This window comes from Agrobacterium tumefaciens, from assembly GCA_025560025.1.
Classification (GTDB): domain Bacteria; phylum Pseudomonadota; class Alphaproteobacteria; order Rhizobiales; family Rhizobiaceae; genus Agrobacterium.
Map to the genome: position 1 here is coordinate 2,062,882 of CP048486.1, position 57,671 is coordinate 2,120,552.

General features: G+C 60.0%; 48 protein-coding genes and 1 pseudogene (2 of these 49 only partly in view). 22 read left to right on the forward strand and 27 right to left on the reverse strand.

Features of this window, described 5'->3' with window-relative positions; all coding sequences use genetic code 11:
* On the forward strand, positions 1 to 133 hold the 3' end of the coding sequence (locus tag FY152_23345; GenBank protein UXS35025.1) for a nitroreductase family protein. It extends 875 nt beyond the left edge of the window; only the last 133 of its 1,008 coding nucleotides appear in the window; its start codon lies beyond the left edge, outside the window; its stop codon occupies positions 131 to 133.
* Positions 134 to 207: 74 nt separating this feature from the next.
* On the opposite strand, the gene FY152_23350 is transcribed toward FY152_23345, so the two are convergent.
* A complete protein-coding gene (locus tag FY152_23350) occupies positions 208 to 1,533 on the reverse strand; it encodes an LLM class flavin-dependent oxidoreductase (protein UXS35026.1) in 1,326 nt (441 codons plus the stop codon).
* 206 nt (positions 1,534 to 1,739) lie between these two features.
* On the opposite strand from FY152_23350, the pseudogene FY152_23355 reads away from it, so the two are divergent.
* Positions 1,740 to 2,049: pseudogene (locus FY152_23355) on the forward strand (LysR family transcriptional regulator).
* 156 nt (positions 2,050 to 2,205) lie between these two features.
* On the opposite strand, the gene FY152_23360 reads toward FY152_23355, so the two are convergent.
* From FY152_23360 to FY152_23385, 6 genes are all read right to left on the reverse strand, one after another.
* Complete coding sequence (locus FY152_23360; protein UXS35027.1) at positions 2,206 to 3,327, reverse strand: sn-glycerol-3-phosphate import ATP-binding protein UgpC; 1,122 nt, start codon at positions 3,325 to 3,327, stop codon at positions 2,206 to 2,208.
* Between the two features lie 38 nt (positions 3,328 to 3,365).
* Positions 3,366 to 4,250: an ABC transporter permease subunit gene (locus tag FY152_23365; protein UXS35028.1), complete on the reverse strand. Its 885-nt coding sequence runs from the start codon at positions 4,248 to 4,250 to the stop codon at positions 3,366 to 3,368.
* A gap of 7 nt (positions 4,251 to 4,257) precedes the next feature.
* Positions 4,258 to 5,148, reverse strand: coding sequence for a sugar ABC transporter permease (locus tag FY152_23370; GenBank protein UXS35170.1), 891 nt, complete (start codon positions 5,146 to 5,148; stop codon positions 4,258 to 4,260).
* Positions 5,149 to 5,235: 87 nt separating this feature from the next.
* Positions 5,236 to 6,579: an extracellular solute-binding protein gene (locus tag FY152_23375; GenBank protein UXS35029.1), complete on the reverse strand. Its 1,344-nt coding sequence runs from the start codon at positions 6,577 to 6,579 to the stop codon at positions 5,236 to 5,238.
* 261 nt (positions 6,580 to 6,840) lie between these two features.
* Entirely contained in the window at positions 6,841 to 7,314 is a 474-nt protein-coding gene (locus tag FY152_23380; GenBank protein UXS35030.1) for a VOC family protein, read from the reverse strand.
* Between the two features lie 194 nt (positions 7,315 to 7,508).
* The gene (locus FY152_23385) at positions 7,509 to 8,099 is read right to left on the reverse strand and encodes an isoprenylcysteine carboxylmethyltransferase family protein (GenBank protein UXS35031.1); all 591 of its coding nucleotides are present in this window, start codon (positions 8,097 to 8,099) and stop codon (positions 7,509 to 7,511) included.
* A 270-nt stretch (positions 8,100 to 8,369) separates the two neighbouring features.
* On the opposite strand from FY152_23385, the gene FY152_23390 reads away from it, so the two are divergent.
* From FY152_23390 to FY152_23400, 3 genes are all read left to right on the forward strand, one after another.
* A complete protein-coding gene (locus tag FY152_23390) occupies positions 8,370 to 10,154 on the forward strand; it encodes a PAS domain S-box protein (GenBank protein ID UXS35032.1) in 1,785 nt (594 codons plus the stop codon).
* Positions 10,155 to 10,393: 239 nt separating this feature from the next.
* Positions 10,394 to 11,287, forward strand: coding sequence for a lytic transglycosylase domain-containing protein (locus FY152_23395; protein ID UXS35171.1), 894 nt, complete (start codon positions 10,394 to 10,396; stop codon positions 11,285 to 11,287).
* A gap of 149 nt (positions 11,288 to 11,436) precedes the next feature.
* Entirely contained in the window at positions 11,437 to 11,850 is a 414-nt protein-coding gene (locus tag FY152_23400) for a hypothetical protein (GenBank protein ID UXS35033.1), read from the forward strand.
* 45 nt (positions 11,851 to 11,895) lie between these two features.
* Here FY152_23400 and FY152_23405 read toward each other — a convergent pair whose 3' ends face one another.
* The 3 genes from FY152_23405 to FY152_23415 form a co-directional block, all read right to left on the reverse strand.
* Positions 11,896 to 15,435: a TonB-dependent receptor gene (locus FY152_23405; protein UXS35172.1), complete on the reverse strand. Its 3,540-nt coding sequence runs from the start codon at positions 15,433 to 15,435 to the stop codon at positions 11,896 to 11,898.
* 195 nt (positions 15,436 to 15,630) lie between these two features.
* The gene (locus FY152_23410; protein UXS35034.1) at positions 15,631 to 16,554 is read right to left on the reverse strand and encodes a DUF4880 domain-containing protein; all 924 of its coding nucleotides are present in this window, start codon (positions 16,552 to 16,554) and stop codon (positions 15,631 to 15,633) included.
* An 87-nt stretch (positions 16,555 to 16,641) separates the two neighbouring features.
* On the reverse strand, positions 16,642 to 17,151 hold the full coding sequence (locus FY152_23415; GenBank protein ID UXS35035.1) for an RNA polymerase sigma factor: 510 nt from the start codon (positions 17,149 to 17,151) through the stop codon (positions 16,642 to 16,644).
* 233 nt (positions 17,152 to 17,384) lie between these two features.
* On the opposite strand from FY152_23415, the gene FY152_23420 reads away from it, so the two are divergent.
* Positions 17,385 to 18,368 carry a 3'-5' exonuclease gene (locus FY152_23420; GenBank protein UXS35036.1) on the forward strand — a complete coding sequence of 328 codons (984 nt, stop codon included), beginning with the start codon at positions 17,385 to 17,387 and terminating at the stop codon, positions 18,366 to 18,368.
* On the opposite strand, the gene FY152_23425 is transcribed toward FY152_23420, so the two are convergent.
* The 7 genes from FY152_23425 to FY152_23455 all read right to left on the reverse strand — a co-directional run bounded on the left by FY152_23425 (position 18,365) and on the right by FY152_23455 (position 28,184).
* The gene (locus FY152_23425) at positions 18,365 to 19,282 is read right to left on the reverse strand and encodes a nucleoside hydrolase (protein UXS35037.1); all 918 of its coding nucleotides are present in this window, start codon (positions 19,280 to 19,282) and stop codon (positions 18,365 to 18,367) included. The two genes, FY152_23420 and FY152_23425, sit on opposite strands and share 4 nt — an antisense overlap.
* Positions 19,283 to 19,287: 5 nt before the next feature.
* Entirely contained in the window at positions 19,288 to 20,394 is a 1,107-nt protein-coding gene (locus tag FY152_23430) for an ABC transporter ATP-binding protein (GenBank protein UXS35038.1), read from the reverse strand.
* Between the two features lies 1 nt (position 20,395).
* On the reverse strand, positions 20,396 to 22,132 hold the full coding sequence (locus tag FY152_23435; protein ID UXS35039.1) for an ABC transporter permease subunit: 1,737 nt from the start codon (positions 22,130 to 22,132) through the stop codon (positions 20,396 to 20,398).
* A gap of 216 nt (positions 22,133 to 22,348) precedes the next feature.
* The gene (locus FY152_23440; GenBank protein UXS35040.1) at positions 22,349 to 23,419 is read right to left on the reverse strand and encodes an ABC transporter substrate-binding protein; all 1,071 of its coding nucleotides are present in this window, start codon (positions 23,417 to 23,419) and stop codon (positions 22,349 to 22,351) included.
* 66 nt (positions 23,420 to 23,485) lie between these two features.
* Positions 23,486 to 24,691, reverse strand: a complete 1,206-nt coding sequence (gene argE, locus FY152_23445) for an acetylornithine deacetylase (protein UXS35041.1) — start codon at positions 24,689 to 24,691, stop codon at positions 23,486 to 23,488.
* Positions 24,688 to 27,024 (reverse strand): glycosyl hydrolase, encoded by a 2,337-nt coding sequence (locus FY152_23450; GenBank protein ID UXS35173.1) that lies wholly within the window; start codon positions 27,022 to 27,024, stop codon positions 24,688 to 24,690. Before FY152_23450 ends, argE begins: the two co-directional genes overlap by 4 nt.
* Positions 27,025 to 27,230: 206 nt before the next feature.
* Positions 27,231 to 28,184, reverse strand: a complete 954-nt coding sequence (locus tag FY152_23455) for a LysR family transcriptional regulator (protein UXS35042.1) — start codon at positions 28,182 to 28,184, stop codon at positions 27,231 to 27,233.
* A 285-nt stretch (positions 28,185 to 28,469) separates the two neighbouring features.
* Between FY152_23455 and FY152_23460 the strand changes: the two genes are divergently transcribed.
* The 8 genes from FY152_23460 (at position 28,470) to FY152_23495 (ending at position 36,357) form a co-directional block, all read left to right on the forward strand.
* Positions 28,470 to 29,720 carry an NAD(P)-binding domain-containing protein gene (locus FY152_23460; GenBank protein ID UXS35043.1) on the forward strand — a complete coding sequence of 417 codons (1,251 nt, stop codon included), beginning with the start codon at positions 28,470 to 28,472 and terminating at the stop codon, positions 29,718 to 29,720.
* Between the two features lie 61 nt (positions 29,721 to 29,781).
* Positions 29,782 to 30,195, forward strand: coding sequence for a RidA family protein (locus FY152_23465; GenBank protein UXS35044.1), 414 nt, complete (start codon positions 29,782 to 29,784; stop codon positions 30,193 to 30,195).
* A 97-nt stretch (positions 30,196 to 30,292) separates the two neighbouring features.
* On the forward strand, positions 30,293 to 30,970 hold the full coding sequence (locus tag FY152_23470; GenBank protein UXS35045.1) for a DUF1028 domain-containing protein: 678 nt from the start codon (positions 30,293 to 30,295) through the stop codon (positions 30,968 to 30,970).
* A 198-nt stretch (positions 30,971 to 31,168) separates the two neighbouring features.
* Entirely contained in the window at positions 31,169 to 32,254 is a 1,086-nt protein-coding gene (locus FY152_23475; protein ID UXS35046.1) for an ABC transporter ATP-binding protein, read from the forward strand.
* A gap of 30 nt (positions 32,255 to 32,284) precedes the next feature.
* Positions 32,285 to 33,574, forward strand: a complete 1,290-nt coding sequence (locus FY152_23480) for an extracellular solute-binding protein (GenBank protein ID UXS35047.1) — start codon at positions 32,285 to 32,287, stop codon at positions 33,572 to 33,574.
* 227 nt (positions 33,575 to 33,801) lie between these two features.
* Positions 33,802 to 34,713 (forward strand): ABC transporter permease, encoded by a 912-nt coding sequence (locus tag FY152_23485; GenBank protein ID UXS35174.1) that lies wholly within the window; start codon positions 33,802 to 33,804, stop codon positions 34,711 to 34,713.
* A gap of 4 nt (positions 34,714 to 34,717) precedes the next feature.
* On the forward strand, positions 34,718 to 35,536 hold the full coding sequence (locus tag FY152_23490) for an ABC transporter permease (GenBank protein UXS35048.1): 819 nt from the start codon (positions 34,718 to 34,720) through the stop codon (positions 35,534 to 35,536).
* 11 nt (positions 35,537 to 35,547) lie between these two features.
* Positions 35,548 to 36,357 (forward strand): aspartate/glutamate racemase family protein, encoded by an 810-nt coding sequence (locus FY152_23495; protein ID UXS35049.1) that lies wholly within the window; start codon positions 35,548 to 35,550, stop codon positions 36,355 to 36,357.
* Here the strand turns inward: FY152_23495 and FY152_23500 are convergent.
* A complete protein-coding gene (locus FY152_23500; protein ID UXS35050.1) occupies positions 36,312 to 37,046 on the reverse strand; it encodes a hypothetical protein in 735 nt (244 codons plus the stop codon). The two genes, FY152_23495 and FY152_23500, sit on opposite strands and share 46 nt — an antisense overlap.
* Before the next feature lie 670 nt (positions 37,047 to 37,716).
* Here FY152_23500 and FY152_23505 point away from each other — a divergent pair.
* From FY152_23505 to chrA, 5 genes are all read left to right on the forward strand, one after another.
* Positions 37,717 to 38,619: a hypothetical protein gene (locus FY152_23505; GenBank protein ID UXS35175.1), complete on the forward strand. Its 903-nt coding sequence runs from the start codon at positions 37,717 to 37,719 to the stop codon at positions 38,617 to 38,619.
* Positions 38,620 to 38,664: 45 nt separating this feature from the next.
* Entirely contained in the window at positions 38,665 to 40,539 is a 1,875-nt protein-coding gene (locus FY152_23510; GenBank protein ID UXS35051.1) for a tyrosyl-tRNA deacylase, read from the forward strand.
* Positions 40,540 to 40,771: 232 nt separating this feature from the next.
* Positions 40,772 to 41,323, forward strand: a complete 552-nt coding sequence (locus FY152_23515; protein ID UXS35052.1) for a hypothetical protein — start codon at positions 40,772 to 40,774, stop codon at positions 41,321 to 41,323.
* 116 nt (positions 41,324 to 41,439) lie between these two features.
* Entirely contained in the window at positions 41,440 to 41,919 is a 480-nt protein-coding gene (locus tag FY152_23520; protein ID UXS35053.1) for a hypothetical protein, read from the forward strand.
* Positions 41,920 to 42,090: 171 nt separating this feature from the next.
* Positions 42,091 to 43,320: a chromate efflux transporter gene (gene chrA / locus FY152_23525; GenBank protein ID UXS35054.1), complete on the forward strand. Its 1,230-nt coding sequence runs from the start codon at positions 42,091 to 42,093 to the stop codon at positions 43,318 to 43,320.
* Here chrA and FY152_23530 read toward each other — a convergent pair.
* A complete protein-coding gene (locus tag FY152_23530; protein ID UXS35055.1) occupies positions 43,315 to 44,205 on the reverse strand; it encodes a LysR family transcriptional regulator in 891 nt (296 codons plus the stop codon). The genes chrA and FY152_23530 overlap by 6 nt on opposite strands.
* Positions 44,206 to 44,338: 133 nt before the next feature.
* Here FY152_23530 and FY152_23535 point away from each other — a divergent pair, with 133 nt between their 5' ends.
* Together FY152_23535 and FY152_23540 are read left to right on the forward strand one after the other, a co-directional pair.
* Entirely contained in the window at positions 44,339 to 45,496 is a 1,158-nt protein-coding gene (locus FY152_23535) for a beta-lactamase (protein ID UXS35056.1), read from the forward strand.
* 254 nt (positions 45,497 to 45,750) lie between these two features.
* The gene (locus tag FY152_23540) at positions 45,751 to 47,073 is read left to right on the forward strand and encodes a pyrimidine utilization transport protein G (protein ID UXS35176.1); all 1,323 of its coding nucleotides are present in this window, start codon (positions 45,751 to 45,753) and stop codon (positions 47,071 to 47,073) included.
* 7 nt (positions 47,074 to 47,080) lie between these two features.
* On the opposite strand, the gene FY152_23545 is transcribed toward FY152_23540, so the two are convergent.
* The 7 genes from FY152_23545 to FY152_23575 all read right to left on the reverse strand — a co-directional run bounded on the left by FY152_23545 (position 47,081) and on the right by FY152_23575 (position 56,420).
* On the reverse strand, positions 47,081 to 47,821 hold the full coding sequence (locus FY152_23545) for a siderophore-interacting protein (GenBank protein ID UXS35057.1): 741 nt from the start codon (positions 47,819 to 47,821) through the stop codon (positions 47,081 to 47,083).
* Positions 47,818 to 49,788: a Fe(3+)-hydroxamate ABC transporter permease FhuB gene (gene fhuB / locus FY152_23550; GenBank protein ID UXS35058.1), complete on the reverse strand. Its 1,971-nt coding sequence runs from the start codon at positions 49,786 to 49,788 to the stop codon at positions 47,818 to 47,820. The genes FY152_23545 and fhuB overlap by 4 nt, the downstream gene beginning before the upstream one ends.
* Complete coding sequence (locus FY152_23555; protein ID UXS35059.1) at positions 49,785 to 50,675, reverse strand: ABC transporter substrate-binding protein; 891 nt, start codon at positions 50,673 to 50,675, stop codon at positions 49,785 to 49,787. The genes fhuB and FY152_23555 overlap by 4 nt, the downstream gene beginning before the upstream one ends.
* Positions 50,675 to 53,095, reverse strand: coding sequence for a TonB-dependent receptor (locus FY152_23560; GenBank protein UXS35060.1), 2,421 nt, complete (start codon positions 53,093 to 53,095; stop codon positions 50,675 to 50,677). The genes FY152_23555 and FY152_23560 overlap by 1 nt, the downstream gene beginning before the upstream one ends.
* Before the next feature lie 116 nt (positions 53,096 to 53,211).
* Positions 53,212 to 54,171 (reverse strand): iron dicitrate transport regulator FecR, encoded by a 960-nt coding sequence (locus FY152_23565; GenBank protein UXS35061.1) that lies wholly within the window; start codon positions 54,169 to 54,171, stop codon positions 53,212 to 53,214.
* Between the two features lie 160 nt (positions 54,172 to 54,331).
* Complete coding sequence (locus FY152_23570) at positions 54,332 to 54,877, reverse strand: RNA polymerase sigma factor (protein ID UXS35177.1); 546 nt, start codon at positions 54,875 to 54,877, stop codon at positions 54,332 to 54,334.
* Between the two features lie 259 nt (positions 54,878 to 55,136).
* A complete protein-coding gene (locus FY152_23575; protein ID UXS35062.1) occupies positions 55,137 to 56,420 on the reverse strand; it encodes a cystathionine gamma-synthase family protein in 1,284 nt (427 codons plus the stop codon).
* 126 nt (positions 56,421 to 56,546) lie between these two features.
* Between FY152_23575 and FY152_23580 the strand changes: the two genes are divergently transcribed.
* Positions 56,547 to 57,005 carry an Lrp/AsnC family transcriptional regulator gene (locus FY152_23580; GenBank protein ID UXS35063.1) on the forward strand — a complete coding sequence of 153 codons (459 nt, stop codon included), beginning with the start codon at positions 56,547 to 56,549 and terminating at the stop codon, positions 57,003 to 57,005.
* A gap of 49 nt (positions 57,006 to 57,054) precedes the next feature.
* Here the strand turns inward: FY152_23580 and FY152_23585 are convergent, their stop codons facing one another.
* On the reverse strand, positions 57,055 to 57,671 hold the 3' portion of the coding sequence (locus tag FY152_23585; GenBank protein UXS35064.1) for a methyltransferase domain-containing protein. Its footprint extends 448 nt past the window's final position; only the last 617 of its 1,065 coding nucleotides appear in the window; its start codon lies off the right edge, out of view; it ends in the stop codon at positions 57,055 to 57,057.

Sequence of the window (57,671 nt, forward strand, 5' to 3'; positions counted from 1 at the left end):
TCTGGGACTGGACGATTCGCATGTCATCATTACACTGATTGGTTTCGGCCATATGGTCGAAAGCTTTTCCGTTCCCGTTTCGCGCCGCAGGCCGCTTTCGCAGGTTCTGCTGCACGAGCCGCCGCTGAACTGAACCCGGCTTACACGATCCTGTCCTGCCCTTTCCGCGTGGTCACCTGGGCATCACCGAGGTCAACGGCGCTTTATTCAGCTGAAAAAACGATTGGCTGGTCGTTGCAGGCCAAGATGGTCGCGTAATGTCGGCCCCTCATAGTCCTTGCGGAACAGCCCGCGCCTTTGCAGTTCCGGCACCACCTGCGTCGTGAAGTCGTCCAGGCCGGCCGGCAGGAAAGGGAAGGTGACGTTGAAACCATCCGAACCCTCCTCATGAAGCCATTGCTCCATCTCGTCGGCGATGGTCTTTGGCGTGCCGACGAAGGCAAGACCCGCATAACCGCCCAGCCGCTGGGCGAGTTGGCGCACCGTCAGGCCTTCGCTTCGGGCAAGCTCGATCACCCGTTCACGGCTGGATTTGCTGGCATTCGTTTCCGGAATATCAGGCAGGGGGCCATCGGGATCGAAGCCGGAAACATCGTGGCCGAGCGCAATGGAAAGCGAGGCGATTGCGCTGTCATAATGGACGAGACTGTCGAGCCTGGCGCGTTTGGCTTTGGCCTCCTCCACACTGTCGGCGACGAGAACGAAAGCGCCCGGCAGGATAACAATGCTGTCGCGGGAGCGGCCTGCCGCAACGGTCCTGTCCTTGACATCCTTATAAAAAGCCTTTCCTGCGGCAAGCGTGGGGGGTGCGGCAAAAACCACCTCGGCCGTCTCGGCGGCAAGCTGGCGTCCCGGCTCGGAAGCGCCGGCCTGCACGATGACGGGCCAACCCTGCACCGGGCGCGCGATGTTGAGCGGTCCGCGCACGGAAAATTCCGGTCCCTTGTGGTCCAGCACATGCATCTTTTCGGGATCGAAAAACAGCCCGCTATCGACATCCCGGATAAAGGCGTCATCCGAAAAAGAGTCCCAGAGACCGGTGACGACATCGTAAAATTCCCGCGCGCGGCCATAGCGCTCGGCATGATCCGGCTGTTCCTCGCGGCCGAAATTTCGGGCGGCGTCTGGATTTGACGTGGTGACGATGTTCCAGCCGGCGCGGCCATTGCTGAGGTGATCGAGCGAGGCGAAACGCCGGGCCACATGATAGGGCTCATCGAATGTGGTGGAGGCGGTGGCGACCAGCCCGACGCGGGAGGTAACGGCGGCGAGCGCCGAAAGCAGGGTGAAGGGCTCGAAGGATGTGACGGTGTGGCTGCGGCGCAGCGCCTCGGTGGGCATGTTCAGCACCGCCAGATGATCGGCCATGAAGAATGCATCGAACTTGGCGGCCTCAAGCTGTTGTGCGAAGCGCGCCAGATGGGCGAAATTGAAATTCGCATCCGGGAAGGCGCCCGGATAACGCCATGCACCCGTGTGGAGACTGACGGGCCGCATGAAGGCGCCGAGATGCAGTTTGCGATCATTTGCCATTGGGCTTCACTTTCGTCGATGTTCTGCGCGTTGCGGATGGCTTCAGCCGCAGGCAGGTCTTTGCTCGTCGCGACGATATCCCCGCCGGGGGATTGGCGCGGCAAAGACTATTCCGATTATGATTTGCGAACCGAAAGATTTTTGCTGAAATTCTGCATTTGGCGATGATCCCGTCACCTGCGCCGGCCCTGTTTGCATCCCGTTGGGAAGTGCCGTGCGTGGCCGTGGTGGCGGAAAATCATCCGCTCGCCGGGAAGGTCGTCATCTCCGCCGAAGACCTTGCCGGAAACCGGCTTATCGCTTTGGTAAACTCCTTCCGCCTGCGCATGCGGATCAACGATGTGCTTTCCAGCCTCGGCCTCGACCCTTCCTCCGTGATCGACAGCAATGCGACCTGTTTCGCTTGCGCGGGTGCGCATGGGTCTCGGTGTCGCAATCGTCGAATCGATCACCTTCCTCGGCCTGCCGGGGAAGGGCGCGCACGTCATGCCGCTCTCTTTCCACATCCCGTTTTGATGTGGTTCCGTGACAGCGGCCGGCCAGTCAAGCCCGCAGCGGACGCGCCTTCGCGGCCGCTGGAGCCTTTTTGAGTAAAAGCCAATCGCTTTCACGTCTGGACAATGCGCTAAGACAAAGGGCACTTCCCGCGAACCCTCGTTCACGGGAAATGTTCTAGACCGCCAGCAGTTTCTCGTTGCCGATGCGGGTGGTCTCGACGGCGCCCTCGGTTTCGATCCGCTTGCCGGTGGCCGGATCGAAGAAATGAAGGTGGGCGGCGGGCAGGTCCAGGTAAATGCGCTGGCCGGGTTTTACCGAAAGGTCCTCACCAATGGCGGCGGAGAAGGTCTCTCCGGCGATATCGGCATGCACGATGCGGCCCGAGCCCAGTTCTTCGACGAAATCCACCACTGCCGGCACGCCGGCGCCATCCGTGCTGACCACGCATTGTTCCGGGCGGATGCCGACCGTCACGTCACGGCCGCGCAGTTCCAGCGCGGTTTCGGGGAAGAGTTTCACCGGCGTGCCTGCCAGCATCACGGCAGGGGATTCCACCTCCACCCTCGTGCTGAACAGGTTCATGGCGGGCGAGCCGATGAAAGAGGCCACGAAGGTGCTGGCCGGGCGATGGTAGATATCGAGCGGATGGCCGACCTGCTCGACATTGCCCCTGTTCATCACCACCAGCCGGTCGGCCAGCGTCATGGCTTCCACCTGGTCATGGGTGACGAAGACGGAGGTTGCGGACAGACGCTGGTGCAATTTGCGGATTTCCGCACGCATGGTCACGCGCAGCTTGGCGTCGAGGTTGGATAGCGGCTCGTCGAACAGGAAAACCTGCGGTTCGCGGATGATGGCGCGGGCCATGGCCACGCGCTGGCGCTGGCCGCCGGAAAGGGCTGCGGGCTTGCGCTCCAGATAGTCGGAAAGGCCGACGATCTTTGCTGTTTCCTCGATGCGGCGCAGGCGTTCGGCCTTGGGCACACCCGCGACCTTCAGCGCATAGCCGATATTACCCGCCACCGTCATGTGCGGATAAAGCGCATAATTCTGGAACACCATGGCGCAGCCGCGCTCGCGCGGCTCCAGCGTGTTGACGACGCGCCCGCCAATGGCGATCTCGCCTGAGGTGATTTCCTCCAGCCCGGCGATCATGCGCAGCAGCGTGGATTTGCCGCAGCCCGAGGGGCCGAGGATGACGACGAATTCGCCGGATTGGAAAGAGAGATCCACGCCGTGCAGGGTCGGGGTCTTGCCGTAGGATTTGCGGACCTGGCGAATATCGATCTGAGCCATGATAGGAGAACCTTGTTGTTGAAAGCCACGCGACGACGTCACTTGTCGGACGATACGAGGCCGCGGACGAACCAGCGTTGCAGGAAGGCCACGACGAGAAGCGGCGGCATGATGATGATGAGGGAGCCGGCCAGCGTGACGTTCCAGTCCGGTATGCCGTCTTCGGCTGGCAGAAGTGCGCGCAGCGACATCATCACCGTTTTGTAGGAGGGGTCGGTGACCATAAGCAGCGGCCACAGATACTGGTTCCAGGCATAAACGAACATGATGGTGGTGAGCGCTGCCATATTGGTGCGCGAAAGCGGCAGCAGCATTTCCACGAAGAAGCGCACCGGACCTGAGCCGTCCATGCGCGCGGCTTCCGCCAGCTCGTCGGGGATCGTCATGAAGAACTGCCGGTAAAGGAAGGTGCCGGTGGCCGTGGCGACCAGCGGCAAGGTGAGGCCGGAATAGGAGTTCAGAAGGTTCCACTCGACCGTCACTTCGATGCCGAAAAGTCCAAGAATGGAGCGGAACGGCTGGAAAAGATCGGCGGCCACCGAATAGGTCGGCACCACGCGCACTTCGAGCGGCAGCATCAAAGTGATAAAGACCGTCCAGAAAAACAGGTGTTTGAGCGGCGAACGGAAAAACACGATGGCGAAGGCGGTGCAGGCCGAGAGAGCCACCTTGCCGATCGTGACCAGCGTGGCCATGATGATGCTGTTCAACAGGGCATTGCCGAGATTGGCGCGTTCCCATGCCGTTGTGGCGTTGGTGAAAAACTCACCTTGGGGCATGAAGTTGAACGGTACGCTGTTGACCTGCTGCACTGACTGGCTGGCGCCGGAAATCACGACGATGAAGGGGCCGATGAGCAAAAAGAAGCCGGCGACCATCAGTATATAGGTCAGGGCGTCGGCAAAGGGTGTGCGCTGTATCATGGCCGCCTCACTTGTAATGGACCTGCCGCTCGACAAAGCGGAATTGGATGAAGGTGAAAACCATGATGAGGCCGATGAGGACGATGCTCTGCGCCGAAGCGCCGGAATAGTTCAGGCCCTCAAAGGCTTCGCTGACGATGCGGTAGACCATCACCTCGGTGGCGCGGTTGGGGCCGCCCTCGGTGGTGGTGGCGACGATGCCGAACGTATCGGCTCCGACGAAGCCCTCGGTCATCATGATCACGGTGAGGAAGAACAAAGTAGGGGCAAGCAGCGGCACCTGAATGTCGATGGCGCGGCGAATGGGGCCGGAGCCATCCATGGCGGCCGCTTCCGTCAGCGAGCGTGGCACCGATTGCAGGCCGGCGAGCACGAAGATGAAGGTGTAGCCCGCCCATTTCCAGATGAAGATGACGATGACGAGGATCAGCGCATGTTCACCGTATTTGGCCGGGTTCCAGATGTCCGGCCACCAGGCGTTGAGCGAGGCGGCAAGACCACGTTCCGGCGACAGGATGAAGCGGAAGGCCATGCCCGCGGCGGGGCCGGCAATGGCGTAAGGCAGGATGTACAGGACCCTGAAAAAGCCGGAGCCGGGCAGCGCGCGATCGACACACAGCGCCAAGACGAGGCCGATCAGGATGGTGAAGACAGGCCCGGCAATGGCAAAGACCATGCTGACGAGCACCGAATGCCAGTAAAGCGGATCGAGAAAGGTTTCCTCGAAATTGGCGAGACCGACGAACTCCGCAGCGCCGCCGAAAGGCGGTTCTAGCGTGAACGCCCAGTTGATGACCGCTGCCACTGGCCAATAGAAGAACAGAAAGATCAGCAGAAGCTGCGGCAGGGCGAACAGCACGGGCAACCACGTGCTTTTGAAGACGGCGCGCTTTTCCATGAAAAAACCGGCATTACTGGAGAAATGGGCGGACTTGCCCGTGAAGCAAGGCGTCACGGGCAAGTCCTTCGAAGTCGGGCGGGAAGCTTAGTTCAGCTTGGCGCCGGCATAGGTCTTTTCGAAGCGGCGCAGAGCGGCATTGGAGCGCTCGACGGCCTTGTCCAGTTCAGCCTGGACGTCGGCGTTTTGCATGAAGATGGCTTCGAGCGAGGTGGCGACTTCCTTGCGGATCTGCGTGAAACCGCCAAGACGGATGCCGCGGGTATAGTCGGAAGGCGGCGTAAACGTCAGGCTTTCGATTGCCTTTTCACGGCCCTTGTAAGGTGCCTTGTCGTAGAAGCCGTTGGCCTTCATGGCGTCGAAGCCGGTCTTGGTGACCGGGATGTAGCCGGTGACCGTGGACCACCACTGAACCATCTCCGGCTGGGCGATGAAGTTCAGGAATGCGGCAGCGCCCTTATATTCTGCATCGGGACGACCGGCCATGACCCAGAGCGAAGCGCCGCCGACGAGCGAGTTGTGGCGCTCGGTGCCTTTCCAGACCGGCAGCATGGCGACGTCCCACTTCACGCCTTCCGGCATGGTCTTGCCGACGGTGCCGTGATTGGCGATGGAGGTCATGAACATCTGGCAGGTCTGCGAGGTGAAAGCGGGCAGGATGTCCATGCCGAGCTGCTTCGTCTTGACGACAAAGAGCTTCTCGTCCTGCATCTTCTTGAAGAACTTGACGTGATCGACGAATTTCGTCTTGTTGATCGTCAGTTCGGCGTCAAGGCCCTGATAGCCGTTGCCCTTGGTGGCGATCGGCTGGTTGTGAATGGCGGAGAACTGCTCCATCAGCATCCAGGTGTCGAAGTTGAAGGCCAGCGGGCATTCGAAACCGGCAGTCTTCAGCTTCTTGGCGGCCTCTTCAACCTGTTCCCAGGTGTCGGGCTTGAAGGTGATGCCGGCTTTTTCGAAGGCGTCGATATTGTAATAGAACATCGCCGTGGAAGAATTATACGGGAAGGAGTTCAGCTCGCCCGAAGCCGTCGCGTAATAATTGGCGATGCCGGGAAAATAATTGTTCCAGTCGATCTTGTAACCATTGTCGGCCATCAGCTTCTTGGCCGGAACAAAAGCGCCGGAGAGCATCAGATCGAGGGTGCCGGCATCGTAGATCTGGGTGATCGCGGGCTGCTTCTTGGCGCGGTAGGCGGCAATGGTGTTCTGCAGCGTGGCGTCGTAATCATTCTGCGAGGTGCAGACGATTTCGAATTCAGCCTGCGAATCGTTGAACTTCTTGCAGGTGTCCTGAACGCGGTCGCCGAGATCGCCGGAGAGGCCGTACCAGAATTCGAACTTGGTCTTTTCTGCGTGAGCGGCGGTGGCGCCGAAGGCGGCCGCTATGGCGACGCCGGCCACGAAAGAAGTCAGAGCGGAAGATTTCATGTGTTGAGCCCCGTTGATGGATTTGATGGCATGATCGGCAAGGACATCATGTCCACAGCACGAAGCCACGGGCTCTGCTAGCAGCCGTCTTTGACGGATGGCTTACACTTTGTTGAACGTTTTATGATGACTGGCCGCGCAGGGGAACCTGCGCGGTAAAACAGCTGTAATAAAAGCCGTATTTGTGTTTTTATTGTTATTTTTCATATGGTTACGGTTTTTATATTATTTTTCTACCTGATGCTGAGTAGGGTTGCTGTGTCAACCGCGGCGTGCGGCCTCGATGGCGGCGACATCGATTTTCTTCATGTCCATCATGGCGGCAAAGGCGCGTTTGGCCTCTGCGCCGCCGGCGGCCATGGCCTCCATCAGCACGCGCGGGGTAATCTGCCAGGAGATGCCCCATTTGTCCTTGCACCAGCCACAGGCGCTTTCCTCGCCGCCATTGCCGACAATGGCGTTCCAGTAGCGGTCGGTTTCTTCCTGATCTTCGGTCGATATCTGAAACGAGAAGGCCTCGCTTTGTTTAAAGGCCGGTCCGCCGTTGAGCCCAATGCAGGCGACGCCGGCAACGGTGAACTGCACCATCAAAACGTCGCCTTCCTTACCGGAGGGATAGTCGCTCGGCGCCCGGTATACGTTGCTGACAACGCTGTCAGGGAACGTGCTGGCATAAAATCTGGCGGCGGCCTCGGCATCCCTGTCGTACCAGATACAGATCATATTCTTCTTCATTACATGTTCCTCCCAGATTGGAATCAGATTTACGCCCTGCCTCAGAGCGGCAGGGAAATCGGCCGGGCGTTGCCGGCTCCCCATCCGGCATAGAATGCAGCTGCCGGGCGAACGTTCCGGAAAGGTCGGCCAACCGCGCAATTTTTCGGGGATGCAGGCTGGGTCATGACGGCGACGCCGGCCCGCAGTCCTCGTTACAGCCAGCGCCTGACCCTGCGCCGATAGGCATCATAGGCGGGGCCCAGTTCCTTGGTCAGCACCCGTTCCTCGATCCTCACCTGCAGCATCACGGCGACAATGAGAGCAATGGCGACTGCAAATTGCAGAACCGTCGTGAAAACCAGCACCAGCCCCGCAAACAGCACGACCTGCCCGACGAAGACCGGGTTTCTGGAAAGGCCGAACGGGCCGGTATCCACGATGGCGCCGAGATGGCCTTCGGCCGCGCCGATGCGCCATGACCTGCCCATGTAGTGCTGCGCGTAAAGCGCGATCACGCCTCCGGCCAGCACCATCACCACACCGACGATACGGATTGCAAGGCCAGGCTCGCAACGGTTCAGAAGAAAGCCGGATTGCTGCGGACCCAGCCACAGGCTGACAAGCGGCAGAATGACGCCGAGAAGAAACGCGAGACGGAAAAGCATGGCGGGAAGGGTCTGGCGCTCGCGGCCCTTTGCAAAAAGCCAGACCGGTTCCCCCGTTTGTTTCGCCAGCCGCGCTGTCAGAAGCAGAAATCCGGCCACATATGCCCAGACGGCGAGCGTCGCAATAATATCGATCATATTTCCCCCAAAGACGACGGCGAGCCTCGCCGTCCCGATGTCAGGGGCAGCGTTTTTCGACTCGCTCAGGGCCGGGAATATAAATGCAAATATGTATCAATTTGACTTCATCCGCGGGCCGTGAAGTTTTGCGTCGGGCCTCTTTCGATCAGCTGGCGGATTTGCTTGGCGGGCATCAAAATTATTATTAAGTATTATTTAATTATGAAACAACATTATTGACGAATAATTTCCAGTGGAAACCATTTAGATGCCATCGGAGGATCGCACGTGAGTTTTCTTGATCGTGGTGCAAATGCTTTCGCGGTTCTGACCGCACTTTCCAAATCTCAAGCCATTATAGAGTTCGATATGTCGGGAAAGATTCTCACTGCCAACGAGAATTTCTGCCGTGCGCTCGGTTATGATCTCGCGGAAATCGTCGGCAGGCATCACAGCATGTTTGTCGAGCCCGCCATCGTATCTTCGCAGGACTACAAGGCCTTCTGGGCAAAGCTTGCGGCGGGCGAGTTCGACCAGCGGCAATATAAGCGCATCGGCAAGGGCGGCAGGGAAATCTGGATCGAGGCCTCCTATAATCCGGTGTTTCGCCGCGGCAAGCCGGTGAAAGTGGTCAAGATCGCCACCGATATTACCGCGCGCGAGCTGATGGCGGCGGAGGATGCCGGCAAGATCGACGCCCTGTCGCGGGCGCAGGCCATCATCGAATTCTCGCCGGATGGCGAGGTGCTGACGGCCAATGAGAATTTTCTGGCGGCACTCGGCTATTCGCTGGCTGAAGTCCAGGGCAGGCATCATTCAATGTTCTGCGAGCCGGCCTACACGCAATCCGCCGACTATGCGCAATTCTGGAAAAGGCTTGCCGGCGGCGATCTCGTGGCGGATGAATTCATGCGGCTTGGCAAGGGTGGCCGCAGGGTTTTCATTCAGGCCTCCTATAATCCGATCTTCGATTTGAACGGCAAGGTGTTCAAGGTCGTCAAATTTGCGACCGACGTGACCGGCCGGGTGGAAAATGTCGAAAAGCTCGCGCAGTCCCTGACAGAACTGGCCGAGGGCGATCTTTCACAAAGCATCGACAAGCCCTTTATCCCTTCGCTTGAACGATTGCGGACGGATTTCAACGCCGCCTCGGAAAAGCTGAAAAAGGCCATGACGCTGGTGTCGGAGAATGCCGGCGCCATTTCTTCCGGCTCGAATGAAATACGCTCGGCGGCCGATGATCTTGCCAGACGCACGGAACAGCAGGCAGCCTCGATCGAGGAAACGGCCGCAGCCCTTGAAGAGATCACCACTGCCGTCAACGATTCCAGCCGGCGGGCGGAAGATGCCGGAAAGATTGTCGCCCGCGCCCGCGACCATGCCGAGCATTCGGGCCAGGTGGTGCGCGATGCGATCGGTGCGATGGACCAGATCGAAAAATCATCACGCGAAATATCCAATATCATCGGCGTGATCGATGAAATTGCCTTCCAGACCAATCTTCTGGCGCTGAATGCGGGTGTGGAAGCCGCACGCGCCGGTGAGGCGGGCAAGGGGTTTGCGGTGGTGGCGCAGGAGGTCCGCGAGCTCGCGCAACGCTCGGCGACAGCTGCCAAGGAAATCAAGAGCCTCATCAACGCATCCGGCGCGCAGGTGGAAAACGGCGTCGGCCTCGTCACCAGAGCGGGTTCCGCCCTGCAGGAAATCGCCGCGCAGGTGCGCGATATCAACACCAATGTCGTGGCGATTGTCGATGCCGCTCGCGAACAGTCCACCGCACTTGCCGAAATCAACCAGGCGGTCAACACCGTCGATCAGGGAACGCAGCAGAATGCCGCGATGGTGGAGGAGCAGACGGCGGCGAGCCACAGCCTCGCGCGGGAAGCGGCGGCCCTGTTCGAACTTCTCGGGCAGTTCCGCTTCGATGACGCGCCGCGATCGACATCGTCTTCGCGCAGCAGCCTCGGGCAGCAAACTGCGCCGATCAGTTCGCGACGTTCCGCATCCCGTCCGCTTGCGGCACGCGGTTCGGCTGCAGTCGCTGCCAAACATGAGGAATGGCAGGACTTTTAGAGCGTTTCGCGTATAGGTGGGGCCAGTTTGAGGCTGGGACATTCGTGAACCGACGTCCCGGCCTCCTCGTTTTTGTGAAGGCACAGGAATGAGGAAAGGCCGAGAAACGGTCGAAAAACCAGAAACTTCCGTTGAAGAACAGCCAAGCTCTGGGCATATCGTATCGATTGGCTGATAATCGGCACATCGCGTGTGGAGTTTTCGGGGACTTTCGCTTGGCAGGGATATCGACAAGCCGCCTGGCTCTTCCCTTCTGTCTGCTGGCCGTCACCTCCGGCCCGACTGGCGCCGGGGAGCCTGCAAAGGAAAAAACAACCTGCGCCTACAGCCATGATGTTGCGCCGGAACTGTGCATCCGCGTCGGCAGCTACAATAATGATCTGTGCCATGCCATCGAGGTCCTGGCCGGGCGTCATGCCGTTCCGCCGGATTATTTCGCGCGGCTGATCTGGCGGGAAAGCCTGTTCCGGGCCGATGCGGTAAGCCCGAAGGGCGCCGAGGGCATCGCCCAGTTCATGCCGGGCACGGCAAGGCTGCGCGGCCTTCAGGACAGTTTCAACATCATTGCCGCGCTTGAGGCATCCTCGCGTTATCTGTCGGAGCTGAACACGCAATTCGGCAATTTTGGTCTCGCGGCAGCGGCCTATAATGCGGGCGAGGCGGGATTGCGGACATTCATCGCCACCGGTCGCCTGCCTATGGAAACCCGGGATTATGTCTTTGCGATTACCGGATACCCCGTGGAAAGCTGGAAGGACAATCCGCCGGAAAAGGCGGCCCCGGCGCTGGATGACAGCAGGTCCTTCATCGATGCCTGCCTGAAGTTGGCCGATACCCGCACCATGAACGATCCCGTCCTGATTTCCTCGGCGGACTGGGCACCCTGGGGCGTGCAGCTTGCCGCGCATTATAATCCGGCGGTGGCAAACCGGCTTTTCACCCGCGCCATAGGTCAGCTCGCGGAACCCCTTAACGCTGAACGAGCCTTGATCGTGCGCCAACGCGGCGGGAATTTCGGTTCGCGCCCGCGTTATGCCGCCCGCATCGGCCGCGAAACACGTGGCGAAGCCAATCAGCTTTGCGGTGCAATTCGGCAGGCCGGCGTTCCCTGCACCGTGTTTCGCAACAGGTAGGCGACTGTCATTTTAAGCCGATCATAACAAGTTGATCGGCATTTCGTTTGCGGCTCCTTCCAGCGGCAAACCATCGACCCTAGATTTGCGCCCGGGCCATAGTCGCGTCTTTTGCGACCACAGGCATTTTACGAGGGGAAGCATTAAAAATGAGATGGCTTGAAACCGGATGCCTTACGGCTGCGCTGACAATCGTCAGCGCCTGCTCCACCACCGGGCAGACGGAGATTTCCCGCACCGTCGCAGGCTTTGTGGGACAGCCCCGCGACGCCGCCATCGCCAGACTTGGCCGTCCGAACAAGGTCATCATCGAAAACGGCGCAACCGAGTCCTATTGGCTGAAGGTCGATGTCGAGACCTATGCCGGCCTCAGCAACAGGCGCGAGTATAAAACCGTCAATGGCCAGGCGCAGATATCGGAAACCGAGGGCATGAAGATCAAGGAGCACCGCCGTGACTGCATCATCAAGATCACTGCGGACGCCGCCTCCACCATCAGGACGAGCGAGATCATCGGTAATCCGGCCAGTTGCGAAAATATTCTAAATCGTCCGGCCTCCTGAACCGCGTCCGGGGGCGGAACGCGGCTCAGGAGGTTGCAAGGGGGCTCAGAAGCGATAGTTCAGCCCGACCTTGATGGCATGCATGTTCAGCGAATTCGAGGCATTGCGGCCGTTTGCTATTCCCGAAGTGCCGGCGTGGTCGACATATTCGTAGACCGGCGATTCATAGGGAGCGCAAACTTCCGGGTAGATGGCGCAAAGCCAGGCCATATTGGGATCATTGGCCAAACCGGGGTCGATCATCTCGGTGCCGGTCTGCTCGCTGGTCTGGTAGTCCTTGCCGGTGCCGGCGCGGGCATTCTTGAACTTGAAGGATTTGGCGCGGAAATGGCTGTAGCTGTAATCCGCCCTGATCGACCAGTTTTCATTCAGGGCATATTCCGCGCCAAGCCCGATGGTGAAGCCGGTCCGCGTGCCGGAGGCCTTCTCGACGAAGAACGCCGTTGTTTCGGAACCCATGGGGTTGGTAGCGCTCGCACTGTCTGAGACATACTGGTCGCGCCATTGGGTTTCCCGGGCAAGCGCCAGACCGGCGGTGGAGTAAACCAGCAGCCTGTCGTTGACGGCATATCCGAGTTTTGCCCGCAACCCGGCAGTCCAGTCGATGTCGTAGCTGGTGGTTGCGTCCACATGCCCGTTTTTCGCCAGTGTGGCATCCGTGGAGGCGAACTTTTCGATGCCGCGAAGATAGGTTTTGGTGTAATCGGCCTCGACGCCGACGACGAAGCCGTTTTCGAGCTGCCGGTCATAACCCGCATGCAGCCCGAATGCGCCGCCGCGCATGTTGAAATCGGCAGATTCCCGCGCGGCTGCATCGCTGAACGTTCCATCCAGAGAGGTCGTATTTCCTGCGATATTCAGGAAATCGCCGCCCGCATGAGCACCCACATTAAAGCCGGTCCAGTCGCGAACGAAGGCGCTGTCCGTCGGGCTACTGAAGGGGGAAAGGCCCGGCAGGGCTTCACCGCCGCCAATGGTTGCCGTAAGGCTGGCATAGATCGTCCGGCCCGGTCCCGGCTGTGTGACAAGGCCGAGAGGATCGACATAGAAACGATCGAACAGGTTTTCCACGCGCAGGCTCGCGGTCATGTTGTCGTTGATCTTGTATTCGGTAAACAGGTCGACCAGCGTATAGGGTTCCCAGTCCACGAGAGCGATGAATTCGGAGGCGCCCTGCGCCGTGACATCGCCATGTCCGATGGCGCGCGGTCCGACATAGGAGATGCGGCCGCCGACCGTCAGCCGGTCCTCGAGGAATTTCTGCGAGAGCGTCAGGTCCACCGTATATTCCGGCTGAACATGGTTGGTCGCATAGTCGCCGTAGAGGGACTTGCTGTCGCAGGTCTGGGTCGTGCGGCAATATTCGACATTCAGGAAATAATTGGCCGAAAGGTCCGCCGAAAAGCCGCCATTGGTATAACGGCCGGAGAGTTCGAGACCTGAAAATTTAGCCCGGGGAATGTTGCCGATATTGAGGGTCAGTACCGGTTCGGTCACCACGGTGCGCGAGATGTAATTCTTGACGTCCCAATTGAAATAACCGAACTTGATCATGGCGGTATCGTCGTCAGACAGAATCCCGTCGCGAATGATGTTGGTGCCGATTTCCCAGTTGCTGGACCGTTCCGGCTGGACGCCGGCATTGGCGATCACGCTGTTGAAGGCGGAGACGGATTCGATGATGGATGGCGATCTGAGCGTATTCGAATAGTTGGCGTAGAACTGCGTATTGTCGAACGGTTCCACCGTCACGCCGGCAGAAGGGCTGAAACCCCCGTCATCCACCGTCAGGCCGATGGGTTTGCCCTGGGCCTGATATTTTTCGTAGGGGTCAAATCGATCCTTGAGCCAATAATGCGAGTATCGCAGGCCGCCATTCAGGGTCAGCCAGTCAACGGGCTTATAGGCCGCCTTGGCGAAAGCGGCTCCCTCATGACGAATGGCATCGCGCGGCGTCAGCCAACCCTCGAGAACAGCGGCGTGCTCGCTGCCATTGGTGTCCTCTGCCCGGTAGGAAATGCCGTAGTTCAGATCGAGGTCACCGTAATCCGAGCTGAATTGCGAGCGGTTGGTAATTTCCGCGCCCCACATATTGGTGTCGGTGCCGACCCGGAAACCGGATGGCAGGCCGATTTTTTCGGGCGTCAGTCCTCGCCCGCCGCGCACGGGATTTCGGACTTCGAGATGGTTGAAGTAGAAATTCGACTTGAAGTCGATGAGATCATTATCCTCGGGGTTCCAGTTGTATCTCGCCGTGAACGTGTCGAGGCTGGTGCTGACCGTCTGTTCCTGTTGCTGCGCCTGTCCGGTATTCGAGGTCAGCCGCGAGGCAAGCCGGTCCCCGGCCTCGCTTCTATATCCCATATAACCGATCTGGAATGTCTGGTCGTCCGAAAGGCGTGCGGTCACTTTTGCCAGAAGAGATTGCGTTTCCAGCTCGGTGTTGAGGACTTCCTCACCCCCGCGATAGTTGACCAGACCTTCATTGATCATCGTGTTGGGAAGAATGCCGCCCCAATATTTCGTGTTGCCAATGTTTTTCGGAGAGGCGACGGGGCCGTGGCTGCCGGCGTGATAATTGCCCTGGCGACGATGCGCATAACCCGCAACGACATCGATGTCCTCGCCCTTATAGGCGCCGATCACACTGCCTGAGCCGGTCGTTGGCTTGAGGAAGGCGGGGCGATCCATCCCGTCGGCAGATGGTGTCGCGGTGCCCACGCCGGACTGATAGCTGTAGCCGCCCAGCGCGCCATCCTTCGGGCTTGACGAATTGGTGCCAAAACCGCCTTTGACCTTGAGGCCCCATTTCTCACCGTCCTTGACGATGTCATCGGCACTGACCGTCCTCATCGCGACCGAGCCGGCATTGCCGAAGGAAGCGGCGTCTGCCCCCTTGGTAATGTCGACGCCGGCGATGAAATCGGGATCGACATAGGTGCGGTTCGAGACGCCCTGATAGCCCTGATAGACCGTCACGGAATTCTCGGCGCCGTCTATCGTCGTGGCGACGCGACCCATTCCCTGCATGCCGCGAATATTGACGTCGATGGCGCCCGCGCCGTTGCGCGCCTCGCCGGACATGACGCCCGCCGTGCCGCGGAACATGTCGGCCGGGCTGGAGCCGCGAAAGCGGTCGATGTCCTCGCCCGAAATATAGGCCGTGGGGGCGTCGGTTCCGTAGGGCGCGTCGGGGCTGCCGTATCGCCCGCTTTTGCCGGTGACGGTGATTGTCTCCAGCGCGACTGTACCATCCGCCGCGGCTGCTTCCGGCGCCTGTGAGGCGTTGGAGACCGTCACGCGATCGGGCGCGGTAAAGCGAAAGCTCAGGCCGGTGCCGTCCAGAAGCTTGCCGAGCGCCTCGCGCGGTTGAAGGGCGCCGGCCGCGCCGGAAGTTTTCAGCCCCTTTGTCAAAGACGCATCGTAGAAAATCTGTATGCCGCTTGCCGCACCAAATCGCGTCAGCGCCACGTCAAGCGATCCCGCGGGAATGGAGAATTGGCGCAGCTCCTGCGCGTGAACCTGGGTGTGAGCGTAAAACGAGACGGAGCACGCCAGCGATGCGCAGAATGCCGCCAGCCTCAAACGCCCTGCGCGAGTACCGGATTTTTGTCCCGTCGCCAATAAATTCATCCCCGTAACCCCTTCAGTTTCGCCGCATCACTGCGGCCTCTGATAGGAAGGACGACCGAGGCGCGGAAACCCGAAAAGATTTCTGGAGTTTTTTGGTAATATTTTTGGTCGAACAATATCGTGGCAGGGTGAGGGTGTGAGCCGGGGTCAGACGAGGAGCAGTATTCCGCCGGCACCGATTGCCCGCAGATGCAGCGTTTCCTCAAGATGGGCGATAATATCCTGTGGCCGGTTGAGCTGGAAAACGCCCGAGACGTGCAGGGACCGCAGGCTTTCACGCGTGATGATGATCCTGCCACGCCGGTGCCGGTTCAGACTTGCGACGATGTCTTCAAGGGGACGATTGTTGAACACCAGCAGGCCTTCGCGCCAGGCGGAGGCGGTTTCAAGGTCGATTGCGGATTTTTCCTTGAGGCCGGAACGTCCGTAAGTGATGGCCTCGCCGGGAAGGAGCTGGGCATTGCCGAGACAGTGCACGGCAAGCGGGCCGGACAGGCATTCCACCGTCACGCCGCTGGCGTTGTGTGTCACGCTGAAGGAGCCGCCGGAAGCTTCGACATAACCGGCGCCGGCATTCACGACAAATGGCATGTCGGATGCCTGCCTGACCGTGAAGACCGCAGCGCCCGCCGTCAGATCGAACCGCCGTTCACCGTCGAGAGACAGCGCCGTGCCGCCATCCATAAAGGCGGTCGATCCGTCCGGCAGGTTCACATTTCGCTGCTCGCCGACCCCCGTTGAAAAATCCGCAAGCATTGAACCTATGGAGGGCATGTAACCGAGTTGCGGCAGCGCCACGGCGACGCCGGCAAAACCGGCTGCAAGGCTGCCGCCAATCATGAATGACCGTCTGGAGACGACGTTCGCGCGCGTTCGCGTTTCGGCCTGCAAGGCCGGGCCGAGATTGCGCCAGAGCGCCGATGCCTCGATGAAGGCGCGTTCGTGCTCGGCACTGAGATTGCGCCAATAGCTGAGCGCTTCCGTATCCTCGACCGTAGCCGCGCCGGAGTGCAGCCTGACGATAAAGGACGTGGCCTTTTTTCTGAGCGCATCGGATCCGTCGTTCAACACTCACCCCCTATCAAAAATTCCATCCGGGCACGGGAATTTCACATGAACCTCACTAGCTCTAACGATTGAAAACCGGAAATCCGAAAATTATCTGCGCCGCTCATGGCCCATTTTCTCCATGCAGTAATTGATCGCCCGGTTGATTTCCATTTCCACCGTGCGGGTCGAGACATGAAATTCCTCCGCGATCTCGGCATAGGGACGAAACTCCAGCCGCGCCGCGACGAGCATTTTTCGCTGCCGATCCGGCAATTCGCCGATGACCCGCATGAGTTCCCGGATCTGGTCGCGATCGATCACCTGTTGGTCCGGTAATGGACGTTCATCGCGAATTGAAAGCGCATCCTCGATCTGTTCGGTCGTCGCGCGGTGCTTGCGACCGCGCCCATGATCGATGGCAAGTGACCGTGCAATCCGCTTGAGATAGGGAACGGGGGCCTCGGAGGCATTGGAACTGTTCCTCGCCAGCTTGATCCAGGCTTCATGGGCAAGATCCTCGGCATCTTCCCGGGAACCCGTCATCCGCGTCAGATATCGCTTGATGTCCGACTGCGTTTTCAGGAATGCCGAGAGGAATTTGTCGTCGCGTTGCGTCATGACCGACCTGGGGATTGCGTTTGAGGCGATACCCCGCGCAGCGACTTATTTCAATACTTAACTGAAATAATCATGTTAAAATGGTTCTCTTCGCGACAGCCCCCTCGCAATGGTCCTCTGGCGGATGCGACCCGGTTTCTGTGGATGACGGTAACCGCTGTTGTGACGTTAAGCCTCTGCGCATATGCTGGACTACTCAATCTCGATTTCCGGCCAAGGCGGACAGGAGCACGATGACCTCCCAGTTGGATTTTTTTGCCCCCGCGGCGGCGCGGCTTGCCCAGGCCGAACGAGGGCGAAAAAAAGCGGGTGGTGGCGAAACAACGCAGAAGGCGGTTGCTGACGACGAGACGCTTGCCGCTTATCTCGAATCCACCGGCAGTTACCGCATCCTGCGCAGGCTTCAGCCCCGTGCCGTCGTCGAGCGGCCGAAACCCGGATTTCCCCGTCGGGGCATTATCCTTGATACGGAAACAACGGGCCTCGACCATCGAACCGACGAGATCATAGAAATAGGTGTCATCGCCTTCACATTCGACGATCAGGGTGTGATTGGCGATGTCACCGGTATCTATGGCGGCCTGCGCCAGCCCGGCATTGCCATTCCCGAAGAGATCACGCGCCTGACGGGTATTACCGATGAAATGGTCGCGGGACAGGCGATAGACATCGAGCGGTTGACGTCCCTTGTCGCCGATGCCGATCTCATCATTGCCCACAATGCCGGCTTCGACCGTCCCTTTTGCGAGAGCTTCTCGCCGATCTTCCGGGACAAGGCCTGGGCCTGTTCCGTAAAGGAGATAGACTGGCGGGCACGGGGCTTTGAAGGCAACAAGCTTGGTTATCTGATCGGCCAGTCCGGCTATTTCCACGATGGCCACCGCGCTGTCGATGATTGTTTCGCGTTGCTGGAGGTGCTGGAACAGCAGCGCCCCGGCCAGACAGGAACGCCCTTTGCCGAACTCCACGAGGCAAGCCGGCTGTCAAGGGTCCGCATCTACGCGGAAAACAGCCCGTTCGAGATGAAGGATCATCTGAAAAAACGCGGCTACCGCTGGTCGGACGGGTCGGATGGCCGGCCGAAATCCTGGTGGGTGGAGCTGCCGGAGGAAAAGCTCGAGGAAGAGCTGCATTTCCTCCGGACCGAAATCTACCGCTGGGACGCCGATCCCATGGTGAAGCGCCTCACGGCGTTCGACCGGTTCAAGGCCGGTTAGGCTTTTTTCAGTGCGTCGAGGAACAGACGCTCAAACGCCTGCGCATCCACCCCGGTGACGATTGTGGCGTTGGTTGCACGTCCGGCGAGATGCCGCTCGTTTATGGCGGCGATCACCTGTCCTGCTGCCGGACCACTGTCGGTGTAGATGGAGACATGGCCGGAAACGGTTTCGAAAATCTCGGGCGCCAGCATCCATGCGATGGCGCTCGGATCGTGCAGGCACGGATCCTTGGCGCCGTAATTGATCAGGAGATGGGCGGCTTCTTTCGCCGCCGGCGTTCCGATGGCTATGGCTTCGGCGATCATCCCCTCGGAAACGACGGCCTGGCGGGTAACGTCGAGGCCGAGCATGGTGATCGGAATGCCGCTGTCGAAGACGATGGAAGCGGCATGGGGGTCGACTGCGAAATTGAATTCCGCAAGCGGCGTTGTATTGCCCGGGCAGAAAGCCGCGCCGCCCATGATGGTGATCGCGCTGACGAATTCCGGCAATTGCGGATCGAGGAGAAGTGCGAGGGCAATATTGGTCAGCGGACCGGTGGCGCAGATATGCAGCTTGCCTTCCGCGCGCGCAATCCTCGAGATTTCTGTCGCCGCATGGCCGTCGCTCAAGGGCATGGTCGGTGCGGGCAGCGTGCTGCCGGCAAGCCCATCCTGACCATGCATGATCGAAACCCTGCCTCTGGAAGCCATGATGGGGCGTGCCGCGCCGGCATGGACCGGAATGTCCTGCCGCCCGGCAAGTTCCAGAATGCGCCGGGCATTGTTCAGCACGGGCTCGAGGCCGACATTGCCGGCAACGCAGGTGACGCCGATCATCTCCAGCTCATCGCGCCGGCCGAGCGCGAAAAGCATCGCCAGCGCATCATCGGCACCCGGATCGCAATCGTAGAGAAAACGCAAAGGAGCCATGGGTATCAATCCTTGTCGCTGAGGAAACGTGCGGATTCAGGCGACCAGCCGAAGCGGATGATCGTTCCCACCTCGACATCACCCTTCTGGGCAGGTGCCCTTGCGATGATCTCCTGTGCACCGGCATCGATGATGACGCGCAGTTCGGAGCCGCCATAAACGGTTTCGCGAACGCGTCCCTCACAAAATCCTTCGCCGAGCGTGATGGCTTCGGGCCGCACGACAATCGCGCCCTTCGTGCCCTCGGTCGGTGTGTTGCCGGGAATGGGCAACGTCCCGATCGCGGTTTGCAGCGCGCCATCCTTCACCGTGCCGCGAATGATGGACGAGGTGCCGATAAAATCCGCGACGAACAGGTTCTGCGGCTCTTCATACATCTGGCGCGGCGTGCCGAGCTGGGCGATCTTGCCGTCATTCATCAGGCAGATGCGGTCGGAAAGGGCGAGCGCCTCCTGTTGGTCGTGGGTGACGAAAATGATCGTCGCACCCGTCTCGCGATGGATGCGCTTGATTTCGATCTGCATCACCTCGCGCAGCTTGGCGTCGAGGGCGCCGAGCGGTTCGTCCATCAGGATGATGGCCGGATCGTAGACGAGGCAGCGCGCGAGCGCCACGCGCTGCTGCTGGCCGCCTGAAAGCTGCGAGGGCGAGCGGCCGGCGGCATGGGCAAGACCGACCGTCTCCAGCGCCTTCGTTACCTTGAGGTCGATTTCGGACTTCGGAAGGCTGCGCATCTTTAGTGCAAAACCGACATTCTCGGCCACGGTCATATGCGGAAACAATGCGTAATTCTGGAAGACGACGCCGATGTCACGCTTGTTGACCGGCGCGTAGGTCTGGTCCTTGCCGTCGATGACGACCGTTCCGGCGCTCGGCTCCTGCAGGCCGCAGATCAGTTGCAAAAGGGTGGTCTTGCCTGAACCGGACGGTCCGAGCAATGTCAGCAGTTCGCCTTTGCGAACTTCGAGATCGACGTGATCGAGGGCGATGGTCGCGCCATAAATCTTGGCGAGACCCTTTACCCTGAGCTTGTGTTCGGGCGTGGCGGCAGAGGTAGCTGACATGTCTGGAGAAATTCCTTTGGTCGTGAGGGGAGAGGCTGGCGCGCGCATGTCAGCGGGGCCTTGCCTTTTCGGCGATGACGAAGAGGACCGTCACCACCACCACGATGAAGACCGAGGCCGCGGCCAGGGTGGGGGAAATGCTGAGGATGATATCGTCCCACATCTGTTTCGGCAGCGTCTGCTTGACACCGGCACCGACGAACAGCGCAATCGTCAGTTCCTCGAAGGAGTGAAGCAGGCCGAACAGGAATGCGGCAACCGCGCCACCCTTGACGAGCGGCAGGAGAATTAGCCGGACCTGCTGCCAGCGGTTGGCGCCCAGCGTTGCCGCAGCCTGCAGCAGACGCCAGTCGACGCTGCGGAAGGTCGTAAGCAGAATGACGAAGACGATCGGCATGGCTGAAAGCGTATGCCCAAGCACGATACCGGTATTTGTCGCGATCAGGCCGACCTTGGCGAGAACGTAGAACAGGGAAACGCCGATGACGATGTTCGGAACCACCATGGGCAGCATGAAGGAGAGAAAGATCAGCCCGCCGGCTTTCCGGTGCGAGCGCGCCAGACCATAGGCGGCAAGGCCGGAAATGATGGTGGCGATGACGCCGGCAACGACGGCGATGATGGCGGAACGGGTGGTTGCGCCCATCCACTGGTCCGATCCCATATAGGCCTGGAACCAGCGCAGCGAGAAGCTCTTCGGCGGAAATTCGAGAAATGTCGATCCGGAAAAAGCCATCGGCGGAAAGGCGAGCACGGGTACGATCAATATCGCAATCACCAGCCAGACGAAAACGGTAAACGCACCGCGTCCGAGACGCGCCGGCAGCAGGCGGGCGATAAATTCGCTGATCGCCGCGCCGCACTCGATGACGATGCCGCCGATGGCTCCGATGACGCCTCCGCGCCTTGCCACCGCCCCGTGGCCGGACACGGAGGACATGCCGAAGAAGCGATCGTAAACGGCGATGGTGATCAGCGTGACCGCGAGCAGCAGGGCGGCGAGAGCGCCGGCGAGCCGCAGGTTGAAGAGCTTCTGCACCTGGGTGATCATCATCTGTCCGATGACGGTTTCATTGGGCGAGCCGAGCAGCGCCGGCGTGATGAAAAAGCCAAGCCCCATGACGAAGATCAACAGGCCTGCGGCAGCGACGCCCGGCATGGAGAGCGGTACGAAAATCCGCCAGAAGGACTGGCTGCGGCTGGCACCCATGGTCATGGCGGCCGGAACGAGGCGGCTGTCGATGGAAAGCATCGTCGGAAGCATGGTCAGGATGGCGATGGGCAACATGGCGTGGGCCATGCCGAAGACGACCGCTCCCCGTCCGTAAAGCAGGTTGAGTTCGGTATCGAAACCCATGCTGACGAGCAATTGTGCGACGATGCCCTTGCGCGCAAGAAGCACGATCCACGCGAAATTCTTCAGGAGCGGGCTTACCCAGAAGGGCAGGAGCACAAGCCACATCGCCATGCGCCGCCGGCGTTCCTCCATGCCGGCCAGCCAGACCGCAATCGGGTAGGCGACAAGCAGGCAGACGATGGTGACCTGCGCGGCGATGGCGAAGGTGTTGGCAAGGACTTTGACATAGACGCCCGCCGAAAACATCTGGCGGTAGACGGAGAGGTCGAAGGCGCCCGTTTTCGGATCGACGAAGGATTGCCAGATCAGCGCGCCAGCCGGAAGGATCAGCAACAGCGCCATATAGGCGAGACCCGGCGTGGAAAGCCAAAGGCTGTCGAGCGTCGGGCGTCGGCTGGCAGGCGTTTGTGCGGCGGAAAGTTCAGCCATGGAGTTCTCGTTTGTTGAAATGGCCCGTTCCAGCTTGAAGCGCCGTGCGCCCTTTCGGGCGCACAAAAGACGATCTAACACTTTGATCTGCGCATCGTTACGGACAAATCGAATAGGATTTTCTGTTCGATGCGCCAGCGGAACCGGGCCACCCTCTGTCAGAAATGCAGCCCCGCCGAAAGGCGGAGCCGGGAATTCAGGTGGTCTGGCCAAAAATCAGCTGAGAATCCACTGTTCGAAGCGCTGGGTAAGATCATCCTGATGCTCCGCCCAATAGGCGGCGTTGAGGATGGTCAGGCCCTTGATGTTGTCCGGAGCCGTCGGCAGGAGAACCGCCTTTTCCGCGCTCAGGTGATCATAGGCCTTCATGTTGGTGGGGCCGCAGGCAAGAAGATCGGTATAGGCGGCCTGACGTTTGGCGTCGAGGCACCATTCGATGAACTTGCGGGCGAGATCGGCTTTTTCGGTATTGCCGGCGATGGTCCAGCCATCGATGTTGAACAGGCCGCCGTTCCAGACGATGCCTGCCGGTGCGCCGGCATTGATTGCCGCCTGCGCGCGGGTCGACCAGGTGGACATCATGTCCAGCTCGCCATCCTTGAGCAGCTGCGTGGCATGGGCGCCCGAGGTCCACCAGATGTTGATCTTGGACTTGATCTTGTCGAGGCTCTTGAAGGCGCGATCGACGTCGAGCGGGTAAAGCTTGTCGAGCGGAACGCCGTCGGCCAGCAGCGCCATTTCAAGCGTGGTGACAGGGCTGCGCCACAGGCCACGACGGCCTTCGAAGGCCTCGACATTCCAGAAATCGGCCCAGCTCGTCGGCACCTTCTTCATGGTGTCCTTGCGATAGCCCATGGCAAGCGCGAAGATTGCCACGCCCGCGAAATCCGGCTCAAACGTATTTGGCGTGAAGTCTTCCTTGTTTGGAACCTCGATGTTGAGCGGCAACATGTACTTGTCGCCGAGCTGGCGGATGCGCAGCACATGTTCCGGCGTCATCAGCGCGACGTCAAACAGCTTGGTGTCGGTATCGACGGCCATCTTGTATTGCGGGATGGGGTCCGGCTCATTGGTGTTGGTCTGGATCACGACGCCGGTTTCAGCGGCAAATGTGTCGTAGAATGCGACCTTGAAGCCCTCGTAGAATGCGCCGCCCATGTCGCGCACCACCAGCGTTTCACCGGCGAATGCACGCGTGCCTTTCAGAACTGTCGGCGCCGCCAGAGCAACGGCTGCAAGTCCCGTGGTTGCCTTCATGAATGTGCGGCGTGAGAAACTGTTATTCATTGTACCCTCCGTTATTGGTTTTGATCTTTATCAGCCTACATTTGCCAACCGCGCGGCTTCGGTAAATTACAATTTTCCGTTCATCTGCTTTGGGACATGCGAAGCAAGTTGGCCATGGCTGCGGCAAAACCTTTCCACTGCCCTGGCAAGCGCCTCGTCGCAGGCGGCAAGTTGGGTTTCGTCGATGAATTCATCGGGCCGATGCCCCTGATCCATGCTGCCGGGACCGCATATCACCACCGGAACATCAAGCGCCTGGGCGAAAAGCCCGCCCTCCGTGCCGAAGCTCAACCGGCATTGCGCCGTGTCCACCGGCAAGCATTCTGAAAAGGCTGCGACTGCTGGATCGTCCAGCTCGGTCGACAATCCGGGGTAGCTGCCGGTATTTTCTATGTCGAGTGCGGCTTCGGCAAAACGGGCCTGATGGGGTTTCAACGCCATCTGACCGGTCTTGCGGATGCTGTCTGCAAGCGCCAGAGGATCGTCCGCCGCGAGCATGCGGCATTCCATAAACAGTTCTGCGCGATCCGGCATCAGATTGACGACCGTGCCGCCGGTGAGCTTGCCGACATGCACGGTGGCGTAGGGAACCGAATAACCCGTTTCATATGGGCCTTTGGCCTCGATTTCATCCTGCAATCGACGCAGGCCGGAGATGAAATCGGTTGCGATGTGCAGGGCGTTGAGAGCCAGCGGCGCTTCTGCGGAATGACGCGGCGAGCCCGTAAACGCGACGTGGAAAGCCATTTTGCCCTTGTGCCCGAGCCCCAGCCGCATGGATGTGGGTTCGCCAACGACAATCAGGTCGGGAAAAATACCGCGTGCCGAAATATCGTCGATCATCGGCCGCACACCGACGCAGCCGATTTCCTCGTCATAGGAAATGGCGATCCATAGCGGGGCGGTCAGGTTTGTCGTCTCCATCCTCTCGGCCAATGCCATGACGCAGGCGACGAAGCCCTTCATATCTGCTGAGCCGCGGCCATAGAGACGTCCGTTGCTGCGCGTCATTTCGAAGGGCGGAACGGTCCAGTCCTGCCCAGCGGCTGGAACCACATCGACGTGACCTGACACCATCAGACCGCCGGCGACATCGGGCCCGAAGCGGGCAAGAAGGGACGCCTTCTTCCCCGTCGCATCTGGAAAGCGCTCGCAGGTCGCGCCGGCCTTCCGCAACGCGGTTTCAATTTCGGCAATCAGCGGCAGGTTCGTTTCCGCGCTGACGGTGGGATGGGCGATGAGACGCGCCAGCCAGGCTTCCGTCGGTGTCACAATCTCGCCTCCGCTGCATCCATCGTCGCATTGATCTCCTTGATGAGATGAGCGACCTCGGCCTCGGGGATGGAAAGGCGCAGACGCCGCTCCAGCGATGTGAAAATGCCGAAGAAGGAATTTGCGCAATGCTGAAGCATCCGCATCGCATCTTCCGGCGAAATATTGCAACGGGCGGTGAGATAGGCGCAGATACCGTCGCAGGCGATTGCATTCGGAAGCACATAGGCCGGCTGCGTGTCATAGGCCAGGCGGCGGAACGGCAGGACCGAAGGTTTCAGCTTGAGATCGGCGCTGAGTTGCGGCGAACGTGAGGAAGCCCCGACGACGAGGCGCGCCTCGACGCCTTCCAGCACCCAGCGCTTGAGGGCGGGATCCCAGATCGCCAGATCGGAGCCTTTCAGCGTGAGCTGGATTTTCCTGCTTTCGCCCGGTTGCAGCACGGGCTTTGCGAAGCCCTTCAGCTCCTGCGGCGAGCGCTTAAGCCTCTTGCCCGGTGCCTGAAGATAGAGCTGCGCGACTTCTGCACCGGCACGATCGCCTGTGTTGGTGACCGTGAAGGCGACGGTGATCTCGTCGTTCAAGCCGATCTCTGTGGCGGAAAGAGACATCTCCGCATAAGAAAATGTGGTGTAGCTCAGGCCGTGGCCGAAGGGGAACAGCGGCTCGATCTCGCGCATGTCATAGGATCTGTAACCCACATGAATACCTTCTCCATAGACATGCTGGCCGTTTTCGCCGGGATAGTGGAGGAAGCCTGGAACATCGGTCAGGCGCTTCGGGAAGGTGACGGAAAGTTTGCCTGAGGGATTGACGGCACCGGTCAGCACGTCGGCAACGGCGCCGCCCATCGCCTGTCCGGAATAGAAGGTGACGAGTACCGCGCCCACCTTGTCAATCCACGGCATTTCAACCGCGTCGGGGCAGGCGATGACGACCGCAACCCTGTCGGAGACTGCAGCAAGCGCCGCGATCATCTCGTCCTGTCCGGGACCGAGCGTCAGAGTGGTGCGGTCGGAGCCTTCGCCGTCATAGGCGCCCTCGGTCGAGGTATAGACCAGCACGAGGTCCGCATTGGCGGCCAGTTCGAGGGTCTCGGCATCCGCTTCCGTGCGGAAGGTCAGCGTCTGGTCGGCGCCGAGTGCCTTCTGTAATTGCTCCAGCGGCTGATCCACCATGGTCGGAATGGTGGTGGCGCAACCCGAACCCTGGATGACCGGCGTGCCGGCATCACGGCCGACGACGACGATCCGCCGCATCCCGGGCCGGATCGGCAATAGGCCCTCATTACGTACCAGCACCATGGAGGCCGCCGCCATCGCACGCGCCTCGGCGTGATGCTCGTCCGCCGTATAGGCGGGAACCGCACCTTCTGCGCCCTTGTGGCAAAGTTCGATCAGATCCAGCATTCGTTTGCAGGAGAGGTCCACTGTTGCGGCAGGGACCGTACCGGAATTGAGTGCTGCGAGAAGATCGGCCTTTCGGCGCGGGCTTTCAGGCATGTCCAGGTCACCGCCCGCAATCAGCGAGGCGGGGCGGTCCTTGATGCCGTGCCAGTCTGAAACGACGACGCCTTTAAAACCCCACTCCTTGCGAAGAACATCATCAAGGAGCCATGGGTCCTGCGAGGCCTGAACGCCGTTGAGGCGGTTATAGGAGGACATGATCGTCCAGGGGTTGGACTGCCTGATCGCGATTTCGAAGCCCTTGAGATAGATTTCACGCAGGGCGCGCTCATCGACGATACTGTCCATCGTCGTGCGTTCCACCTCGGAATTGTTGCAGGCGAAATGCTTGAGCGACGTGCCGACGCCCTGCGACTGGATACCTTCGATCACGGCCGCCGAGAGCCTGCCGGTCACGAGCGGGTCTTCCGAATAATATTCATAGGAACGGCCGGCGAGCGGCGTGCGGCGTATGTTGATGCCGGGGCCCAGCAAGAGGTGCACGCCCATCGCCCGGCATTCCTTGCCGAGTAAGGTGCCGAGGCGCTGCATCAGCGCTTCGTCCCAGCTGTTGCCCATGGCCGAACCGTTTGGAAAGCAGGTGGCGGGCTTCATTTCGCCCCAGGCGATGGAAACGTCGCTGGCCCGCTGGTTGACCACGGACAGGAACGCATCGAGGTCCATGCCGCCGCGTTCATCACTGTCGATCTGGGGAATGGAGTAACGCACGCCATAGGTGCCGTCCGTCATGACGATGGGCTTGATGCCATGCGCGGCAATGCCTGCTGTCTTCCACATGCCGAAGCCCGACAGCAGATCGACCTTTTCCTGATTGGTCATCGCATCGACGATCCTGTCATTCGCGTCTGCGGGTTGATCGGCGAACATGGTCGTATCGGACAAGGGAGCCTCCGTGAAAACAGGGGCCGGCAGCAGGGCGCGACCGGCAATTGGCGCGCACAGTCTCATTGCGCGACCAAAAAGAAAAATAAGATATTCGGAACTGGTGCTTAGAAAAAAGCGAGCATGGCGGCGAAGCATTTCCAGTAAAAGGGGAATCGCTTTTATGTCCGGACAATGCGCACGGAAACATCCTAGTCGGAAACACTGCGGCGCATGTTCAGATTGGGCGCTTCCATGCCCGGCACATAGCTGTTCGATATCAGACCTTTGCAATGGTCCTCGAAACTGCGGACCATGCGTGTGGCCACCTGCTGGCCGATGCGGATGAGGCCGATGCGCATGGGCTTGTGTTCGCCCGCCAGACGAAGGCCGACGAGCCGGCGGCCATCCAGCGCCGCCTTGTTCTTGGGGCGGACATTGGCCAGCGTGTAACCATACTGGTTGCCGACCATCGTGCGGATGACTTCCTGATGCTGGATCTGCGCCACGATGTTGGGCGATACGCCGGCGGCGGCGAAGAGGCCGAGGAAATAATCCCGCGACAGGGGCAGGTCGAGCAGAATGAATTCCCGCTCTTCAAGCTCCTTGAGGGTAATGGCGGAGAGTGCAGCGAGAGGATCCGTTTCCGCCACCTGCACATAGGGCGGCAATTCCGCCAGCACGGTGAACTCGAAACCCTCAGGGATAGACAGGTCATAGGAAAGCGCGACGTCGATTTCGGCCCGCTCGAGCTTTGAGAGAAGGACGCTGTGGTCGGCGACCGTGGGTCTCACCTGCGCGCCGGGAAAGGCGGCCCTGAAACTATGGCTGACTTCCGGCAGAAGCATCGGCGCGAATGTGAGCAGACAGCCCAGCGAAAGCGTTCCACGCACCTGATCGGAGGCTTCGGAGGCCGCGATATAGAGGTTCTGTCCCTGTTCGATGACCGCCTTTGCCTGCGCCAGTATCTTCTGCCCCGCGGGAGTGAGAGAAAGGCCCTGGGCGTGCCGCCGCAGGAAGAGCTGGGTGTTCAGCTCGATTTCCAGCTGCGAGATCGCCGTTGAAATCGATGGCTGCGAAACACGGATTCGCTCCGAAGCAAGCGTGATGGAGCCAGCCTCGGCGGTGGCGATGAAATATTCGAGTTGGCGAAGCGTAAAACGCATGTGCAGCCCTTACGTAGCATGTGCGCGGGGGCCGGCGGTGAATGCGAAAGCCCTTTGCCAATAGGGCGCGGTCAAGTCGCCCTTCTTACAATTATCAGTTCCTAAAGTGTAAACCACGCTTCCGGCAATAGGCTGCGGCGCCTGCAGGAAGAAAAGCCTTTGCTTTTGGCGATCCTAACCAGTGCTGCAGGAAATGATAATTTTCTGAACCTCCGCCCTTCGCTAGATCGATAGCAAGCAGCCGTTGCGGTCAGCAGATCACGGCCAGGAGAAGGAAGGGCAATAATGTCAGTCGAAAAAATCCACACGCTTGTCGTTGGGGCAGGGCAGGCCGGCGTCGCGATGAGCGAACACCTTGGCAGGAACGGCATAGATCATGTCGTGCTTGAAAAGGGGCGCATTGCCGAGCGCTGGCGTTCGATGCGCTGGGATTCGCTCGTTGCCAACGGTCCGGCCTGGCACGACCGTTTTCCGAATATGGACTTTTCCGGAAATCCCGATGCCTTCATACCAAAGGATGAAGTAGCCGATTATTTCGCTGCCTATGCCCGGATGAACGATGCGCCGGTGCGTTGCGGCGTCGAAGTCAGCCGTGTCGAGCGCCTTGAAGGCCGTCCGGGTTTTCGCGTCGAGACATCGGGCGGCGTGATCGAGGCAGGGAATGTCGTGGCGGCGACCGGGCCGTTCCAAAAGCCGAATATTCCGCCGCTGGTTCCGCGCGAAAGCGGTCTCAACCAGATACATTCCAGCGAATACCGCAATCCCGCCCAGCTCCCTGATGGAGCGGTGCTGGTGGTCGGTGCCGGTTCTTCCGGCGTGCAGATTGCCGAAGAGCTGATGCGGGCCGGGCGCAAGGTCTATTTGTCCGTCGGTCCCCATGATCGCCCGCCGCGCGCCTATCGCGGCCGCGATTTCGTCTGGTGGCTCGGCGTTCTCGGCAAATGGGATGCGCAGGCGCAGGCGCCCGGTGCCGAACACGTCACCATTGCAGTGAGCGGCGCACGCGGCGGCGAAACCATCGATTTTCGCCGTCTTGCCGCACAGGGCATGGTGTTGGTCGGCATGACCGGCACCTATGTACAGGGCAAGCTGACCTTCAGCGACGATCTTGCCCGCAATCTCGACCGGGGTGACCGGAACTACCTCTCGCTGCTGGATGAAGCGGACGCCTTTGTCACACGCAACGGTCTCAATCTGCCGCAGGAGCCGGAGGCGCGCATTCCTGGTCCCGTCGTCGACTGTGTCACCCGCCCGTTGCAGGAGCTCGATCTCGTGGAGGCCGGGGTGACGACAATCGTCTGGGCCACCGGCTTCAGCTCCGACTACAGCTGGCTGAAGGTGGGCGCTTTCGACGAGGCGGGCCGACCAAAGCATCAGCGCGGCGTTTCGGCCGAAAAGGGCATCTATTTTCTCGGCCTGCCATGGCTTTCGGGGCGAGGCTCCAGCTTTATCTGGGGTGTCTGGCACGACGCCAAGCATGTCGCCGATCATATCGCCATTCAGGACACCTACATGGCGTATTCGCCGCAAGGCTGATTGTCCCACCTCAAAAAGCACGGCGTCACAATTTCATTTGCCTGTTCCGATGGAGAATAGAATGGCACATACCCGTATTCGCAAGTTCAATACGAAGGAAACCTACCCCGAGCAACGGCTCGACAACGATCTCTGCCAGGCGGTGGTCGCACGCGGTACGGTGATTTTCCTGCGCGGCCAGTGCCCGCAGGATCTCGATACGGCAAAGAATATCGATAGCCACGATCCGGTAACACAGACCCACAAGGTCATGCAGAATATTCGCCAGCTGGTCGAAGAGTCCGGTGGAAAGATGGAGCATGTGACCAAGCTCGTCGTCTATCTGACCGACGTGCGCCACCGCGAGGCGGTCTACCGGACCATGGGCGAATATATAAAGGGCGTCTACCCGGTCTGCACGGGCCTCGTCGTCGTGGCGCTTGCGCGACCCGAATGGCTTGTCGAGATCGACGCCACCGCAGTCATTCCCGATTGATCCGGCAAGGCCAGCCGTTCAAACCGCTGATCGGCCCAAAAAGTCAGGTCGGCGGTTCTGGAAGCGCGGCGACTATTCTCAGAAACAGGAGTTCGACATGACTTTTTCCATCGTTGCGCGTTGCGCCGATACCGGCCAGTTCGGGGTTGCCATCTCCTCGTCGTCTCCTGCCGTCGCTGCGCGGTGCGCCTGGGCCGAAGCCGGGGTAGGCGCGGTTGCGACACAAAACGTCACCAATCCCGCGCTTGGAAATTTGATGCTGCGACGGCTGGCGCAAGGGGCGGATGCCGCCGAGGCGGTCTCCGGCGCGCGCGATCATGACGCATTTCCGGACCATCGCCAGCTTCTCGCGATAGACGCGAATGGAAATGCAGCAATTCATTCCGGTACGAAGGCCCTGGGAATATGGACATCCGCCTCAGGCAAGGATTGCGCGGCCGGCGGAAATCTGCTCGCAAATGATGGAATTCCGGCGGCGATGGTCCGGGCGTTTGAAGTTTCCGAAGGGTCCCTCGGCGACAGGCTAGTCGCCGCTCTTAAAGCCGCTGTCGAAAATGGCGGCGAGGCAGGTCCGGTTCATTCAGCCGGATTGCTGATTGTCGACCGCGAGAGTTGGCCCTATGCGGAACTGCGCATCGACTGGCTTGACGATGCATGCCCGGTCGAGGCGGTCGCCCATGCCTGGGAAATATACAAGCCGCAGGCAGATGCTTATGTGACGCGGGCGCTCAACCCAGCGGATGCCCCGTCCTATGGTGTGCCCGGAGACGAGTAGGAGAAGTTTGCGCCTTTGGCATGGCAAACCCGCCCACCAAGATCGCATACAATTTCGACAGTCAATCGAAAACAATCGCTGCAAATTTGGGCAGGCGGCCGGCCGGGTTCATAGGTCGCCCTGGAATTTCCTTTTAGATCAATGGCAAAGCGGATTGGCACGCCTCCTGCATGACAAGGTTGTCGCAGGAGAGTGTTCATGAGCAAAGCCGCAGCAATCGACATCGCGTCCGTATCCAAGATTTACGGCACCACCACCGCCGTGCATGCGATAAGCCTCAAGATTCCGGCGGGAAGCTATTGCTGCCTGCTTGGCCCGTCGGGCTGCGGAAAAACCTCGACGCTGCGAATGATTGCCGGCCATGAAAGCATTTCCAGCGGTGATGTCCGGCTGGGCAATGTGGTGGTCACCGATCTGCCGCCCGCCCGGCGCGGCACGGCGATGATGTTCCAGTCCTATGCGCTGTTTCCGCATCTCGATCTCGTCGACAATGTCGCCTTCAGCCTCAAGATGAAGGGGGTGGACAGGGAGACGCGCCGCGCCAAGGCGCTCGATATGCTGCGGCTGATGCAGCTTGAACCCTATGCCAGCCGACGTCCGGCCCAGCTTTCCGGCGGGCAGCAGCAGCGCGTGGCGCTGGCGCGCGCGCTCATCACCGATCCCGAGGCGCTGCTGCTGGATGAGCCGCTGTCGGCGCTCGATCCTTTCCTCAAAATCCGCATGCGTGCCGAGTTGAAGAAACTGCAGACCTCGCTTGGCATCACCTTCGTCCACGTCACGCACAGCCAGGAAGAGGCCATGGCGCTGGCCGATGTCATCGTCGTCATGAATGATGGCCGTATCGAGCAGGCGGCGACACCACGCGAGGTGTTCGAGCGCCCGGCCACCGCTTTCGTTGCCCGTTTCATGGGCGACCACAATGTCATTTCCGGGCGTTTCAAACAAAAGACCGGCGATCTCGTCATGCTGGAAGTGGCGGGTGGAGGCACCTTCACGGCCAACGGCACCGCTCCCGATGACGGCGCGGTGGATATCGCCATCCGTACCGACCGCGTGCGCGTGGGGGAGGCGGATCAGCCGGGCTTCGGTTTTACCGGCATTGTCTCGAATGTCGAATATCGCGGCGCGAGCGTGAAGATCGCCGTCAGCGGCGCGGGTATCGAGGATTTCAACGTCATCCTCAGCGATGCCGCCTTTTTTGAAAAGCCGGTCAGGACCGGCGACGCCATACCGCTTTCATGGAATGCGGCCGATGCCATCGTGCTCGGCCGGGTAGAGAAGTGACCCCAAAAATAACCAGAGGAGAACTTTGAAATGACCGATACCTCCAAGATCAAAACAGGCCTTTCCCGCCGCGGCCTTCTCAAGGCCGGTGCGGCGGCGACGGGTGCGGCGATCGGCTCCGGCCTCATCACCGGCTTCCCGACCATCTGGGCGCAGAACCCGATCACCATCCGCCAGTTCGGCACCGGCGTGTCGAACCTCAATGCCATTGCCGAAAAGTGCAAGGCCGATCTCGGTATCACGCTCGAAATGACGGCGACGGATTCCGACGCTGCCGCCCAGCGTGCGGTGACCCAGCCGAATTCCTATGACATCGCCGACATCGAATACTGGATCCTGAAGAAGGTCTATCCGGCGGGCGTCATCCAGCCGATGGAAATCAAGAAGCTGAAATATTACGACAAGATCGTGCCGCTGTTCAAAAACGGCAAGCTGAAGCCGGACAGCGTCGTGGCGCAGGGCACGGCCCCGCACACGGTCGGTTTCGTCGAAAAGCCCGGCGACAAGAAGTTCGCCAAGGGCGAGACCGATTATTTCACCATGGTCCCGACCATCTACAATGCCGATACGCTTGGCATCCGCCCCGATCTCGTCGGCCGCGATATCTCCAGCTGGGCCGATATCATGGACCCGAAGTTCAAGGGCAAGACCTCGATCCTCAACATTCCCTCCATCGGCATCATGGATGCGGCGATGATCATGGAAGCCCTGGGCAACATCAAATATGCCGACAAGGGCAACATGACCAAGGAAGAGATCGACAAGACAATCGACTTCCTCATCAAGGCGAAAAAAGACGGCCAGTTCCGCGCCTTCTGGAAGAGCTTCGATGAAAGCGTCAACCTCATGGCCTCGGGTGAAGTCATCATCCAGTCCATGTGGTCGCCGGCCGTCGCCGCCGTTCGCTCCAAGGGCATCGCCTGCAAATATCAGCCGCTGAAGGAAGGTTATCGCTCCTGGGGTGGCGGTCTTGGCCTTGCCAAGCACCTCTCCGGCGCCAAGCTCGATGCGGCTTACGAATATATCAACTGGTACACCTCCGGCTGGGTCGGCGCTTACCTCAACCGCCAGGGCTACTACTCTGCCGCCATGGAAACGGCGAAGGAACATATGTCCGCCGACGAGTGGGGTTACTGGGTCGAAGGCAAGCCGGCGCAGGGCGATATCATCGCGCCCGACGGCAAGGTCATGGAAAAGGCCGGTGCGGTGCGCGATGGCGGCTCCTTCGAGGAGCGCATGGGCAAGGTCGCATGCTGGAACTCCGTCATGGACGAGGACCGCTACATGGTTCGTCGCTGGAACGAATTCATCGCGGCCTGATGTTTTTGAAGGATGAAGCCGGCGGTGAAGGCCGCCGGTCAGTCACATAGGCGTCGAAAACCCTCCGCCGTCATCCTCGGGCTTGACCCGAGGATCCACAATCTGGCGCGGCCATGGATCCTCGGGTCAAGCCCGAGGATGACGGCGAGAGTGTAGAGGCCTTTGTCAACATGCTCGCTGGCGACATCGCCGCCGGTGCATCTCCAAATCCAGCGAAAGGCTCCACCATGGTGACGGTCAGACTTATCGGCGTCAGCGAAAAAAAGGACAGGCCGCCCCGCAGCTTCGCCCTGCCGCAAAAGCTCGTATCCTATGTGCAGGCCGCACCGCTTTTGCTGATCCTCGGCTTTTTCCTGGCTCTGCCGATCCTCATGATCGCCGTCGTCAGCTTCTGGGACTATGACTTCGCCCAGATGTATCCCGATTTCGTGACCTTCAACTATCTGGAAACGCTGGGCTCGTGGGTCACCTGGCAGACCTATCTCAACACGCTGAAATATGCCGCCATCGTCTGGGCCATCACGCTGTTCTGCGGTTTCTGGGTCGCCTATTTCCTGGCTTTTCACATTCGCACCACCACCATGCAGATGGTGCTCTTCCTCATCTGCACCGTGCCGTTCCTGACATCGAACATCATCCGCATGATCTCCTGGATACCCGTTCTCGGGCGCAACGGGCTGGTCAACAGCACGCTGGTCAGCGCCGGCATCGTGCCCGCGCCGATTGAGTGGCTGCTTTATTCGGATTTCGCCGTGGTGCTGGCCATGGTGCATCTTTATACGCTGTTCATGGTCACGCCGATCTTCAATACGCTGATGCGCATCGACAAATCGCTGATCGAGGCGGCGCGTGACGCCGGTGCAACGGGCTGGCAGACACTCTGGAACGTCATCATTCCCCTTGCAAAACCCGGCATGGCCATCGGCAGCATCTTTGTCGTGACGCTGGTGATGGCGGATTTCTCGACAGTTCAGGTCATGTCCGGCGGGCAAAGCGCTTCCGTGGCGCTGATGATGAAGAACCAGATGTCGCTGCTGCAATATCCGGCGGCCGCCGCAAACGCCGTCATTCTGCTCATTCTCGTTCTGCTGATGGTCGCGGGCATCCTGCGCATCGTTGATATCCGCAAGGAGCTCTAATCCCATGCATCAGGAAAAACGCGGCCGCGAATTCTACATCCTCGCTTTCTTTTTCGCCCTTTTCGTGCTGTTCCTTTACGGCCCGCTGTCGGCCATCCTCATCCTCGCTTTTCAGGGACCGAATGGCGGCCTGACTTTTCCGCTGAATGGCGTTTCGCTGCACTGGTTCGGTAATCTCTTCGAACAGCAGGCGGTGGGCGATTTCGGCGGCTCGTTCCGCCGCTCCTTCGGGCTTGGCCTGATGGTCATGATCGTCACCGTTTTCGTATCGCTTCTGGCGGGCCTTGCCTTCCGACGAAAATTCATCGGCGCGACACCGCTTTTTTATCTCTCCGTTGCCAGCCTGGTGGTTCCGTCAATCATCATTTCGCTTGGCATTGGTGTTCTTTTCCAACAGCTTGGGCTGGAGCCTTCATGGTATACATCAGCTTTTGGCGCGCATCTCACCTGGACGCTGCCATTTGGCGTGCTCATCATGCTGGCCGTGTTCAACCGCTTCTCGCCATCCTATGAGGAGGCAGCCCGTGACCTTGGCGCGTCCTCCTGGCAAACATTTGCCCATGTGGTGCTGCCGATGATCGCGCCGAGCCTGATCGGCGTCGGCCTGTTCGGCTTCACGCTTTCCTATGACGAATTCGCCCGCACGCTGATGACGGCGGGAACCTACAACACCCTGCCGCTGGAAATCTACGGCATGACCACCAATGTCACGACGCCGGTGCTTTATGCGCTCGGAGCCGTAACGACCCTGTTCTCCTTCCTGGTGATCGCAGGCACGCTCGGCCTGATCGTTACCTTGAACCGCCGCCATTCACGCGGATAAAGAAACGTACCATGCGCATCCTCATCATCAATCCGAATACGACGCATTCCATGACTGAGACGATCGCCGATGCGGCGATCCGTGTATCCAACCCCGAAACGGAAATTCTGGCCGTCACCTCATCCATGGGGCCTGTCTCCATAGAAGGATATTACGACGAGGTTTTCGCCGTGCCCGGCCTGCTGCTGGAGCTTGCCAGGGCGCCGGCGCTCGGTGCGGATGCTGCTATCATCGCCTGTTTCGATGATACCGGGCTCGATGCGGCACGGGCGCTCGCCGATATACCGGTTATCGGTATCTGCGAGGCCGCGGTTTCCGCCACCGCCTTCATCGCGCAGAAGTTCACCATCGTCACGACGATGGAGCGGTCACGGCTGCCGCTCGAACATCTCGTCCATCGCTACGGCATGTCTTCCCGTTGCAATGTGCGTGCCGCCGATATTCCCGTCCTGTCGCTGGAAGAGTCCGGTTCAAATGCCCGCGAGAGGTTGCGCGAAGAGATTTCGCTGGCGCTGAAGAATGACGGGGCGGAGGCGATCGTGCTCGGCTGTGCCGGCATGGCGGACCTTACCGCCGAACTGCGCAGCGAATTCGGCGTGCCCGTCATCGATGGCGTCGCCGCCGCCGTCAAGCAGGCCGAAGCGCTGGTGGCCATGGGTCTTTCGACGGCCAAACGCGGCGCTTATGCCACGCCGGTCGTCAAGCCCTATCGCGGATTGCTGGAAACATTCCAGCCGGACCGCATCGTGGCTTCCTCAGGCGGCCATGGAGAGCGTCACGGTTTGGAACTCTCCGACCATAAAACAACGAAGGCGAGCTGATAGGCGAGATCACGTCGCACATTTTGCAGCGTCGGATCGCTCAGGATTATTCTGGAGCCGTCTCTCTGCAGGAAATTCAGTCGCTCCGCCTTGGCCAGCAGCGCCGTGACGTGGGCACGGCTGATCCCGTAGGCGCGAGCGGCCGCCTTGCGGGAAAATTCGCATCCCGTGTCATCAGATCCGATTGCTGTCGCCGCCGACAGCAAATCCAGCAGCAAGGGAAATCCCGGCGCATGCCCCAGGAATATCCGCATTTCCTCCGACAGCGGATGCAATTCCAGGGGATGCCTCAAAAGCCAGTTCATGCCATCCAGAAGGGTGCTTACGCCGTCCGCCGTTTTCTCGGACGTCACCATCCCCGGATGGGCGCGCCATGGCGAGGCCGCAGCCAGATAGGCCGCTGCCAGCGTCTGCACCGCGTCAACCAGCCAGCCATTCAATGACCATGGGCGTTCACGCCTGTCGCTGCACGGCGGAAGCCGCTGTGCGGTGCCCTCCAGTTCCAGCCAGTCTATCAGCGCGCGTGTCCTGCGGCTGGATGCCCAGCCACTCGGAACGACGGTCGCCTGAACTGCGGCCAGTGTGAACTGCCCTTCATGGACCGAACCCGGACCGAGAGCGCAGATGACGGTCGCGAATGCGCCGAAATCACCGATGGCGCGGACGAGGCGTTGTTCCCGTTTAAACACGATCGATATCTGCGCACAGAGGCAGTTTACCGCTTCATCGAAAGCCTCATCGTTCAAAATCCGGTTCGCAAGTGGGGTCAGCCTCTCGAGAAGCATGTCCGGCGGCGGCCGAACGGAATTCCCCGCCGGGAGCGGTTTCGAAACGTGCGAAATCTCTCTTCGAGATGCCTTTCCCCCTTGGGCTTCTAGGTCGTCACTACTTTTTGGCGAAATTCAAGGCGTGGGTTTCATGAGCCGGCTGCGCCCGTTCGCTAAGCGCAAGACAGCCGAAAATTCGCGGACGTGGAGATAGGTGCAATTTGTTGCACTCCCCCACTGTCCCATTGGGGGCTATTAAAAAATACTCTCATAAATTGAATGTTAAAGGGCGCGTTAAAATATGTGCTCTTTTGAGACGGTTTATGACTGTGACACGAACGATAACGTTAATACCTGTTTTTATTGCATAATTTTATACGACTTCGAACGCTTCCCATATCGCCGGATATTCTGAAATACAATCTTTGATGGTTGTTTTTTGGGGCTTGACGACGTTGCAAGGGATGCAGCCGAAGGTCGCCGACTTCCGAATGTTTCTACCCTGCCTATGGCGCGGTCGGCAGCGATGCCGGGCGGCCGCCGGCTTTGCAATGCCTTTTTATCCACCCCCAATTCTCCAAAGGAGGATGAGATAATGCAACTTCGACATGTTATTTTTGCCGGTCTCGCCGCGATTGCGACGCAGTTCGATCTGCCGGCAATGCGCTATACGGCGCCTGCCGATGCGGCCACCCTGTCTGCCGAGCAGGTGGCCGCCTTTCAGTCGAAACTGGAGCAGGCGGAAGCAGGCCGCGAACTGCTCGGCCGCCGATCCGTGTGCCTGATGGAGCATCTGACGGCGCAGCAGCAGCTCAGCGCCGACCGCGAAAAAGCGCTGGGGCAGGCCAAATACCTGCAGATCGAGCTGGAACGGCAGGTGGTGCAGTCCGAAACCAGCGTGAAGGGCTACGAGGATCTCGTGCGGTCCGAGAGCGAGAATGTCAGGGCGCGTCAGGCCACCTTCGAAAAAGCCCGAAGGGAAAGGGACGAACAGGCCAAGCGAGTAAGAATATGCAGCGGGGTCCTCTTCTTCCTGCCGGGCATTTGCCAGGCCGGTGACGCCGCGGTGAAGGCGTTTGGCTGGATGAACGACGCGGAGAGGGAATACCGCATCGCGCTGCCGCGGCTGGACAATGCCCGGTCGGCTCTCGACGGCGTTCGCAACCAGCTCGAAAACAATCGCCGCCAGCTTGAGGCGGCAAAGCAGGGCCACGCGGAAAACGAGAATGCGGTGAAAACGCTGGAAGAGCAGATCACCAGGCTCAAGGCAGCGATTTCCACCATCAACGTCAAGGTTCAGGACTTCAACATTCAGGTCGGCAACTTCACCAACGCTCTCAAGGAAGCGAGCGAGGTCAATCCTGACGACGCGAAAATACGTCAGGTCAACCGGCTGTCCGCCGAGATCGACGGCCTTACCAGCGACGTGCCGCAGTTCATTTCCTCGACCGAGGCCGGTCTGCCTGACGACGCGAAGAAACAGTGCGGATCGTGAACGATCAACCCCAATGACTCTCCATAACCACCCATCAACAGGAGCATGAAAATGAACAATGTCGTCAATCTTGAAAGCCGGGTAACCAAATTGAACAGCGCGATCGACGCCGATGTCGAGGCGATCGTGTCGAAGCCGGAATTCGCCCTTCCCAAGGCGGATACGGCGCTCGTCCGGTATTATGTCGACAAGATCCAGGGAACCTACGATGTCGAGCGCGCCAAGCGCGACACCGACAATGCGATCGACCTGCTCTACATCGCCTATAACACCACGCCGCAGGAGGAAGGCAAAATTCGCGGCCGCATCAGCGCCATCATGGACAGCTTGATAAAGGCGCAGCAGAACAGTGAAATCACCATGAGACATGCGATGGATATTGCCAATCGCGTGCGCATTTCAGTTGACGATCTCTTCCCGGACTGGCTGGACGTCCGCGAGGGGAATGATCAAGCCGAGATCAAGGCTTTCGTCTCCAACGACTTGATCAAGCTTGCGAAAGATATCCGCGACAGGGCGCTGGAAGTGCGGGACGATCTGCTTGAGGTCGCCGCCACCTATGATGGCATCATCAAGGCGACGGCACAGATCACCGATGCGAGCGAAATGGTCTTGAGCAAGCGTCTCGAAGACAAGGCGACGATGGAGCGGGAAATCCGCGAGGCTGACGCGCGGCGTCAACAGCTGGAATCGCTTGTGAACGATCTGAAGATGCAGGTTGCGGAGTTCGAAAAGAAGGCCCGTGAATATGAAAAGCGGGCCAATACCGCCGAGCAGCGTGCTTTCATCATGTCGATCGTCCGGGTTGGCGCACAGATGATTTCAAGCGCCATTCCCGCAATCGCCATGGCGGCGGGCGGCCCGGCCTCCATGCTGGCCTCATCGGTCGGCGGCGCGCTTTCGGGACAGTCCAGGGGTGGCCAGGATGCTGACGGGCAGGGGCAGGGCGGGGGTTCCCGCACACCCACAACCGGCGGAGACAAGACGGATGCCGCTGCCACGCAAAGCAGGCTTTCCGAGCAGAAGGCCGAACTGCGCAAGAGCGAGGAAAAACGCGATACGTTGAAGACGGATATCAAATCGCTGGAAGACAGCAGGTCGGTACTGGCGAAGGATGCCGAGGGCACTGACCCGAAATCGAGCAAGGCCGTGGAACTTGCCGAGCTGGACAAACGTCTGACCGCCCGTGCGGCGGAACTGAAAGCGCAGGAGGAAAAGATCGCAAGTCAGCAGACCCTGATTTCCAGCCTGCAGGCTTCGCTCGACGCGCTCGACAAGGGGCTCGGCAAGCTCACCGACGAGCAGCAGCAACAGGCCGCAAGCCTGCGCGACATGCAGATGAAGATGATCGACAAGGCGGAAGCCTATGAGAACGAACGCCGCACCCAGGCCGCCGAGCTCATCAAGATCAACGCGCTGCTCAAGGGAAAGCAGGCCGAGGACGACAAGATCAAGCTTGCGGTCCAATCCCTCAATGTCAGCATTACGGCGCTGAAACGCATGAAGGAAATCATTGAGGAAATCGCCTTCTTCTTCAAAAGCTTCGCCGACTTCATGCAGGCCGTGGCCGACGATGCCGCGCACCAGATCAAGGCGATCGACAATGTGGCCGAGCTGGAGGTCATTCGCAAGAACCGCCTCGCCCAGCTCGTCCGCTCCGTCAACGAGTTCTTCGTCAGGCAGACCGGCCAATGGTATGCGGTCGCGAGCGTCAGTGAAAGGTTCAACCGCAGCTTTGCGGATGGATGGTCGAAGCTCAACAAGCTGCAGGGGAAATATCTCACCGGCACTGACCTGACGAACTATCTGGCGGAAGCTTCGGAAAAGGTCTCGGTCATTGTCGCCGAACGCGAGGCCGCGGCGGAAGCAAAAATCGCGTCGTTGCAAGCCTATCGTCAGGATCTGAGCAAAACGGCCTGATGTTCATTGAACTGCTGCTCCCGTCCCGGCCAGACGGCGAGCATAGTCATGATCGCGGCTGCAGGTCGTCCCCGTTGGCCTCACGATCATGGGCAGTGTCCTGCCGGCGCAAGTGCCGGCAGGACGGCCACCTCCACCGACAGCCTGACCACCCGATGCAACCCCGCAGACGGACATTCGGATTGCCATCAAAGGCAACGCTTGCACCGTCATTTTAGGAAGGAGAAATCACGTGCCGACTGTAACCAATCTTCCCGCCCTGATCGCTCAAGGCACCCCCTCCTGGTGCTTTGCCGCCGTCGAGGAAATGGTGCGAGCCTATTACGGGCTTCCCGCAGCCACGCAATATGCGATTGCGCGGCGCAATACCGCCGCACTCGCAAACGCCGATCCACAGGTCCAGGAGCGCTGGGAGCTGGCGCAGGTTCTGGACCAGTCCACCGGCCTCGATGAAATGGGTGGCGCCAATCAGAACAGCGATGTCGTCAAGCTCGTTTCCAGCCAGTGGAACTCTTTCGATCATGAGACGACCGGCGGCCAGTTCGTCGCCGACCTGACGGCCGAAATCGTCAGACGCGAGATCGACAACAACCGCGTCTTCGTGATCGGAACGAATATCCATTATTACCTCGTTTATGGATATACGGAGAATGGTAAGGATCTGGAGCTTCACATTCACGATCCATGGCCAGCCGGGCGGGGCGGCACGAAAACCCGGATCGGCCTGCAGGAGTTCCTGAGAACGCCTGCCCATACCGCCATCATCTTCGATCACGCCGTATAGCGGCGCTGCCGGACAGCTTCCGGCACGCACACCCATTCATTCAATCCAATCAGGCCAACCGATCCCGCGCTTGTAAGTCCGGGAGCAGGCTGGTCATTGCCCAGCAGGAGGCACAAATGCCAATTCTCAGCGATTTCGTGGTCAAGCATCTCCGCCCCTTCAGCGAAGACGGTTACAACACGTTCGGCAACAAGCAGACCATCGAGTTCCTCTCAAGTCTGAGCCTCGATATGGATGAGATCACCTCCATCTTCACCGCATGGCGCAAGGCGGCCCTGGCTGACCCGAAGACCGAGAGCAATCTTTTCGCCGAAGCGGCGAATGCCGTTGCCCAGGCACGGTGGGAACATCTTTACGAGACCAGCAAGAGCACCGTCATGTTTCTCGACGATGTTCAGCTTGAATCCCTCAGCCATCTGACACCCGGCAAGAACCGCAGCTTTTCCTGGACAGCTCCGACGCCGATTGCGATCGCCGTCACCATTTATAAGAAAAGCACCCGGCACGACATCACTCTCGGCGCCGCCGGCTTCTCGGGCGGCACCGACGATCAGGGCTGGATATCGCATTTCTCCGGATTGCTGCCTCCGAAATAACCGTTCTTTGACCTGACAAGCATCACAGCGCGCCGGGAAGTTAGCTCAGCTTCCCGGCGTTGATGCAGGTCACCCCTTCATATCCCTGTCGTAATAGTGTCTGATATCGATATCGTTTTAGAGGTCGATATGTGTTGACGAACAGCCGTTGCACGCTCAGGGAGCCCCTTCATGAAGTCGTCAACGGAAGCCATTCAAGGTGAAGCCCACACCGCGCCAACGGGCACACCTGGCGAGGTTTTCGCGACCTTCCTGAAGCTCGGAGTCACTTCCTTTGGCGGTCCTATCGCCCATCTCGGTTATTTCCGCGATGAGCTGGTCGTCAGGCGCAAATGGATCGATGAGGCGGGTTACGCCGATCTTGTGGCGCTCTGTCAGTTTCTGCCAGGCCCTGCCTCCAGCCAGGTGGGGTTTGCGCTTGGGCTGCTGCGGGCAGGGCCGCTCGGCGCGCTGGCCGCCTGGACCGCGTTCACCCTGCCATCCGCCATTCTCCTGCTTCTCTTCGCCATGGTCGCCGCCTCCATTGAAGGACCGGTCGGCACCGGCCTGTTGCATGGCCTGAAGATCGTTGCCGTTGCCGTGGTAGCACAGGCGGTCTGGGGCATGGCAAAAAGCCTTGCGCCGGATCGTGAGCGCGCCAGCATTGCGCTGGCCGGCGTCATCTGCGTCGTGTTTCTCGCCGGCGCCTTCGGCCAGATACTGGCGCTTGCCGTCGGCGCCATCGCGGGCCTTGCCTTCTGCCGCACGGATGCAACAGGTCAGGCCGCCCATCTCGCATTCCGGGTGCCGAAAAGCATTGGATACATCGCGCTCGCCATTTTCGCGCTTCTGCTGGCTTTCCTGCCGGTTATCGCGGCAATGGCCGGATCGCAGGGCCTCTCCCTGTTCGATGCGTTTTATCGTGCCGGCGCGCTCGTCTTCGGCGGTGGCCATGTGGTGTTGCCCTTGCTGCAATCGGAAGTCGTCGCAACGGGCTGGGTCACGAAAGATGCATTTATCGCAGGTTATGGCGCGACCCAGGCTGTTCCCGGCCCGCTCTTCACCTTTGCGGCCTATCTTGGCGCGGTGGTGGGGCCGCAGCCGAACGGCATTGCGGGGGCAGCCATTGCCCTCATCGCGATCTTCCTGCCCGGCATGCTGCTGCTCGTCGGCGCGCTGCCATTCTGGGAAGATTTTCGCAGGCACCTTCTGGCGCAGGCCGCCATGCGTGGCGCCAATGCCGCCGTCGTCGGCATTCTCGGCGCAGCGCTTTATGATCCGGTATGGACAAGCGCCATCTTCACCCAGAAGGATTTCGCGCTTGCGCTCATCGGTTTCATCCTGTTGACGGTGTGGAAAACGCCGCCATGGATCGTGGTTGTCATCTGCGCAATCGGCGGCGTTCTGCTCGCTTTTTTATAAGCCGTCCTGCGTCGGGTCAATATTGGCGAAGATCCAGTCGGAAAAGGCCTGCATGGCCGCCGTCCGCGGTTTTGATTGCAGCCGCGTCAGCCAGTAGCTGCCGAGTGATATGGTGATGGGAAAGGGCTGCACGATCGCCCCGGATGCCAGGTGCCGCGAAAACATCGAGGGCGGAGCCAGCGCCACCCCCAGCCCCTGCAGTGCAGCCTCCATCATGCCGAGCGAGGTGTCGAAAACGATCCCGGCGTTCACCTGTGCCACCGGTGCCACGCCAGCTGTCGCAAACCACGTCGCCCATTCGTCAGACCTGTAGCTGCGCAGCAATGTCGCCTCGACGAGATCGGCGGGAGACTTCAGCGTTTCCGCCAGTTTCGGCGTACACAGAGGTGACAGGGGCGCTTCGAAAAGCCGGAACGCATCCGTGCCATGCCATGAGCCCTGACCGAAGCGAATGGCAAAATCCAGCCCTTCGGCGGCCATGTCCACCCGGTTGTTGTTGGTGGAAACCCGCACATCGATGAACGGATGCTGCTTTTGAAACGCCTTCAGGCGGGGCAGCAGCCAGCCCACTGCAAAGGTTCCCACAACTCCCAGAAACAGCAGCTCGCGCACCTGTCCTGCCTCTATCCTGTCAAGCGTGGTCGCCATCTGGTCAAAGGAACTGGTGACCGTCGGCAGCAGGGCCTCGCCTTCGGCGGTGATTTTCAAACCTCTTGGAAGCCGCTGGAAAAGCGAAACCCCGAGCCGCTTTTCCAGCCCTTTCACCTGCTGGCTCACCGCCGCCTGCGTCACACACAGTTCGATGGCCGCGCGGGTGAAGCTGAGGTGCCGGGCTGAGGCCTCAAACGCCCTCAAGCCATTCAGGGGAAGAAATTGCCGAACCATTCGAGACCTAGATTTTATTATGCCTGCTGCGAGATATCATGATTTGTTCGTGCAATGTAGGGCGGTTAAACGTCTTTCGCTGGGGGCGGCGCACGCGCCGAAAATCCACCTTAGGTTTTGGAGAAAGCGAAAGATGAAACTTAATCGCAGACATGTCGCACTGACCGCCTTGCTCTCGGCTGGCCTGTTTACGCAGGCACTCGCTGCTGATGATGCCAGGCTGAAGGCGATTGCGGATGCCGCGATCAAGCCGGTCATGGAGAAAAACGGCATTCCGGGTCTGGCCGTCGCCATCAGTGTCGGGGGTGAAAACCACATCTTCACCTATGGCGTCATGTCGAAAAGCACGGGCCAGCCGGTGACCCCGCAAACGCTTTTCGAACTCGGCTCCATCAGCAAGACATTCACGGCGGCACTCAGCACCTATGCGGAGTTGAATGGCCAGCTGTCGCTCTCCGGCAAGGTGGGTGACTATCTGCCGTCCCTGAAGGGCAAGCCCTTCGGCGATGTCGCCTTGATGCATCTTGGCACCCACACGGCCGGCGGCTTCCCCATTCAGGTGCCCGAGAATATCAAGACGGAGCAACAGCTGCTGGCCTATCTCAAGGCCTGGAAGCCGTCCTACAAGGCCGGAACCCATAGAAGTTATGCCAATCCCAGCATTGGAATGCTTGGATATGTCACTGCAAAGGCCATGGGCAAAGGTTTTGACAGCGCCATGCAGGACACGCTGTTTCCCGCGCTGGGATTGAAGAACACCTTCACGACCGTGCCTAAGGCGAAGATGACCGATTATGCGCAGGGCTATAAGAGAACCGGCGAGCCGGCCCGCATGACACCCGCCATTCTTTCTTCAGAGGCTTATGGCGTCAGATCGACAGCCGATGACATGATCCGTTTCGTCAATGCGAATATGGGTCTGGAAAAGCTGGACGGAAAAATCCAGCAGGCGATCATCAACACCCATACGGGATATTTCAGCGTCGGCGCCATGACGCAGGATATGATCTGGGAGCAATATGCGTACCCGGCCGCCCTGAAGACGCTCACTGACGCAAACTCCGGCGCCCTGCTCAAGACGGTGCCTGTCTCCGAAATCTCGCCGCCGATGAAACCCCGGCAGGATGTCTTCATCAACAAGACCGGCTCCACCAATGGTTTCGGCGCTTATGTCGCGTTCATACCTGAACAGAAACGGGGCATCGTCATTCTGGCCAATAAAAACTATCCCAATGAGGAGCGGGTTTCTGCGGCCTATGAGATTTTGACGGCGCTCGACAGGGCAGAATAAGCATCGGGGCAGCATTCCGGGCTCCATGTCTTCGGCGCGGGAGTTGATCTCTCCCGCGTCAAAGCGCCTTTCGGCCGTATTCGACCCGATGACAGCGGCAGGCAATCGCGCTACCGGAGAAAAGATGTGCCGGCCACCGATTCGATCTCGGTCGACGGGCGCATATCATGGAAAGACAAATCTTTTTTGCCCGGCTGTGTACTGAAACGGAAAAGCCCGTCCAGCGCGCGCCGGCCGGTTCGTGGGGGACGATGATGAGCGATACGGGTGGCTATTTTCCGCGTTGGCGATTGAAAACCGAGGGGCGCATCATGCCGGATGAGCGGCTGCCGGCCGGGCAGACCGCGGTGCTCGGGTTGCAGCACGTCGTCGCGATGTTCGGCTCCACGGTTCTTGCGCCACTGATCATGGGCTTCGATCCGAATGTTTCCATCCTATTTTCAGGCATCTCGACGCTGATCTTCTTCATCGCCGTGGGCGGCCGGGTGCCGAGCTATCTCGGCTCATCTTTCGCATTTATCGGTCCCGTGCTTGTGGCGACCGGCGCGGCCGCGGGCGCTGCCAGCCCGAACATCGCGCTTGCACTGGGCGGCATCATTGCTGCCGGCGTGCTTTATGCGCTGATCGGCGTCATTGTCATGATCGTCGGCCATAATTGGATCGAGCGGCTGATGCCGCCCGTTCTGACCGGTGCGATCGTTGCCGCGATCGGTCTCGTACTTGCGCCCATCGCCATAGCCAGCGCCTCCGGCACGGGTCCGGGCAATCCCGATGGCGACCAGCTATCCCGCTGGATTGCGATTTTGACGGTCGCATCCGTCGGTGCAATTGCGGTTTATGCGCCGGGCATGGCGCGCCGGTTGCCCATCCTCATTGGCGGCGCGATTGCCTATATTGCCTATCTGGTTCTGGCCAATGGCTTCGACCTCGGCAAACCCGTCGATTTTGCGGGCGTTGCGGCGGCATCCTGGTTCGGACTGCCGACATTCACCGCGCCGGAATTCTCCGCGCCGGCCATTGCCCTGATCGCGCCGGTCGTTGTCATTCTGGTGGCCGAAAATCTTGGGCATATCAAGGCGATAGGGGCGATGACCGGTCGCAATCTCGACCCCTATCTCGGCCGCGCCTTCATCGGTGACGGCATCGCAACCATCTTTTCCGGCGCCTTCGGCGGAACGGGGATGACGACTTACGCGGAAAACATGGGTGTCATGGCGATCACGCGCATTTTTTCGACGCTTGTGTTCATCGTCGCCGCATTCGTCGCCATCATTCTCGGCTTCTCGCCAAAATTCGGCGCGCTCATCCAGACGATACCCGGACCCGTCATTGGCGGCCTGTCGGTCGTCGTCTTCGGCCTGATAGCGGCGACCGCCGGGCGCATATGGGTTGAAAACAAGGTCGATTTTTCCGAGCCCCGCAACCTCATCACCGTGGGTATCGCGCTGGTACTGGGTGCCGGAAACTTCAAGCTCAATGTCGCCGGCTTCACGCTGGATGGCATCGGCACGGCAACGATCGGCGCAATCGCCTTTTACCATCTGCTGGGTCTCGCAAGGCCGGCGCAGGACAGGTGAGGGCAAATCAATCATCTCGCCAGTAGCAGGCGTTGAGATAGCGTTTCTTGGGCAATCTCGACAGCCTGTCGCGGAATTCCTGCCATTGTGAGAATGGATTGGCGAGCCACAGGAAATAGTCGTCGGTGGATGCGGCCGTTTCCGCGGCTGCGTCACCAACACGTTCAACGAACTCCGCAGCGGACACGTCCGATCGCGGCAGCCAGCCTATCTGCATGCCGGGGGGCGCGACGATGTCATATTGGCAGCTTGCCGCGCGGATGAAGACCTGACCGGTCGCGTCCGCGGGCAGGTTTTCGCAGATGCGGGCAATGGCTGGCAGGGCCGTTTCATCCCCGGCCAGGAGATAGTGTTTCGCGGGCTTCATTCCCAACCCGCAGGGACCGGACATGCCGCAAACTGAACCGGGGCGGCCGTTGAGTGCGAAGGCACATCCCGGTCCCGCATCCTCATGCAGGACAAAATCAATGTCCATCCAGCCGCTGCGGGCGTCCATCGTCCGGATCGTATAATAACGGACATTAAAAGCGTCCTCCGACCCGGATGTGCCGCCATGGTTTTCGGGAGAGAGGCGGCTGCCTCCGATGGTGTTCTGCCTTGGAAAATAGAGCCTGACATGGAGGTTCTTCAGCGTGTCGAAACGATGAAGCTCGTTGCCCGTAAAACGCAGGCGCTGCATGCCGGGGGCGATGCGGCGACTGTCGGCCAATGTCAGAATCCGAAAACTCCTGTCCGCAAGAATGCTCATGCGCGTTTCCCCATGAGTACAAGAAAAAACGGGCCGCCGACCACCGTTGCAAGGAGGCCGGCGGGTATCTGGAAGGGGAAAATAATGCTGCGCCCCAGCCAGTCGGCGACGAGAAGGATAAGGCCGCCGATCAGCGCTGCCGCCGGCAATTGGGTGCCAGCGCGCTGAAAGCCCGCAAGACGCGCAATGTGAGGCCCCATCAGCCCGGCGAAACTCAAGGGGCCGACGAGAATTGTGGCGCTTGCCGTGAGAATGGCCGAAAGCGAATAGAGAATGTTGCGGCTCGCCACGAGCGGGACGCCGGCGTTCCGGGCAATGTCTTCCCCAAGCGGCAGCAGTTCCAGCCAGCGGCGGATGAAGGGCGTCGAGACGAACCCGCAGAAAAGCAGCATCATCGCAATGATTGCCTCGCCGGGTTCGACCGCATAGGTGGAGCCGGAGAGCCAGGCCAGAAGCTGGCCGAGCCTCGGATCCTGCGATGTCATCAGCACCGCCATGACGAAGCCGGAGACGGAACTGAGGGCGATGCCGATCAGCAGCAGCCGGTCGCCAGAAAAACCGGGCTTGCGCGAGAGGGTCAGCATCAGCAGCAGAACTGTCAGCGAACCGGCAGCCCCTGCGACAATCTGCGCGGCCCGGGTGGGTGCGGCAAGGGTGAGAAGGACGGCAATGACGCCAAGCATTGCCCCGGAAGACACGCCCAGCACTTCCGGCGATGCCATGGCGTTGCCGGTTACACGCTGCAGGATCGCGCCCGCGAGCGCCAGCATTGCGCCGCCGCTAAAGGCCGCCAGCGCCCTTGGCCAGCGCCAGTCGAGAATACCGGGATCGGCAAGCCCCGATAAAAACCAGCCATCCGTGTTTTTTCCAACGAACAGGGCCATGAAGGCGGCCACGCAGAGAATGGCGACGAGGGTGAGCAAGGCTGGGACGGGCCGGGCAAGGCGCGCCGGTGTCGTCTGGGCGCCCGGCTGTGGCGGAGTGGGCATTTTCAGCCGCCGGATCAGCGCAAACATCAGGGGCGCCCCGAGAAGCGCGGTGACGGCGGCGGTCGGGAACAATCGGTAGGTAACGGGAAAAAACAGGACGATCTGGTCGGTCAGGGTCAGCAGCAGCGCGCCAAGTGCTGCCGAACAGCCAAGCTGCGCCGCCATTCGCCTTGCACCGCAGGCACGCGCAAGCGCGGGTGCGGCCAGCCCGACAAAGCTGATAATACCAACCGAGGCCGTCACCACCGCCGTCAGTGCCGCCGCCGCCACGAGCGTCAGAAGCCGGTAGGCGGCGAGCGACAGGCCGAGACTTCTGGCACTCGCATCTTCCAGCGCCATTATTGTCAGGGGCCGAAGCAGCAATGTCACGGCGACGACGAGCACCGCGAGGCGCGGGGCCAGGAATGACACGGCGCTCCAGTCCTGCTGGTCGAGATATCCTGCGCCCCACAAAAAGATGCTGACGAGAAAATCGTGATTGAACAACACCAGAACGGCGCTCGCCGCGCCGCAATAAAGGCTGACGATCATGCCCGCCAGCGTCACCGTGACGGGCGAGAGGCCGTTGCGCCAGGAAAGCGCCAGGATCGCCAGAAGCGACAGCCCCGCTCCGGCAAAGGCGACCCATTCCCGTGCGCCCATCCATTGCGGAAACCAGAGCGTGGCAATGGCAAGCAGAAGATAGGAACCGGCTGAAATGCCGAGTGTCGCCGGCTCGGCGAGAGGGTTGCGCAGGATGTTCTGGAGGATCGCCCCGACAAGCCCGAGTGCGGCTCCGGTCATCAGCGCAACGGCGATCCTCGGCAGCAATGTATTGTGAAGCAGTACCTGCGCTGTAACGTCGGGATCGGGAAAAAACAGGGCCGCAAGCGGCGTTCCCTCAGGCATGCGCAGAAACAGGTTGAGGCCGGTAAGGCCAAGGCAGATGATGGCGAGCGATGCGGTCACGATTGTGGATATGTTTTCCGTCCTGCTCATTGCGATGCTTCACCGGCAAGGGCTGTGGCAACGAGCCGGGCAAACCGTTTTGCTGGCGGCAGTCCGCCGTAAAACAGCACATCCTCGATGCGCACCAACCGGTTTTCGCGGATGAAGGGCAGGCTTTTCATGACGGGCCCAGCCAGAAGCGTATCCAGCTTTTCGCTGCTGGTGTCGCCGATGCATAGAAGCCGTGCCTGCGGGTAACGCGAAAGCTGGTCGGCCGTCACCGTCGTATGACCATATTGCGAGGTGTAACCGTCCCAGGCGTTCTTTATGCCGAACTGGTCGAGGACATTCTGGAAAAGACTGTTCCTGCCGAAAACCAGCAATCGGCGGCCATCTATGACCGTCGCCAGCAGGAGAGGCCGGCCGTCATAGGATGAGAGCCGGGCGCGTGCCTGCCGTATTTCCGCGTTGAAACTCTCCTCAAACGCATCAAACCGGCCGGGATCGCCGATCCGCGCGGCGAGCGTCATGAGCGCATTTCTGCCGCTGATTAAATGGTCCTCGCCTGCTGTTACGCCGGAATCGAAAAAATGGATGGGCGCGATGGAGTTGAGGCGGCCCGCGGCCATGGAGAAATCGTCGCTATGCACAATCATGCAGGGTCGAAGGTGGTCGACAAGCTCCAGATTGGGCTCTGACCGCAACCCAAGCTCAGCGACCAATGGCGACAGGGCCGGTTCGACAACGAGGCTGGCATAACGCTCCAGCTCCGGCATGGCGACGGGTTGCACACCGAGCGCCAGCAGGTTTTGCCCGCTTACCCAGTCCATGGCGACGATGCCGCCGGAACAGGCGGCAGATGACGGCCGGTGGGTGAGAAAAAAGGATACTGTCCCGCAGAGCAGGGCTCTGCGGGACAGGCAACTGCGCAGCATCATCAGAACTTCGCCTGGACCGAGAAGGAAACGGTCCTCGGTGCGCCGAGATAATAGCTGTTCTGCCAGTAGTTCTCATCGGTGATGTTGCTGACGTTCAACCGGAAGGTCAGCGGATTGCCGAAGTTTTCGGTGGTGTAGCGCAGCCCGAGATCGGCGGTGACATAGGAGGAAAGCCGGTCGTTGTTTTCGGATGTCGCCCATTGCTTGCCGGTATAATACAGGCCGCCGGTCAGGAAGAGGCCCTCGACGGTGGGAACCTGATATTCGGCATAGACCTTTGCCAGAACATTGGCGACGTTCATGGGGCGCTTGCCGTCATAGGTTCCACCTTCGACCCTGGCGTCGAGGAAGGTCACGCCGCCGAGAATGGTAAGGTCGTCGGTCACCTTGCCGGTCGCCGTGAATTCGAGGCCGCGATGGCGCTGGCGACCATCCTGCGTGTAGATATTTGCATCCGTCGTCAGTTCGTAAGCCTTGGAGATGTCGAACAGCGCCGCTGTCAGCAGCATGTCGCCGACTTCGCCCTTGATGCCGATTTCCTTCTGCTTGCTGACCATGGGTGCCAGAATCTGTCCGCTGTTGACGGCGGTGTCCGGCGCGACCCCGCCCTGCTCAAGCCCCTCGATATAGCTTCCATAAAGAGTGACCTGTTCCACCGGCTTGAACAGCAGCGACGCTGAGGGCGACAGTCTCCCCTCATCATAATCGGGTGCGGAGCGGGCGCCGCTGCTATCCAGCGATTGGCTCTGGATCATGCTGTAATTGGCGCCAACGAGGGCCGACCACTGTTCATCGAATTCGATCTGATCGCCGACGACGAAGTTATGATTGCGCACATAGCCCGACTTGTAGAGCGTGCCGTTATTCACCGGGAAAACGGGCTCGGCAATATGCCGCGGAGAGGACATGGGGAAGGACGGCTGCCAGCCCGTGTTGGGGTTATACGTCGTGCCCCAGTCCTTGCCCTGATACATGTAATATCCAGCGGTCAGCTTGTGCGAGACAGCACCGGTATCAAAGTTGACGTCAGTGAAAAAATTCGCGGCATCGAAGAGGTTTTTCGTCCTGCCGGAACGAATTGCGATCTGGGAATATTCACCCGGCGTTTCAACGGAGTTCATCGTATGATCCTGAACCGGCCGGTTGATATATTCCCGCATATAGCCGCCGCGCAGGGTGATGGCATCGTTCACATCATAGGTGAGTTTGGCCGAGAACCGCTTTTTCTCGATTTCATCGTGAATCCAGGGCTGGCTCCAGTTCCTGCTGGCGTCCGGCGCGTCACCATGCGGCACGCCGTCTGCGAAAGCCCAATAGGAGTTGGCGGCATCCAGCTTGTATTTGCTGTAGGAAGCGTTGAGTTCCAGCTTCAGGCGGTCGGTGATGTTCCAGTCGAAAGCGCCACTTGCCAGAAAGCGGTCGACATTCTGGTCGTCGATTGCTCCATCTCCGGCCGAGCGAACGATGTTGAGGCGATAGCCCATATCGCCTTCCGGATCGATGCGACCGCCGAAATCGCCATGGACGAAAGCCTGTGCGCCGCCGTAATTACCAACCGTCACGCTGTTTAAACGTTCCTGCGTCGGCCGCTTGTAGACGTAATTGATCATGCCGGCAGGCGAGGCAGCGCCGTAGAGGAAGCCGGAAAGGCCGGAGAGAACCTCGGTGCGCTCCTTGTCTTCCAGCACCGTCGCGTGGCTATAGGAGCGACGGAAGCCGTCTTCAGCGGTGTCATAGGTGGTGAAACCGCGAATATTGGCCATCGGCGCCCAGCCGGACATCTGCGGCGTCTGGCTGCGGATGGTCGGCAGGACACGGTAGATATCTTCAGGGGATTGCGCCTGGATATTCTGGATGAGTTCCCTTGGCGCAACGGTGACGGAAAACGGTGTGTCGCGAATGGAGGTCTGTCCAAGCAGGCCGAGGGATGACAGGGTCGATGTCCGATAGCCGTCCCGCGCAAGCCCATCCTGCTGCAGCACCGAAGCTGGCCCCGTGCCCTGAACTGTGATTGTTTCGAGAAGGGTGGAGTTTCCACCGGCGGCGGCACTTGCGGCGCTGACCGGGGCGGCGATGACAATGGAGGTGGCGTCGGTGAAGGAGTAAACCAGACCCGTCCCGCGCAGAAGCTCCACAATTGCCTCTTCGCGGGTTGTTGCGCGGTTTACGCCCTGCGAAAGCTTCCCGCGCGCGATCAACGCATCATAGGAAATCTGCGTTCCCGCCAATTTGCCGAACGTCGCCAGCGATTTGTTCAGCGGGCCGGCCGGAACCGAATAAACCGCCTGCGCATAGGCAGGCTGCGCTGCGATGCCCGCGGTGAGCGCCGATGTCGTTGCCAGAAAGGCGGCGACCAGCGCGCCACGGCCCTTGCAGCCCCTGTTGTTACCCCTATGAGCCGATGAGAACCCATTCCCCATGTGAAAACCACTCCGTTAAATCTGTCCCCGAAGACCGGCCGGCGCATGCCGTCGGCGGGCTTCCTGAGGACAGTACGAATGGCGTTCGAAAATTTTCCTCTTTTTCTCAAGTTTTATCAAACGGAGGAAATAACGGTCAGGAATGGCGTGACTGTTCGCACTTTTCCGCCGAATGGCCGCACCACCGCGTCGAGGGCGCGCAGGGGGTCGTTAAGATCGAATACGCCGCTGACGACATTGTTTTTCAGGGATGGAGCGGCAATGACCACCTTTCCCTGCTGCCAGCGGGCGATGCGCTTTACCACGGCCGCGACGGTTTCCTTTTCGGCGATGAGCATGCCCGTGCGCCATGCCGCGATTTCCGAAGCCTCCCGGACGCCGCGATCCATGCGGCGCGATGTCTGATCGTAGGTCAACCAATCGCCCGCCGCCAGTCTTTCCCCCTGGGGCGAGGGCAGGTCGGGCGAGGTCGCGAGAACAAGCCCCCTGTCGACGGAGACGGAAATGGACAGATCATCGCCGGAAACGTCAAAGGCGGTTCCGAGCGCCGTCGCCGTCAGCGGCCCGTAGGCGACCAAAAAGGGGCGCGAACGATCGGGCGTAACATCGAAATACGCCATGCCGGACAAGAGGTTCACCCGTCTTGCCCGCTCGCCGAATTCGACAGCGATTGCGCTGTCCGGTCCGAGTGTGACCACGCTGCCATCCGCGAGGGGAATTTTTCTGATCTCGGCCGTTGCGGTCAGATAGTCGGCCCGGGCGCGCATCGCCACATAAGGTGCGAGCCATGGGCCGCTGGCGGCCGCACCGAGACAGAGCGCGCCTCCGGCAATCAGAAGAAGGCGGCGGTTCGGATCGAATCCCGGTTGAGAAGAACGCGCCTCTTCGGCCAGAACCTGGCCGGTCATGCCATGGATGGCGGCAACCTTCGCCCAGGCGGCCGCATGGGCCGGGCCGCGCTCGATCCAGGCGCGCGCGGTTTCGATGGCGACGGGATTGCCGGGATCGTTCTGCAGGCGAATGGCAATATCCGCAGCCTCACGAAACAGGCGCCGTTCTTCCGACACTTCGTTCATAGGGAGCCTTTCAGAAATTGCCGGAGGTCAAAACTACAGCCTTTGATATATACGAATGAGAGGCGGCATATTTCCGGGTGAAGAGGAATTTAAAGCGCAGGCCCTTGAAATCCGGGATGGTTTTCAAAAAACCGGTGGCCGGACGGTCGGTTTCCGTCTTCTAAAGACCGTTCAGGCGGTCCTCTATATGTTCGTAGGCGTCGCGGATCAAAACCCAGGTGCGGGTGGTGGACATGCCAAGCTTCTGGGCCACTTCGCTTATGGTCAGCCCCCCCATGCGGTGCAGCTGGAAGGCCTCGCGCACCCGGCGCGGCAGCTCCGCCAGGGCCTGCTCCACCAGCTGCAGCCGCTGGCGGTCGTAAACGATGGTTTCCGCGGATGGTGACGGATCGATGATGGCATCGAAGGCATTTTGCGGCAGATCGACACGGAGCAGGCTGCGCTCGCGGCGATAGTGGTCGATGCTGAGATTGCGCGCCACCGTATAAAGGTAGGATTTGGGATTGTGGGAAGCGGCGCTGGCCGGTGGCGGTGATGCCAGCACCTTCAAAAATGCATCCTGCGCCAGATCGGACGCTGTTTCGGAATCTATGCCTCTGCTGCGCAGGGATCTGACGATGCCTTTCGCATATAGCCGGAACAATTCCTGCAGATCCCAACTCAAGAGCCTTGCCTTCCGGTCATCGACACCCTGCCTGCCCGAAATCCCGGGCAGTCGGTCTGTCGAACAATGCAGTCGCCGGCCGATTATCTTTAATCGGTGCCGAATTCGAGACTATGCGAAGCGACGGCCTTGATTCTGCGGGATCGCCCCGCGCCTCCGATACCGTCGGCCATTGCTGATGCCGGTACCATGCGCGCGGGGCGACAGCAAAGCAAATATCATCCTTGCTATCGTTTTGTTCGGCGTTCCCATCGGTTGCTTCGGAAGTCGAAATCAATGGGAATGGGGCTTTGCCTCCTGCTCAGGCCGCATCCAGGGAGAGGGCGAGGTCGGCGATCAGATCGTCGGGATGTTCGATGCCGATGGACAGCCGGATGGTGGAATCGAGCACGCCGATGCGCTGGCGCACATCCGCCGGGACACCCGAATGTGTCATGGTTGCCGGATGGGAGGCGAGGGATTCCGTGCCGCCAAGGCTGACCGCGAGTTTGAATATGGTGAGGGCATTGAGGAATTTGAAAGACGCTGCCTGCCCGCCGGTTATGTCGAAGGAGAAGGTCGATCCCGCGCCGGTGCATTGATCTGCGAAGACCTTGCCAACCGGGGAGGCCGGATCGTTGAACGGCAGGTAGTGGATTTTCTCGACCTTGGGATGCGCCTTCAGGAATTCGGCCACCAGCTCCGCATTGCTGTTTGCCCGCTCCATCCGGATCTGCAGCGTCTCAAGCGACCGCCCCAGCATCCAGCAGGAATGCGGATCGAGCTGCGTGCCGATCGCCCCGCGCAGTGCCTTTACCTGCTTCATCACATCCTTGCGGCCAAGCGCTGCCCCGGCAATGAGGTCGGAGTGGCCGCCAACATATTTTGTCAGTGAATAGAGCGAGATGTCGGCGCCGTGCTCGATCGGCCGCTGGAAGACAGGGCCGAGAAGCGTGTTGTCGCAGGCGATGATAGGCCTGTGCCCCTGCTTCTGGCCGATCATGTCGGCGACACGGCTGATCATCGGGATGTCGACGATGCTGTTCGTCGGGTTGGCGGGTGTCTCGATGAGGATGACGGACACCCTGCCTTTCGCCATCGCCTCTTCTGCGGCGGCCACTACCGAGGCCTCGCTGACACCGTCGGCGAAACCCACGGCCGAAACGCCGAAATTGTGGAAGGTCTTTGCGAGCAGCGTCTCCGTGCCACCATAGAGAGGCTGGGAATGGAGCACGGTATCACCCGGCCGCACGAAAGCGAACAGCGTCGTTGAAATGGCGGACATGCCGGACGAGAACAGCGCACAGCTTTCCGTACGCTCGTAAACGGCGAGACGATCCTCGACGATCTCGCTATTGGGATGGTTGAAACGGGAATAAACGAGGCCGGCGCCCCGGCCTGCCGGCGGCTCCTTGCGCCCGGAGACATAATCGAAGAAGTCGCGCCCGTCCTCCGCCGACTTGAAGACGAAGGTCGATGTCAGGAACACCGGCGGCTTCACGGCGCCTTCAGACAATTCCGGATCATAGCCGTAATTGAGCATCTGGGTTTCGGGATGCAGGGCGTGGTTGCCGATATGGGTTTTCGACGGATGTGGTGCGGTCATGTCCGGTAGATCCTCCTCGACAGGCTTTGAACTCTCCGCAGCTTACATGCAATCCAGCCGAAATACCTTGCATTCTGAAGCGCATCCATGTCTGATAAAGCAATATATTGCGGAGAATTCCCACTTATGTCGCAGAAAATTGCAGATGCGGTCGATAGACGGATTCTGAAAGAATTATACGCCGATGCAAGGATTACCAATAATGAACTGGCCGAGCGGGTCGGCCTGTCGGCATCCGCCTGCCTGCGCCGGCTGCGACGGCTGGAAGAGATCGGGGTGATCAAGGGTTATTCCGCGGTCGTCGATCCGGCCATCGAGGGATGGACCATGACCGCCCTTGCCTCCATCCGCCTCAGCCGCCAGCACGATGACGAAATCCGCATGTTCGAGGCCGCCGTTCTGGACTGGGACGAGGTTCTCGAATGTCACCTCGTCACCGGTTCGAAGGATTACATGCTGAAGGTCATGTGCGGCGGGCTGGAGGATTATGAGCGCTTCATCAAGGAGAAGATCGCCAAGCTGAAATGCGTCGATACCATCGAGACCAGCTTCGTCATGAACACGATCAAGGCCCGGCGCATCTGAGCGCCGCCAGCTGGAACCATTTTCACCGGGCTCTGCCCTGCAGAACCTCCTAGGCCCGCGCCTCCAGCACCATGTTGAAAGGCCCGGTAAAGGCCCGCCTGACATGGCTAAAGCCACCCGAGCGGATGACCTCGGAAAGCTTCGCTTCCCCGGCCTGCGCCCCCAATCCTTCCCCCACCTCCTGGTCAAGCGATGTCGGCACGCAGATCATAGTGGATGCATTGTAATAGAGGCGGCCGACGGGGTTCATATTGTCCGCCGGGCGGTCGCCCGCAATGGGCTCGACGATCATCCAGGTGCCGTCCTTCTTGAGAATGCGCGACATATGCCCCGCACAGCCACGCGGATCACCCATATCATGCAGACAGTCGTAACTGGTGATGAGATCGAAATCCGTATCCCTGATGTCCTTGGCCGTCGCCGCCACGAAGGTCACCCGGTCGCTCACCCCATGGCTTCGGGCATGTTTGTTCGCCTCTTCTATGGATGGCTCATGGAAGTCGTAGCCGATGAAACTGGCGTTGCGATAGGCCTCGGCCATGAGAATCGTCGAGAAGCCAACGCCACAGCCGACATCGGCCACCTTGGCGCCTTTCACCAGCTTCTCCTCCACGCCCTGAAGGGCAGGCAGCCACGATTGTACGATATTGTTCACATATCCCGGCC

What these genes read in the sequence shown, in the direction of transcription:
- chrA (UXS35054.1), top strand. Translation starts at nt 42,091, where the DNA reads ATGAAGTCGTCAACGGAAGCCATTCAAGGTGAAGCCCACACCGCGCCA.
- FY152_23530 (UXS35055.1), bottom strand. Translation starts at nt 44,205, where the DNA reads ATGGTTCGGCAATTTCTTCCCCTGAATGGCTTGAGGGCGTTTGAGGCC.
- FY152_23510 (UXS35051.1), top strand. Translation starts at nt 38,665, where the DNA reads ATGAAAATGAACAATGTCGTCAATCTTGAAAGCCGGGTAACCAAATTG.
- FY152_23460 (UXS35043.1), top strand. Translation starts at nt 28,470, where the DNA reads ATGTCAGTCGAAAAAATCCACACGCTTGTCGTTGGGGCAGGGCAGGCC.
- FY152_23425 (UXS35037.1), bottom strand. Translation starts at nt 19,282, where the DNA reads ATGGCTCCTTTGCGTTTTCTCTACGATTGCGATCCGGGTGCCGATGAT.
- FY152_23580 (UXS35063.1), top strand. Translation starts at nt 56,547, where the DNA reads ATGTCGCAGAAAATTGCAGATGCGGTCGATAGACGGATTCTGAAAGAA.
- FY152_23480 (UXS35047.1), top strand. Translation starts at nt 32,285, where the DNA reads ATGACCGATACCTCCAAGATCAAAACAGGCCTTTCCCGCCGCGGCCTT.
- FY152_23400 (UXS35033.1), top strand. Translation starts at nt 11,437, where the DNA reads ATGAGATGGCTTGAAACCGGATGCCTTACGGCTGCGCTGACAATCGTC.
- FY152_23455 (UXS35042.1), bottom strand. Translation starts at nt 28,184, where the DNA reads ATGCGTTTTACGCTTCGCCAACTCGAATATTTCATCGCCACCGCCGAG.
- FY152_23495 (UXS35049.1), top strand. Translation starts at nt 35,548, where the DNA reads ATGCGCATCCTCATCATCAATCCGAATACGACGCATTCCATGACTGAG.
- FY152_23450 (UXS35173.1), bottom strand. Translation starts at nt 27,024, where the DNA reads ATGTTCGCCGATCAACCCGCAGACGCGAATGACAGGATCGTCGATGCG.
- FY152_23485 (UXS35174.1), top strand. Translation starts at nt 33,802, where the DNA reads ATGGTGACGGTCAGACTTATCGGCGTCAGCGAAAAAAAGGACAGGCCG.
- FY152_23365 (UXS35028.1), bottom strand. Translation starts at nt 4,250, where the DNA reads ATGATACAGCGCACACCCTTTGCCGACGCCCTGACCTATATACTGATG.
- FY152_23520 (UXS35053.1), top strand. Translation starts at nt 41,440, where the DNA reads ATGCCAATTCTCAGCGATTTCGTGGTCAAGCATCTCCGCCCCTTCAGC.
- FY152_23440 (UXS35040.1), bottom strand. Translation starts at nt 23,419, where the DNA reads ATGAATAACAGTTTCTCACGCCGCACATTCATGAAGGCAACCACGGGA.
- FY152_23415 (UXS35035.1), bottom strand. Translation starts at nt 17,151, where the DNA reads ATGACGCAACGCGACGACAAATTCCTCTCGGCATTCCTGAAAACGCAG.
- FY152_23360 (UXS35027.1), bottom strand. Translation starts at nt 3,327, where the DNA reads ATGGCTCAGATCGATATTCGCCAGGTCCGCAAATCCTACGGCAAGACC.
- FY152_23370 (UXS35170.1), bottom strand. Translation starts at nt 5,148, where the DNA reads ATGGAAAAGCGCGCCGTCTTCAAAAGCACGTGGTTGCCCGTGCTGTTC.
- FY152_23540 (UXS35176.1), top strand. Translation starts at nt 45,751, where the DNA reads ATGAGCGATACGGGTGGCTATTTTCCGCGTTGGCGATTGAAAACCGAG.
- FY152_23375 (UXS35029.1), bottom strand. Translation starts at nt 6,579, where the DNA reads ATGAAATCTTCCGCTCTGACTTCTTTCGTGGCCGGCGTCGCCATAGCG.
- FY152_23575 (UXS35062.1), bottom strand. Translation starts at nt 56,420, where the DNA reads ATGACCGCACCACATCCGTCGAAAACCCATATCGGCAACCACGCCCTG.
- FY152_23560 (UXS35060.1), bottom strand. Translation starts at nt 53,095, where the DNA reads ATGGGGAATGGGTTCTCATCGGCTCATAGGGGTAACAACAGGGGCTGC.
- FY152_23350 (UXS35026.1), bottom strand. Translation starts at nt 1,533, where the DNA reads ATGGCAAATGATCGCAAACTGCATCTCGGCGCCTTCATGCGGCCCGTC.
- FY152_23470 (UXS35045.1), top strand. Translation starts at nt 30,293, where the DNA reads ATGACTTTTTCCATCGTTGCGCGTTGCGCCGATACCGGCCAGTTCGGG.
- FY152_23555 (UXS35059.1), bottom strand. Translation starts at nt 50,675, where the DNA reads ATGATGCTGCGCAGTTGCCTGTCCCGCAGAGCCCTGCTCTGCGGGACA.
- FY152_23565 (UXS35061.1), bottom strand. Translation starts at nt 54,171, where the DNA reads ATGAACGAAGTGTCGGAAGAACGGCGCCTGTTTCGTGAGGCTGCGGAT.
- FY152_23475 (UXS35046.1), top strand. Translation starts at nt 31,169, where the DNA reads ATGAGCAAAGCCGCAGCAATCGACATCGCGTCCGTATCCAAGATTTAC.
- FY152_23435 (UXS35039.1), bottom strand. Translation starts at nt 22,132, where the DNA reads ATGGCTGAACTTTCCGCCGCACAAACGCCTGCCAGCCGACGCCCGACG.
- fhuB (UXS35058.1), bottom strand. Translation starts at nt 49,788, where the DNA reads ATGAGCAGGACGGAAAACATATCCACAATCGTGACCGCATCGCTCGCC.
- FY152_23380 (UXS35030.1), bottom strand. Translation starts at nt 7,314, where the DNA reads ATGAAGAAGAATATGATCTGTATCTGGTACGACAGGGATGCCGAGGCC.
- FY152_23490 (UXS35048.1), top strand. Translation starts at nt 34,718, where the DNA reads ATGCATCAGGAAAAACGCGGCCGCGAATTCTACATCCTCGCTTTCTTT.
- FY152_23465 (UXS35044.1), top strand. Translation starts at nt 29,782, where the DNA reads ATGGCACATACCCGTATTCGCAAGTTCAATACGAAGGAAACCTACCCC.
- FY152_23385 (UXS35031.1), bottom strand. Translation starts at nt 8,099, where the DNA reads ATGATCGATATTATTGCGACGCTCGCCGTCTGGGCATATGTGGCCGGA.
- FY152_23430 (UXS35038.1), bottom strand. Translation starts at nt 20,394, where the DNA reads ATGCGCGCGCCAGCCTCTCCCCTCACGACCAAAGGAATTTCTCCAGAC.
- FY152_23545 (UXS35057.1), bottom strand. Translation starts at nt 47,821, where the DNA reads ATGAGCATTCTTGCGGACAGGAGTTTTCGGATTCTGACATTGGCCGAC.
- FY152_23420 (UXS35036.1), top strand. Translation starts at nt 17,385, where the DNA reads ATGACCTCCCAGTTGGATTTTTTTGCCCCCGCGGCGGCGCGGCTTGCC.
- FY152_23535 (UXS35056.1), top strand. Translation starts at nt 44,339, where the DNA reads ATGAAACTTAATCGCAGACATGTCGCACTGACCGCCTTGCTCTCGGCT.